Annotated in this window: 51 protein-coding genes (1 of these 51 running past the window's edge); 12 read left to right on the top strand and 39 right to left on the bottom strand. The window is 48.9% G+C overall.

Going from position 1 to position 57,671, the window contains the following annotated elements; all coding sequences use genetic code 11:
- Window positions 1-282 precede the first annotated feature (282 nt).
- From F566_RS0127390 to F566_RS0127415, 6 genes are all read right to left on the bottom strand, one after another.
- Window positions 283-927 carry a protein-methionine-sulfoxide reductase heme-binding subunit MsrQ gene (locus tag F566_RS0127390; RefSeq protein WP_020410242.1) on the bottom strand — a complete coding sequence of 215 codons (645 nt, stop codon included), beginning with the start codon at window positions 925-927 and terminating at the stop codon, window positions 283-285.
- A complete protein-coding gene (gene msrP, locus F566_RS0127395) occupies window positions 927-1,928 on the bottom strand; it encodes a protein-methionine-sulfoxide reductase catalytic subunit MsrP (protein ID WP_020410243.1) in 1,002 nt (333 codons plus the stop codon). Before msrP ends, F566_RS0127390 begins: the two co-directional genes overlap by 1 nt.
- Before the next feature lie 195 nt (window positions 1,929-2,123).
- On the bottom strand, window positions 2,124-2,993 hold the full coding sequence (gene pssA / locus F566_RS0127400) for a CDP-diacylglycerol--serine O-phosphatidyltransferase (RefSeq protein ID WP_020410244.1): 870 nt from the start codon (window positions 2,991-2,993) through the stop codon (window positions 2,124-2,126).
- A gap of 118 nt (window positions 2,994-3,111) precedes the next feature.
- The gene (gene ilvC, locus F566_RS0127405; protein WP_020410245.1) at window positions 3,112-4,128 is read right to left on the bottom strand and encodes a ketol-acid reductoisomerase; all 1,017 of its coding nucleotides are present in this window, start codon (window positions 4,126-4,128) and stop codon (window positions 3,112-3,114) included.
- A gap of 99 nt (window positions 4,129-4,227) precedes the next feature.
- Window positions 4,228-4,719 carry an acetolactate synthase small subunit gene (gene ilvN, locus F566_RS0127410; protein ID WP_020410246.1) on the bottom strand — a complete coding sequence of 164 codons (492 nt, stop codon included), beginning with the start codon at window positions 4,717-4,719 and terminating at the stop codon, window positions 4,228-4,230.
- Between the two features lie 5 nt (window positions 4,720-4,724).
- A complete protein-coding gene (locus tag F566_RS0127415) occupies window positions 4,725-6,440 on the bottom strand; it encodes an acetolactate synthase 3 large subunit (RefSeq protein WP_020410247.1) in 1,716 nt (571 codons plus the stop codon).
- A gap of 547 nt (window positions 6,441-6,987) precedes the next feature.
- Here F566_RS0127415 and F566_RS0127420 point away from each other — a divergent pair.
- A complete protein-coding gene (locus tag F566_RS0127420; protein ID WP_020410248.1) occupies window positions 6,988-7,425 on the top strand; it encodes a DUF4124 domain-containing protein in 438 nt (145 codons plus the stop codon).
- 58 nt (window positions 7,426-7,483) lie between these two features.
- Here the strand turns inward: F566_RS0127420 and clpB are convergent, their stop codons facing one another.
- The 3 genes from clpB to rluD all read right to left on the bottom strand — a co-directional run bounded on the left by clpB (window position 7,484) and on the right by rluD (window position 11,966).
- Window positions 7,484-10,060, bottom strand: coding sequence for an ATP-dependent chaperone ClpB (clpB, locus tag F566_RS0127425; RefSeq protein WP_020410249.1), 2,577 nt, complete (start codon window positions 10,058-10,060; stop codon window positions 7,484-7,486).
- Window positions 10,061-10,254: 194 nt separating this feature from the next.
- Window positions 10,255-11,010, bottom strand: a complete 756-nt coding sequence (pgeF, locus tag F566_RS0127430) for a peptidoglycan editing factor PgeF (protein WP_020410250.1) — start codon at window positions 11,008-11,010, stop codon at window positions 10,255-10,257.
- Entirely contained in the window at window positions 11,007-11,966 is a 960-nt protein-coding gene (gene rluD / locus F566_RS0127435; protein WP_020410251.1) for a 23S rRNA pseudouridine(1911/1915/1917) synthase RluD, read from the bottom strand. Before rluD ends, pgeF begins: the two co-directional genes overlap by 4 nt.
- 140 nt (window positions 11,967-12,106) lie before the next feature.
- On the opposite strand from rluD, the gene F566_RS34330 reads away from it, so the two are divergent.
- Window positions 12,107-13,138 (top strand): outer membrane protein assembly factor BamD, encoded by a 1,032-nt coding sequence (locus tag F566_RS34330; RefSeq protein ID WP_020410252.1) that lies wholly within the window; start codon window positions 12,107-12,109, stop codon window positions 13,136-13,138.
- A gap of 97 nt (window positions 13,139-13,235) precedes the next feature.
- On the opposite strand, the gene F566_RS0127445 is transcribed toward F566_RS34330, so the two are convergent.
- A complete protein-coding gene (locus tag F566_RS0127445; protein ID WP_020410253.1) occupies window positions 13,236-14,879 on the bottom strand; it encodes an NAD+ synthase in 1,644 nt (547 codons plus the stop codon).
- Between the two features lie 92 nt (window positions 14,880-14,971).
- Between F566_RS0127445 and F566_RS0127450 the strand changes: the two genes are divergently transcribed.
- Together F566_RS0127450 and F566_RS0127455 are read left to right on the top strand one after the other, a co-directional pair.
- Window positions 14,972-16,552 carry a sensor histidine kinase gene (locus F566_RS0127450; protein ID WP_020410254.1) on the top strand — a complete coding sequence of 527 codons (1,581 nt, stop codon included), beginning with the start codon at window positions 14,972-14,974 and terminating at the stop codon, window positions 16,550-16,552.
- Between the two features lie 70 nt (window positions 16,553-16,622).
- Window positions 16,623-17,978 (top strand): sigma-54-dependent transcriptional regulator, encoded by a 1,356-nt coding sequence (locus F566_RS0127455; RefSeq protein ID WP_020410255.1) that lies wholly within the window; start codon window positions 16,623-16,625, stop codon window positions 17,976-17,978.
- 27 nt (window positions 17,979-18,005) lie between these two features.
- On the opposite strand, the gene thiO is transcribed toward F566_RS0127455, so the two are convergent.
- Window positions 18,006-19,136, bottom strand: a complete 1,131-nt coding sequence (gene thiO, locus F566_RS0127460) for a glycine oxidase ThiO (RefSeq protein ID WP_020410256.1) — start codon at window positions 19,134-19,136, stop codon at window positions 18,006-18,008.
- 116 nt (window positions 19,137-19,252) lie between these two features.
- Here thiO and F566_RS35870 point away from each other — a divergent pair, with 116 nt between their 5' ends.
- Entirely contained in the window at window positions 19,253-19,810 is a 558-nt protein-coding gene (locus F566_RS35870) for a GspH/FimT family pseudopilin (RefSeq protein WP_169334464.1), read from the top strand.
- A 22-nt stretch (window positions 19,811-19,832) separates the two neighbouring features.
- Here the strand turns inward: F566_RS35870 and F566_RS35875 are convergent, their stop codons facing one another.
- The 12 genes from F566_RS35875 to murJ all read right to left on the bottom strand — a co-directional run bounded on the left by F566_RS35875 (window position 19,833) and on the right by murJ (window position 35,633).
- A complete protein-coding gene (locus F566_RS35875) occupies window positions 19,833-20,282 on the bottom strand; it encodes a type IV pilin protein (RefSeq protein WP_020410258.1) in 450 nt (149 codons plus the stop codon).
- Window positions 20,283-20,304: 22 nt separating this feature from the next.
- Window positions 20,305-25,218, bottom strand: coding sequence for a pilus assembly protein (locus tag F566_RS35880; protein WP_020410259.1), 4,914 nt, complete (start codon window positions 25,216-25,218; stop codon window positions 20,305-20,307).
- A gap of 28 nt (window positions 25,219-25,246) precedes the next feature.
- Window positions 25,247-25,891, bottom strand: coding sequence for a pilus assembly PilX family protein (locus F566_RS35885; RefSeq protein WP_020410260.1), 645 nt, complete (start codon window positions 25,889-25,891; stop codon window positions 25,247-25,249).
- A gap of 5 nt (window positions 25,892-25,896) precedes the next feature.
- Entirely contained in the window at window positions 25,897-26,925 is a 1,029-nt protein-coding gene (locus tag F566_RS0127485; RefSeq protein ID WP_020410261.1) for a PilW family protein, read from the bottom strand.
- On the bottom strand, window positions 26,922-27,434 hold the full coding sequence (gene pilV, locus F566_RS34355; RefSeq protein ID WP_020410262.1) for a type IV pilus modification protein PilV: 513 nt from the start codon (window positions 27,432-27,434) through the stop codon (window positions 26,922-26,924). Before pilV ends, F566_RS0127485 begins: the two co-directional genes overlap by 4 nt.
- A 4-nt stretch (window positions 27,435-27,438) precedes the next feature.
- A complete protein-coding gene (locus F566_RS34360) occupies window positions 27,439-27,939 on the bottom strand; it encodes a GspH/FimT family pseudopilin (protein WP_020410263.1) in 501 nt (166 codons plus the stop codon).
- A 176-nt stretch (window positions 27,940-28,115) separates the two neighbouring features.
- On the bottom strand, window positions 28,116-29,069 hold the full coding sequence (gene ispH, locus F566_RS0127500) for a 4-hydroxy-3-methylbut-2-enyl diphosphate reductase (protein ID WP_020410264.1): 954 nt from the start codon (window positions 29,067-29,069) through the stop codon (window positions 28,116-28,118).
- The gene (locus F566_RS0127505) at window positions 29,059-29,523 is read right to left on the bottom strand and encodes an FKBP-type peptidyl-prolyl cis-trans isomerase (protein WP_020410265.1); all 465 of its coding nucleotides are present in this window, start codon (window positions 29,521-29,523) and stop codon (window positions 29,059-29,061) included. Before F566_RS0127505 ends, ispH begins: the two co-directional genes overlap by 11 nt.
- Window positions 29,524-29,535: 12 nt before the next feature.
- On the bottom strand, window positions 29,536-30,054 hold the full coding sequence (gene lspA, locus F566_RS0127510; protein WP_020410266.1) for a signal peptidase II: 519 nt from the start codon (window positions 30,052-30,054) through the stop codon (window positions 29,536-29,538).
- A 20-nt stretch (window positions 30,055-30,074) separates the two neighbouring features.
- Entirely contained in the window at window positions 30,075-32,900 is a 2,826-nt protein-coding gene (ileS, locus tag F566_RS0127515; protein ID WP_020410267.1) for an isoleucine--tRNA ligase, read from the bottom strand.
- Window positions 32,901-32,988: 88 nt separating this feature from the next.
- Window positions 32,989-33,945: a bifunctional riboflavin kinase/FAD synthetase gene (gene ribF, locus F566_RS0127520; protein ID WP_026180364.1), complete on the bottom strand. Its 957-nt coding sequence runs from the start codon at window positions 33,943-33,945 to the stop codon at window positions 32,989-32,991.
- 107 nt (window positions 33,946-34,052) lie between these two features.
- The gene (gene murJ / locus F566_RS0127525) at window positions 34,053-35,633 is read right to left on the bottom strand and encodes a murein biosynthesis integral membrane protein MurJ (protein WP_020410269.1); all 1,581 of its coding nucleotides are present in this window, start codon (window positions 35,631-35,633) and stop codon (window positions 34,053-34,055) included.
- A 336-nt stretch (window positions 35,634-35,969) separates the two neighbouring features.
- Here murJ and rpsT point away from each other — a divergent pair, with 336 nt between their 5' ends.
- Window positions 35,970-36,236 (top strand): 30S ribosomal protein S20, encoded by a 267-nt coding sequence (gene rpsT / locus F566_RS0127530; protein ID WP_020410270.1) that lies wholly within the window; start codon window positions 35,970-35,972, stop codon window positions 36,234-36,236.
- 81 nt (window positions 36,237-36,317) lie between these two features.
- Here the strand turns inward: rpsT and proB are convergent, their stop codons facing one another.
- From proB to rplU, 4 genes are all read right to left on the bottom strand, one after another.
- The gene (proB, locus tag F566_RS0127535) at window positions 36,318-37,478 is read right to left on the bottom strand and encodes a glutamate 5-kinase (protein ID WP_020410271.1); all 1,161 of its coding nucleotides are present in this window, start codon (window positions 37,476-37,478) and stop codon (window positions 36,318-36,320) included.
- A gap of 66 nt (window positions 37,479-37,544) precedes the next feature.
- Window positions 37,545-38,744, bottom strand: a complete 1,200-nt coding sequence (gene cgtA / locus F566_RS0127540) for an Obg family GTPase CgtA (RefSeq protein ID WP_020410272.1) — start codon at window positions 38,742-38,744, stop codon at window positions 37,545-37,547.
- Between the two features lie 125 nt (window positions 38,745-38,869).
- Window positions 38,870-39,130, bottom strand: a complete 261-nt coding sequence (rpmA, locus tag F566_RS0127545) for a 50S ribosomal protein L27 (protein WP_020410273.1) — start codon at window positions 39,128-39,130, stop codon at window positions 38,870-38,872.
- Window positions 39,131-39,195: 65 nt separating this feature from the next.
- Window positions 39,196-39,507 (bottom strand): 50S ribosomal protein L21, encoded by a 312-nt coding sequence (rplU, locus tag F566_RS0127550; RefSeq protein WP_020410274.1) that lies wholly within the window; start codon window positions 39,505-39,507, stop codon window positions 39,196-39,198.
- A 361-nt stretch (window positions 39,508-39,868) separates the two neighbouring features.
- On the opposite strand from rplU, the gene F566_RS0127555 reads away from it, so the two are divergent.
- The gene (locus tag F566_RS0127555; protein ID WP_020410275.1) at window positions 39,869-40,837 is read left to right on the top strand and encodes a polyprenyl synthetase family protein; all 969 of its coding nucleotides are present in this window, start codon (window positions 39,869-39,871) and stop codon (window positions 40,835-40,837) included.
- Window positions 40,838-40,934: 97 nt separating this feature from the next.
- The gene (locus F566_RS34365; RefSeq protein WP_020410276.1) at window positions 40,935-42,491 is read left to right on the top strand and encodes a WS/DGAT/MGAT family O-acyltransferase; all 1,557 of its coding nucleotides are present in this window, start codon (window positions 40,935-40,937) and stop codon (window positions 42,489-42,491) included.
- Between the two features lie 44 nt (window positions 42,492-42,535).
- Here the strand turns inward: F566_RS34365 and amrA are convergent, their stop codons facing one another.
- From amrA to F566_RS0127575, 3 genes are all read right to left on the bottom strand, one after another.
- The gene (amrA, locus tag F566_RS0127565) at window positions 42,536-43,108 is read right to left on the bottom strand and encodes an AmmeMemoRadiSam system protein A (protein WP_211210718.1); all 573 of its coding nucleotides are present in this window, start codon (window positions 43,106-43,108) and stop codon (window positions 42,536-42,538) included.
- Window positions 43,086-43,868, bottom strand: a complete 783-nt coding sequence (gene amrB / locus F566_RS0127570; protein WP_020410278.1) for an AmmeMemoRadiSam system protein B — start codon at window positions 43,866-43,868, stop codon at window positions 43,086-43,088. Before amrB ends, amrA begins: the two co-directional genes overlap by 23 nt.
- A 181-nt stretch (window positions 43,869-44,049) precedes the next feature.
- On the bottom strand, window positions 44,050-44,751 hold the full coding sequence (locus F566_RS0127575; protein WP_020410279.1) for a DUF2057 family protein: 702 nt from the start codon (window positions 44,749-44,751) through the stop codon (window positions 44,050-44,052).
- A gap of 294 nt (window positions 44,752-45,045) precedes the next feature.
- On the opposite strand from F566_RS0127575, the gene F566_RS0127580 reads away from it, so the two are divergent.
- Window positions 45,046-45,273: a DUF6316 family protein gene (locus F566_RS0127580; RefSeq protein ID WP_020410280.1), complete on the top strand. Its 228-nt coding sequence runs from the start codon at window positions 45,046-45,048 to the stop codon at window positions 45,271-45,273.
- On the opposite strand, the gene F566_RS0127585 is transcribed toward F566_RS0127580, so the two are convergent.
- The 9 genes from F566_RS0127585 to glyA all read right to left on the bottom strand — a co-directional run bounded on the left by F566_RS0127585 (window position 45,270) and on the right by glyA (window position 52,687).
- Entirely contained in the window at window positions 45,270-45,794 is a 525-nt protein-coding gene (locus F566_RS0127585) for a phosphatidylglycerophosphatase A family protein (protein WP_020410281.1), read from the bottom strand. The genes F566_RS0127580 and F566_RS0127585 overlap by 4 nt on opposite strands.
- A 24-nt stretch (window positions 45,795-45,818) precedes the next feature.
- The gene (gene thiL / locus F566_RS0127590) at window positions 45,819-46,787 is read right to left on the bottom strand and encodes a thiamine-phosphate kinase (RefSeq protein ID WP_020410282.1); all 969 of its coding nucleotides are present in this window, start codon (window positions 46,785-46,787) and stop codon (window positions 45,819-45,821) included.
- An 81-nt stretch (window positions 46,788-46,868) separates the two neighbouring features.
- On the bottom strand, window positions 46,869-47,306 hold the full coding sequence (gene nusB, locus F566_RS0127595; RefSeq protein ID WP_051085446.1) for a transcription antitermination factor NusB: 438 nt from the start codon (window positions 47,304-47,306) through the stop codon (window positions 46,869-46,871).
- Between the two features lie 65 nt (window positions 47,307-47,371).
- Entirely contained in the window at window positions 47,372-47,851 is a 480-nt protein-coding gene (gene ribH, locus F566_RS0127600; RefSeq protein WP_020410284.1) for a 6,7-dimethyl-8-ribityllumazine synthase, read from the bottom strand.
- Window positions 47,852-47,897: 46 nt separating this feature from the next.
- Window positions 47,898-49,043 carry a bifunctional 3,4-dihydroxy-2-butanone-4-phosphate synthase/GTP cyclohydrolase II gene (ribBA, locus tag F566_RS0127605; RefSeq protein ID WP_020410285.1) on the bottom strand — a complete coding sequence of 382 codons (1,146 nt, stop codon included), beginning with the start codon at window positions 49,041-49,043 and terminating at the stop codon, window positions 47,898-47,900.
- 14 nt (window positions 49,044-49,057) lie between these two features.
- Window positions 49,058-49,726 carry a riboflavin synthase gene (locus F566_RS0127610; RefSeq protein ID WP_020410286.1) on the bottom strand — a complete coding sequence of 223 codons (669 nt, stop codon included), beginning with the start codon at window positions 49,724-49,726 and terminating at the stop codon, window positions 49,058-49,060.
- A 7-nt stretch (window positions 49,727-49,733) separates the two neighbouring features.
- Complete coding sequence (ribD, locus tag F566_RS0127615; RefSeq protein ID WP_020410287.1) at window positions 49,734-50,855, bottom strand: bifunctional diaminohydroxyphosphoribosylaminopyrimidine deaminase/5-amino-6-(5-phosphoribosylamino)uracil reductase RibD; 1,122 nt, start codon at window positions 50,853-50,855, stop codon at window positions 49,734-49,736.
- Window positions 50,856-50,861: 6 nt separating this feature from the next.
- Window positions 50,862-51,347, bottom strand: a complete 486-nt coding sequence (nrdR, locus tag F566_RS0127620) for a transcriptional regulator NrdR (protein WP_020410288.1) — start codon at window positions 51,345-51,347, stop codon at window positions 50,862-50,864.
- Between the two features lie 86 nt (window positions 51,348-51,433).
- Window positions 51,434-52,687, bottom strand: a complete 1,254-nt coding sequence (glyA, locus tag F566_RS0127625) for a serine hydroxymethyltransferase (RefSeq protein WP_026180368.1) — start codon at window positions 52,685-52,687, stop codon at window positions 51,434-51,436.
- 969 nt (window positions 52,688-53,656) lie between these two features.
- On the opposite strand from glyA, the gene F566_RS0127630 reads away from it, so the two are divergent.
- The 3 genes from F566_RS0127630 to F566_RS0127650 form a co-directional block, all read left to right on the top strand.
- Window positions 53,657-54,181, top strand: coding sequence for a hypothetical protein (locus F566_RS0127630; RefSeq protein WP_020410290.1), 525 nt, complete (start codon window positions 53,657-53,659; stop codon window positions 54,179-54,181).
- Window positions 54,182-55,007: 826 nt separating this feature from the next.
- Complete coding sequence (locus F566_RS0127645) at window positions 55,008-57,095, top strand: tellurite resistance TerB family protein (protein ID WP_169334465.1); 2,088 nt, start codon at window positions 55,008-55,010, stop codon at window positions 57,093-57,095.
- A gap of 22 nt (window positions 57,096-57,117) precedes the next feature.
- Window positions 57,118-57,671 carry the 5' end (the start) of an ATP-binding protein gene (locus F566_RS0127650; RefSeq protein WP_020410294.1) on the top strand. Its footprint extends 766 nt past the window's final position, so only the first 554 of its 1,320 coding nucleotides appear in the window; its start codon is at window positions 57,118-57,120; its stop codon lies off the right edge, out of view.

A 57,671-nucleotide genomic window follows, 5' to 3' on the forward strand; every position in this document is an offset into this window, starting at 1 on the left:
TCTCGCCCGGGCATTCATCCCGATGAGGCGCGCCATTTTACAGTGTTGATCGTTGTTGTCAAACTGTTTTTTAACTTCCTGTTTGGCGCTGACATTTTGAACTGAATCTCTCATTTTCAAACTGTCGCCTCATCCTTGAGCTCTGCGTCGCTGAGCCTTGTTTCTCACCCCTTCCGGGTGGGCTCCGCTGCAGAAGAGGTGCGCATTATACGTCGCTTGCTCGACGTTGCAACCCCTTTCTTCAGAAAAATCCAAAATAATATATTTTGGTCAAAAAGCGCTCTAATAAAGGCGATAGGCACCTTCACTGCCAAGCCTCTTTTTATAGTATCTCCAGTAAAGGCGAATTCCGAGTAGGACCAGCAAAATTGAAGCATAGAAAACCGGCTGCGTGTAATCGGCCCTTGTCAGCCAGAAATAGTGAACGACAGCCAATACACCTATTACGTATATGCTTTTATGTAACAGTTTCCATTTCTTGCCAAGCCTTCTGACCATTGCCTTAGGGGATGTTACGGCCAACAATGTCATCAAGATAAACGCCATCATTCCTACCGCGATATAAGGCCTCTTGACTACCTCCTCCAGAAAAATGGAAACATCAAGTACCAATAGGAAACCGCTCAACACATGCAGCACCGCATAAAACCAGGCATACAGCCCAATCATCCGTCTGTGTTGGACTAGCCACCGCCACTTTAATAATCTGTTCAGTGGGGTTACTGCAAGACACACCAAAAGAGTAATCAATGACCACAGGCCATTAAACCGAGTAATGGCCTCTCCAGGATCTGGTCCGAGGCCACGAGTCAAAATCTGAAACAACAGAAAGCAAAATGGCAGCAAACCTGCCAGAAAGAACCCCCACCAACGGATCAGCTTCACAGTATCGCCATTTCCGGCCATCAGATTACCTTTATACAACATTAATAGTTAGCCTGTAGATCCATTCCTGAGTAAAGGCTTGCAACTTGTTCAGCATAGCCATTAAACATCTGTGTCTCGATGCGTTTTGGCCCGAATAAACCACCAGGCAAACGCCGCTCACTCTTCTGGCTCCATCGAGGATGATCGACCTTAGGATTAACATTGGCGTAAAAGCCATATTCATTAGGCGCGATATTATTCCAGGTGGTGTAAGGCTCCTCTTCTACAAATCTGATAGCGACTATCGACTTGATACTTTTAAACCCATACTTCCAGGGCACAACCAAACGTATAGGCGCTCCATTCTGGTTAGGAAGAATCTTTCCATAAAGCCCCACAGCCGCCAGAGTTAACGGGTGCATAGCCTCATCGATTCGCAATCCTTCTCGATACGGCCAGTCGATGCTCGAGAATAGAGATTTCTGGCCTGGCATCTGCTCTGGCCTGACAACAGTTTCAAAGGCAACATATTTGGCGTTCATCGTAGGCTCAAACCTCTTGAGCAGAGATGCCAGTGGAATGCCAACCCAGGGAATTACCATCGACCAAGCCTCTACACATCTCAATCGATAGATACGCTCTTCTAGTTGAGACTCTTTCACTAGGTCTTCTAAATGATAAGTTCCTGGCTTATGACAGGCTCCTTCGACTTTGATAGCCCATGGCTGAATTTCAAACTGCTCGGAGTTTTCGTATGGATCGGATTTACTGGTACCGAACTCATAGAAATTGTTGTATTCGAGAACATCGTCAAACGGTGTTTTCTCTTCGGAAGTTGAGAAAGGGCTTTTTCTTGCGGCAGCAATCTGAGCTTCAATCTTACGAACCCATACTTGGCGCGAAGCATTTTCTCGTGCAAGCACACCTTGAGAAAGAAGTGCAGGCGCTGCACCGGCCGCCACTACGGCCGCAGTAGACCGCATAAACTGTCGTCGGGACAGGTACACTTTTTCGTCGGTAATGTCAGAAGGGCGTATATCCAGGGGTTGTTTTATCAGCATCTTGTGGGCCTTTATTCGTACTCTCTAAAAGACGTATACGAGAATTGGACAGCAAGACGTGCAAATAATTCAATGAAGAGCCAATTATCAGCCCCATACCATTTGGCCGATGGAAAGAAACCAAACTTGAAAGTTAAAAATGACCGGCAGTCGATACCGGTCATTTTTCAATCTGATGACCTTTAGTCACCAAACCTAGTGATTTGCAGTTGGCGGTTCCTGAGGAGGGGCTGTCTGGTTTTTCCTTTTCTTATTCCACCTCTGAACCGAGAGAAATGGTCCGGACAATGTGTAGATCAGGAACCCGGCCAACAAAACCTGCGCAGGGGCAGTAGCAATCACAGCATATATCAGTACAACAATCAGAATCGCAACGAAAGGAACCCGTCCTTTTAGATCCAACTCTTTAAAACTGTGGAAAAGAATATTACTAACCATGAGTACACCAGCTCCAGCCACTACAATAACCGCACCATAGGCGAGCAACAGATTCACTTCGAACTCATGAAAACTCCAAACCGTCCCAGCAACCACAGCGGCGGCGGAAGGACTCGGCAATCCAACAAAGAAACGCTTGTCTACTGATCCTATCTGAGTATTAAAACGAGCCAAACGCAGAGCCGCACCGGCCACATAAATAAAAGCCGCTACCCATCCCAGCTTACCCAAATCGGACAGTGCCCAGGTAAAAGCAACCAAAGCAGGCGCAACCCCAAAAGACACCATGTCTGCCAGGGAGTCATATTCAGCCCCAAAGGCACTTTGGGTATTGGTCATACGGGCAACGCGACCATCGAGACCATCGAGAATCATTGACACAAATATGGCGATGGAAGCATTCTCAAAATGCCCGTTCATTGCAGCCACAATAGCGTAAAAGCCTGAGAACAGAGCTCCAGTCGTAAAAAGGTTCGGCAGCAGATACACCCCCCTCCGGCGAACTTTTGCGCCCTCCACCACTTCTTCCTCTACCACTTCAGCCCCCATAAAACCTTCATCCTGACTACTTTCGCAGGAAGTCTGGGGCTTGTTTGCCGGTGTAAGCTTGTGATCCTTATCAGTCATGCAAATCTCTTATCAGCTATAAAAGTGTTTTAGAGCCCTAATATACAAAACACAGGACAGGTTCGCACACATAAAAAAACGCGGCCTATGCCGCGTTTTTTTAAACTACAATGAACTCTTAGTTCTTGGATTTGTCAACAATCTTGTTTGATGCAATCCAAGGCATCATGCTGCGAAGCTTCTCACCAACGGTTTCGATTGGGTGAGCAGCATTCAGGCGACGGTATGCTGTCATGGAAGGATAGTTTGATGCTCCCTCCTGCACAAACATCTTAGCGTATTCGCCAGTCTGAATTCGCTTGAGAGCATTGCGCATCGCTTCGCGAGACTCGTCATTAATCACTTCAGGACCAGTAACATACTCTCCATATTCTGCATTGTTAGAAATGGAGTAGTTCATGTTGGCGATGCCGCCTTCGTACATCAGGTCAACGATCAACTTGAGCTCATGCAAACACTCAAAGTAAGCCATTTCTGGCGCGTATCCTGCCTCTACGAGTGTTTCAAAGCCTGCTTTAACAAGCTCTACAGCGCCGCCGCACAGTACTGCCTGCTCACCAAAAAGGTCAGTTTCTGTCTCATCCTTGAATGTGGTTTCGATAATGCCGGTACGACCACCACCCACACCGCATGCGTAGGAAAGCGCTACATCTTTCGCCATGCCGGAAGCATCCTGGAAAATCGCGATCAGATCAGGAATCCCACCGCCTTTAACGAACTCGGAACGTACTGTGTGACCTGGCGCCTTAGGTGCAACCATGATGACATCCAGATCTGCACGAGGAACAACCTGGTTGTAGTGAATACTGAAACCGTGAGCGAATGCCAAGGTTGCGCCCTGCTTGATGTTTGGCTCAATTTCAGACTTGTACAATTGCGCCTGGAACTCATCAGGTGTCAGGATCATGACAACATCAGACTCAGCAACAGCATCCTTTACTTCTTTAACTGCAAGGCCAGCACCTTCTGCTTTGGCCCATGAAGCCGATCCCTGACGCAGGCCTACACGTACGTCTACGCCGCTATCTTTTAAGTTGTTGGCATGAGCATGCCCTTGCGAACCATAACCGATGATCGCAACTTTCTTGCCCTGGATGATGGACAGATCACAGTCTTTATCGTAATAAACTTGCATTTCGTTCACCTATATCAATTGCGCTCTGCGCTCTTTTAACTCATTAATCTGATTCAGATCGTTCTATATTCTTAACGGTATTTCGGCGGCAACCTGTCCCTATAGCGACAAAGTCTTTTCACCACGAGCAATTCCGGACACACCACTACGTACCACTTCCAGCACACCGCTACGCCCGACAGCCTGGATAAACGCATCCAGTTTATCGCTTTCACCGGTTAGCTGGACGGTATATACCGAACTGGTTACGTCCACTATCTGCCCCCTGAAGATATCCACTGTACGCTTGATTTCAGCGCGTTGAGCTCCCGTTGCCTTCAGCTTGATCAACATGAGCTCCCGCTCGACATGGGCCCCTTCCGTCAGATCCACAACCTTGACAACCTCTACCAGCTTATTCAGCTGCTTGGTAATCTGCTCGATCACACGGTCAGAACCTATGGTTGTAACCGTCAATCTGGATAGAGTGTTGTCTTCGGTGGCCGCTACAGTCAGTGTTTCAATGTTGTAGTTACGCTGGGAAAACAGACCGACAACGCGAGACAGTGCACCGGGCTCGTTCTCAAGTAACATGGAGATAATACGACGCATGATACTTACACCCTCTCCGTCTTGCTGAGCCACATATCTTTCATTGCACCTCTTGCTACCTGCATGGGGTACACATGCTCATGCGGATCCACATAAATATCGATAAACACCAGCTTGTCCTTCATCGCGAATGCCTTTTTAAGGCCTTCTTCAAGCTCCTCTGGCTTACGGATAGTGATTCCCTCATGCCCATAAGCCCGGGCCAGCGCCATAAAGTCAGGCAGCGACTGCATATAGGATTGCGAGTGACGAGCCTCGTAGTTCATGTCCTGCCACTGTCGCACCATTCCCAAAGACTGGTTATTCAGATTGACAATTTTCAACGGCAGATCGTATTGCTTACAGGTTGAAAGCTCTTGGATATTCATTTGAATACTGCCCTCACCTGTGACACACACCACTTCCTCTTCAGGAAAGTTCAGCTTGATCCCCATCGCAGCTGGCAGCCCGAATCCCATGGTTCCAAGTCCACCAGAATTGATCCAATGATTGGGCTTCTCAAATTTATAGTATTGAGCAGTGAACATCTGGTGCTGACCCACATCTGATGTGACATAGGCATTACCTTTGGTGACCTTACACAGCATCTCAATAGCCTGTTGCGGCTTAATCAATTCACTGTCGTCAGTGCGATAGCGGCCACCATGATAGGCACGCCACTCATCAATCTGCTTCCACCAGGCTTTCAGGGCACCTGCGTCTGATTTCTCTTCGCTCTCCTTGGCGATCCCAATCATATCTTTCAAAACAGATGCGGCCGGACCCACGATAGGAACGTCGGCCTGTATCGTCTTGGAAATGGAGGCAGGATCTATATCGATGTGGACAATCCTTGCCCCCGGACAAAACTTGTCAGTGGCGTTGGTCACACGATCATCGAATCGAGCGCCAACAGCCAGAATCAAGTCACTATGATGCATTGCCATATTAGATTCATAGCTACCATGCATTCCCAGCCAGCCAAGGCTCTGACGATCACTGGCCGGATAACACCCGATCCCCATCAAAGTTGTCGTCACAGGAAAGTTTAGGTGGTGCGCCAGATCAATCAGTTCCCTGGACGCATCTCCCATTACCACACCACCTCCGGCGTAGATAATCGGGCGCTTGGCGGCCATCATCATGTCCACTGCTTTCTTGATTTGTCCAGCATGGCCACGGGAAGGAGGCGTGTATGAGCGCATCTTCACTTTCTTAGGGAAGACGTATTCGTATCGCTCATTGGGAGTCGTCATGTCTTTAGGAATGTCCACCACGACTGGACCTGGTCGCCCCGTTTGGGCCAAATAGAAGGCTTTCTTCAGAATTTCAGGTATTTCACGTGGATGACGAACACTCAGGTTGTGTTTCACCACAGGACGGGAGACCCCCATCATGTCAGTTTCCTGAAACGCATCTTCCCCTATAAGCGTTGAGGCAACCTGACCACAGAGCACAACCATCGGGATGGAGTCCATGTAGGCTGTAGCGATACCTGTGATGGTGTTGGTCGCGCCAGGTCCGGATGTTACGAGAACCACCCCGGGCTTGCCGGTGGCACGTGCATAACCGTCAGCCATGTGAGTGGCTGCTTGTTCATGACGAACCAGGATGTGTTTTACTTTGTTTTGACGGAATAATGCATCATATATGTGCAGGGCCGCTCCGCCGGGGTATCCGTAGATATTTTCAATCCCCTCGTCTTGCAGAAAGCGCACGATCATATCGGCGCCAGATAGCATTTCTGCGCTCACAATTTCCTCTCTTTATACGTACCTGTACGCACGCATTTAACGGCTGGTTGCTGATCTGTTTGCAACAACCCAGTCGCTGTAAAATGTCATACAGCTCATATGGTTACTGCGGATACTGCCACACTAGCTAGTCATCTTGAGAGGTTATCTCTAGATTTGCTCACACGCGTCTGTTTGACACGACTACTTTGACGATTACGCCCGGGTATTGGTAATCAGAAACTTTGATTTTTTCGTGTGGTCCGAGCGGAAACTGGCATTTCCGGTGTCGCCTCTCAGGCCCCTCCGCTCAAGCAATCGCCAATTCTGACATCCCAGCCAGAACTGTCAATAGTTAAAGCACTTTAATGCCTTTACCGAAGAGCCACTTTCTACTATCTTTGGTTTAAACAACCGGCGCCGGAAACCATATACAAACAACCTGTCACCTCTATCGTCATTTCCACGGTAGCGGCCGTTGACATATGGACCGCGCCCGCCTCTCGTCAAAAAGGATGATGCAGGCTATTTCAGCAGTTTGGAGAACTTTATACCTATGCGCACCACGATTTCAGCTCTTGTGCTCTTGGGCATGTGCTTACCCGCCTACTCTGCCGGCGTTTACAAGTGGACAGATGAAAATGGCGTGATTCACTATTCCGACCAGAAGCCCGGTGACAAGAGCACCACACAATTGAATGTCCAGACGGGCAAGTCTTCAGGTACTCGCCAAAGCGTTGAGCAGCAGGCCCAACAGCTCAACGAGCAACAGGAGCTTGATCGAATCAAGCAGCAACAGGCAGAGGAACAAGCTGCTGCCGACAAAATCCAAGAGGAAAGATGCCACGCCGCCAAAACGAATATGGAAACACTGACCAAGAGAGCACGCATCCGAATTAAAGAAGAGGGTGGCGAAGAGAGGTACCTCACACCAGAGGAAATATTGGAAAGAAGAAAGAAAAACCAGTCCATACTGGATGAAGAATGCCAGTAGGCAAAAACAGCAAATAAAAAGGGGCTAATAGCCCCTTTTTATTACTCGCAAACAGTATTTAGATACTAAACGCCAGTTGACCGTTTACTATCTCTCCTTTAATTCGATCACCTCTTTGGAACTTACCATTCAATATGGCCTGAGCCAGAGGATTTTCCACTTTTTGCTGAATTGCTCTCTTCAATGGACGAGCTCCATAGATCGGATCGAATCCGGCTTCTGCAAGCGTAGCCATAGCCTCTTCACTGATCTCAACCTCTAGCTCCTGTTCAGCCAGACGCTTGTTGAGAATATCCAACTGGAACTGCGCAATTCCCTTGATCTGCTCAGCCGACAACGGATGGAATACCACCACCTCATCAATCCTGTTTACAAACTCCGGACGGAAATGCCGTGCCACGACTTCCAACACAGCATCCTTGATTTCCCCATAGTTCTCATCTGTTCCACCAAGAGTTTGAATCAAGTCTGATCCCAGGTTTGATGTCATGACAATCACGGTATTACGGAAATCGACAGTCCGCCCCTGGCCATCAGTCAGCCTTCCATCCTCCAGCACCTGAAGCAGAATATTAAATACATCGGGGTGCGCCTTCTCCACTTCGTCCAGCAATAGAACAGAATAGGGCTTACGACGCACTGCTTCTGTCAGATAACCACCCTCTTCGTATCCTACATACCCTGGAGGTGCTCCAATTAAACGGGCGACAGAATGCTTCTCCATAAATTCCGACATATCAATGCGGACCATTGCTTCTTCGGTATCAAACAGAAAGGAGGCCAGAGATTTACACAACTCTGTTTTCCCAACCCCTGTTGGTCCCAGAAACATAAATGATCCGTTCGGTCTGTTTGGATCACTCAGCCCAGCCCTGGAGCGTCGTACAGCGTTGGACACCGCCGTTACAGCCTCATCCTGGCCAATTACACGCTGATGCAACGCTTCTTCCATACGCAACAGCTTCTCACGCTCACCCTCCAACATTTTGGAGACAGGAATCCCAGTCCATTTGGAAACAATTTCTGCGATTTCCTCTTCAGAAACCCGATTACGTAGCAACTTCATTTCAAGCATCTCAGCCTGACTGGCCATATCCAGCTGCTTCTCCAGCTCCGGAATACGTCCATACTGCAATTCCGACATACGAGTCAGATCTCCCTGCCGACGGGCATTTTCAAGATCTACTCGTGCCTGCTTCAGCTGACTCTTGATTTGCTGGGTCCCCTGCAATGCAGCTTTCTCTGAATTCCATACCTCATCAAGGTCGGCAAACTCCTTCTCCAGTTCTGCGATCTGGCTATTCAATTCATCCAGACTTTTTTTGGAGGCGGCATCTTTCTCTTTCTTCAGCGCCTCTCTCTGCATTTTCAGCTGAATCAATCGTCTTTCCAATCGATCCAATGGTTCAGGCTTGGAATCGATTTCCATACGAATCTGACTGGCAGCTTCATCCACCAGATCTATCGCCTTATCGGGTAATTGTCGATCAGTGATGTAACGGTGAGACAATTTAGCCGCCGCGATAATTGCGCTATCGGTAATTTCTACCCCATGATGAACTTCATAGCGTTCTTTCAAACCACGTAGAATGGCAATGGTGTCCTCAACATTGGGTTCATCCACCAGCACTTTCTGGAACCGACGCTCAAGAGCCGCATCTTTTTCTATAAACTCTCGATACTCATCCAGTGTGGTTGCCCCGACACAATGCAGCTCACCTCGCGCCAGAGCAGGCTTAAGCATATTGCCCGCATCCATGGCACCGTCTGCCTTACCGGCACCCACCATCGTGTGTAGCTCATCTATAAACAGAATGACCTGTCCTTCCTGCTTCGCCAGTTCATTCAGCACACCTTTCAGGCGTTCCTCAAACTCACCACGGAATTTAGCGCCGGCTATCAAAGCCCCCATATCCAGAGAAAGCACCCGTTTGTCTTTCAAACCTTCAGGAACTTCCCCATCCACGATACGCTGAGCCAACCCCTCCACAATTGCAGTTTTACCCACTCCAGGCTCGCCGATCAAAACCGGGTTATTCTTGCGACGGCGTTGCAAAACCTGAATAGTGCGACGAATTTCATCATCACGCCCAATCACTGGATCCAACTTGCCTTCCTGAGCTCTCGCAGTCAGGTCGATAGTAAATCGTTCCAGAGCCTGCCGATTCTCTTCGGCAGACGGATCAGAGACTTTTTCGCCACCGCGCATGGCTTCAATCGCTTGCTCCAAGGCTTGTTTGTTACCGCCGCATTCCTTCAATATCTGGCCCAGGACGCCACGATCATCCATGGCGGCCAGCAAAACCAGTTCACTCGTGATGTACTGGTCCTTTCTTTTCTGGGCCAGTTTGTCGGCCATATTCAGCAGCCGCCCCAATTCATTGGAGAGATGCACGTCAGCATCAGAACCCTGAACCTGAGGCAATTTGTCTATCTCTTCTGCCAGACGTGCGCGGAACTCTCCTACATTAACTTTCGCCTGTTGCAGCAATGGAGAAAGAGAACTTCCCGGCTGGTCCAGCATTGCCTGAATAAGATGAACCGGCTCAATAAAATTATGGTCGCGCCCCAGCGCCATAGACTGGGCTTCGGATATTGCCGTCTGTAAACGGCTGGTGAATTTGTCGAATCGCATAAACCGTCCCTCAAACTGTTCTGTCTCCCCTCAGGCGATGCAGAGGGTGTATTTTTGAATTAACCTAGATGTGGGGCCGGACAGACAAAGCTTCAAGTTTTATATGAGTATAGATGGGAGGGGTTAGACTATTTATTGATCTGTCTCAAGTAATTTTCCGACTTCCCTGGTGACACCCTAGTCTATTGAATCTGCTAGTTTTTCCATATAAGCGTCGCCATTCTTCCAGTAACGCCGTCTCGGCGGTAAGAAAAAAAGCGGTCAGCATCAGAGAATGTACAGCACTGCCCTCCATAGACATTGGAAATACCGGCAGAATTCAAGGTCAGTCGAGCAAGAAGATAAATATCAGCAAACCATTTTCCTTTTTGGTGGGCTGAAGCAGTAAAAGCGTCTGCCATCTTAGCGTTTTTCTCTGCAAACACCTCCATGACCTCATCTCCCACTTCAAAAGCGTCTGGACCAATGGCCGGCCCCAACCAGACCACAACGCGATTCGGATCAGTAAAACATGACAAGGTATTTTCCAGCACTCCACCGGCTAATCCCCGCCACCCGGCATGAGCAACAGCCACCTCACTACCATCTATTGAAGCGAACAGAACCGGGAGGCAATCTGCCGTCATAATGCAACAGGCAACACCTGATCTCGTGGTATAGGCCGCATCAGCCTCTATCTCATCAACGACCACCTGGTCCACATCAATCACCCGTGTACCATGTACCTGCTTTAGCCATTGAACAGAACCCGGGCTAAGCCCCACCTCACTGGCAAGCCTCTCCCGATTGAACTTCACAGCTTCAGAGTGATCTCCTACGTGACTTCCCAGATTGAAGCTCTGGTAGGGCGGTAAACTAATTCCGCCCTGACGCAGGGTCGATATAGCTTTTACCCCAGGAGGCTCCGGCCAGTCTGGTGTGATAAACAGCGGAAATTCGGTGGTTGTCATAGCCCTTCCTGTTGAGCCGCTTTTAAGCATTCGACCAATTCAAGCATATCTTCCGGCAAAGGCACTTCCCATGACATCTTCTCACCGGTTTCCGGATGCATCAGCGCCAGAGCTTTGGCATGCAGCGCCTGCCGGGGGAAGCTCTGAACCTTATGAATGGCTTCTTCAGACATCCCTTTGGGTAGTCGAGGTCGCCCCCCGTAGGAGGGATCACCAACAATGCCATGATTAATATGCGCCAAATGAACCCTTATCTGATGTGTACGACCCGTTTCCAGTTTTAATCTCAGATGAGTAAAACCTATAAATCTGTGCAGGACACGATAGTGAGTAATCGCTTTTTTCCCATTGGACACCACTGCCATTTTCTGCCGGTTTTGCGGATTACGCGCAATAGGTTCATTCACCATACCTCCGCCGGTCAGCTCACCTTTGACAACGGCTTCATACTCACGCCCCATACTTCTGGTTTGCAGCTGATCAACCAGGGACTGGTGCGCAAGAAGTGATTTCGCAATCACCATCAATCCCGAAGTGTCTTTATCCAATCTGTGAACCACACCGGCTCTAGGTATGCTCTCAAGTTCAGGACAATGATGAAGCACCGCATTTACAACAGTTCCACCACGATGGCCTGGAGCAGGATGCACAACGAGATCCGCCGGTTTATTGATAACCAGCAGATGTTTGTCCTCATAGACAATATCCAGTGCAATATCCTCTGCAACCCAATCACCTTCGGGTTCCAGCTCCACATCAAGAGTAATCTCATCCCTGGCCATCACCTTATCCTTGGGTTTTACTGCCAAACCATTGACTTTGAGGTCTCCAGACTTTATCCAGCTCTGAAGTCTGGATCGGGAGTAGTCGGGTAAAAGCTCAACTGCCACGATATCAATACGCTGCAAAGCCAGATGATCTGGGACGATAAAGGTTTCCTGAATTTGACGACTCATGGATTAAATTCTGTTCAGTTTGCTGGAATTCTGTCTGTTAAGGTTGTGACAGGGGTGTTTCAACCCATCAGGTTGTGGAATAATGGCCCGCCAGATGATGGCGCTGCTTACCTGCGAGGTCAATGGCCAGGACAGTTTAAGTGCCTGGACGCAAACTTGCTAATACTTCCAGCCTGTCATCGGTCTGTCGCGGAGGTTCCCAAAAGGAAACTGCTGGGCAGTTTAGCTATATTCAATCACAAGAATATTCAGTCACCAGAATGATGTTGCTTCCATACATGCGTAGTACTTTTGGCTTTTTACATTCGATCAAGCAACCACGGTTTAAATTCCCGTCAGGCAATCTAACTCAATCCGTTCGCCATGCCATCAGCATAGTGCTTATTGCAGGTTTAGCCGCATGCGCATCAGAACCACCAGAAATCCTGAATGAAAAGGAATACTACGACAAAGCCAAAACGGCCCTGGATAATCGTAACTTTCTGGAAGCCTCCCGCCATCTGGAAGATCTGGAAACTTATCACCCTTTCGGGCGTTATGCTGAGCAGGCGCAGCTGGATCTGATTTATGCACGTTACAGTGCTCTGGATCCTGAAGGGGCCGCTGCTGCTGCCGAACGTTTTATCCGACTGCACCCCGAAAGCCCTCATGTAGATTACGCTTTTTATATTAAAGGGCTTGCTTCATATTATGCCGATGTGAGTCTGAGCGGACGTTACTTCCCATTGAATATGGACTCAAGAGATCCCGGCAGAGCGAAAGAAGCATTTCAAGACTTCTCGACACTGGTGACACAGTTCCCAGATAGCCCGTACGCAGCAGATGCTGAAAAGAGAATGGTCGCGCTGAAAAACCGATTGGCCGAGTACGAGCTGGTTGTCGCAAAATACTATATCCGCCGCCAGGCCTATGTGGCAGCTGCTACGCGAGTTCAATATATTATTGAAAACTACCCGGAAACCACCGCGCTGCCAGATGCCCTGGCTTACTCCGTTGAACTGTATCGCATTCTGGGCATGAAAGAGCATGCAAATGATGCCTTGGTGGTACTGGCAACCAGCTACCCTGATCATACGAGCTTCGATGCGGACCTGAGATTCCGTGGTGGAATGATTCAGGAAGAGAGTCGCGACATATCGAGCGTTCTAGACATCGACAATATTATCGAATAATTGCAATCAACCATGGCGGAAACTGTCCGCCATGGCTCCCCTTTCTTACTATTGCTAATCAATCAACAAGTATTCTTCTGATCAATCTACTTTGGATTTACTCTCCCAGTTTCCATCCTGAAGTGATCGGATAACGCCTGTCACGCCCAAACCCTCTGGCAGTGATTCTCGGTCCAACCGGTGCCTGACGACGTTTATACTCGTTCACATCCACCAAACGTGTGACCCGGTATGTTGCCTCCCGGTCAAATCCCTGCGCGACAATACCTTCGGCACTAACGTCTTGCTCAACATACATCGACAGCATTTGATCAAGAATATCGTATGGTGGCAGACTGTCCTCATCCACCTGATCAGGAGCCAGTTCTGCAGAGGGCGGGCGTACAATGACCCTTTCCGGAATCACATAAGATAGCGAATTACGGTATCTGGCCAACCTGAACACCATTGTTTTGAAGACATCCTTAAGTACGTCATATCCTCCCGCCATATCACCATATAAGGTGGCATAGCCGACAGCCATCTCGCTTTTATTTCCAGTTGTCAGAACCAGGGCGCCGGTTTTATTCGATATGCTCATCAGAATCACCCCACGTATCCGGGCCTGGATATTTTCTTCTGTAGTATCTCTGGAATATCCCTCAAACAGAGGATTCAGAGCCGACATATAGGCTTCATACATAGGTTCGATGGAAAGGACATCATATTGAATACCAAGCCTTGACGCTTCTTCTTCTGCATCCTCCAGACTGGCCTGTGAGGTGTACCGAAAGGGCATCATTACGGCTCGCACACGATCAGCACCCAAGGCGTCTACCGCCACAGCCAGGGAAACCGCTGAGTCGATTCCGCCAGACAGCCCCAACACCACCGATTTGAATCCATTCTTATTGACATAGTCTCTGACAGCCAGCACCAAGGCTTTATAAATACTCTCTTCAATAGGCAGGTCGATACAATGAGAATCAATCTCTCTGCCTGACAATATCTGGCTCAAACACACCGAATAGAGACCTACTTCATATTGAGGTACGCAAAATGTCGTCGCTCCCTTAGCGTTAACTGCAAACGAACCGCCATCAAAGATCAGCTCATCCTGCCCACCAATCAGGTTCACATATAAAATAGGAAGCCGGTTATCCCTTGCACGCGATTGCACCAGAGTTTTTCTCTGCCGCTGTTTTTCAACATGAAACGGAGAAGCATTGATGTTTATCAGAAAGTCGGCTCCAAGCTTGGCCGTATCTGAAGCGGGGGCCTCTTCCCAGATATCCTCACAAATCGTCACCCCTACCTTGAATCCTCTCCAGTCAACAACACAGGCTTTGTTGCCAGGTTCAAAATAACGTTTTTCATCGAAAACCTGATAGTTGGGCAGGCAGCGCTTGAAATACCAACTCACGACCTTTCCATTGTCGACAAATACCGCAGCATTTCTTAATTTACCGTCTTTTTTCCAAGGCAACCCAAATACCATAGCCACATCGGAAATCTCTGACACAATGTGTTCCAAAGCTCTTTCAACCCGCGTTTGCAGGCTTGGCCTTAAGAGTAGATCCTCTGGAGGATAGCCACTTAGTGTTAACTCGGGAAAGATAACCAGATCGGCCTGATGCCTTTCTTTCGCCTCTCTTGTTGCAGCAATTAGTTTTTCAGCATTCCCGGGAATATCGCCAACCAGACAGTCAATTTGAGCGAAAACGACTGTCGGATCATAAGTATCAGTTACAGGTTTGGACATTCTTGCTCCAGATAGTTAAGGTCGTTCTGGTTAAAGCTTGCATTATACTGTTTTGATTAAAGTTCTGGGTCATTCTAGGAAAAAAGTTCTGTATGGCAACTATCCCTGCATTTACCACATCCAAGCTGTTCAGGGTCTATAATCACTACCGGGTGACGGTGGGTATTATTCTTCTGGCTTCCCTCTATTTACAATCAGACGCCAGCATCTCGCAGACTTTCGCACCTTACTATTTCAAAATTGCTGCTTTCAGCTACGCTGCGGTTCATGTTTTTACCGCCTTTCTATTGCTTGCAGGCATCCAGCCCGCTGTCCGTCACATCGTATTTTCCATTTTCCTCGAAGTTGGGCTGGTAACAGCCATGATGTTGTTCGGCACCGGCATTTCCGGAGGGCTCGGAAATATGCTGGTCATTTCCGTCGCTGCCAGCAATATTATGCTTCGGAGCCAATTGGGGCTGCTGATCGCCGCGATAGCCAGTCTCTTCGTTATGGGACAGGAAATCTACCTGTTGCTTAATGCCAGCAGCAACATTGATTCTGTATTCCGGGCCGGAGTTCTGGGTGTTGTCTATTTTGCGACGGCTCTGCTGGTTCGCAACCTGTCTCATCGCATATCCGCCAGCGAAGATCTGGCCAGACGACGAGCTCAGAATATCGAAGAACTTGAACGCCTTAATCATCAAATTATACAGCGTATGCTGACTGGTATTATCGTGACCAATGAATTCGGCCAGGTAAGAATGGCCAACCAGGCAGCCATGAGCCTCTTGGGACTTGAAGCTTCAGAAGATATCGACCTACTTCCTGAAGACCTGATGGAAAGACTTCGAGACTGGCAATTGGATCCAGGACGAAAGTCCCCCCCATTCCGAGGCTCATCTAATCGAGCCCCTATTCAGGCCAATTTTGCCATGCTGCAGAAAGAAGAAGGCCAGGATATTCTTATTTTTCTGGAAGACACCGGAAAAATTGCACAACAGGCACAGCAACTGAAACTGGCATCATTAGGCCGACTGACCGCAGGTATCGCACATGAAATCCGCAATCCTTTAGGTGCGGCAAGTCATGCAGCGCAATTATTGCTGGAGTCCGAAGACCTGAATCAGCCTGATCGACAGATGACAGAAATCATACTTCGCCATGCCAAGCGCATGAACGGCATTATTGAAAATGTCCTTGAACTCTCCAGAGGAAAGTCCAGCACACCGGAGATGATAGATCTCAACGAGTGGCTGAAAAGTTATATTAATGATTATACTGCCGGTGGAGCAATTTCCGCAGACATTGAAATAAGACTCGAAAAACAGGGTGTTCATGGTAGATTTGACGCCAGCCATTTACACCAGATCCTGAATAATCTGATAGCCAACGGTTTAAGGTACAGTTCGGCTCAAACAGGGTATCCTTGGGTTGGTATTGTCGTCGGTGAAATAGACGACTCTCATCAGGCATTCCTTGATATTCTGGATAATGGCCCGGGCATAGACAACGATCAGATGCCTCATCTGTTCGAGCCATTTTATACAACCGATAAAAAAGGTACCGGACTCGGCCTATACTTATCGAAAGAGCTTTGTGAGGCTAATCAGGCCCAACTTGATTGTTTTAAACGGGATGAAGGGGGAAGCCGCTTCAGAATCACCTTTCCCCACCCGAAACGGACCACATAAGTATTATCGTGGGCATGCACATTTAGTCAGCTGACAAAGCTAATCATTTCAAGACGAAGTAATATACTCCATGACCAAAAAAGTACTCATCGTTGATGACGAGCCCGATATCAGGGCGTTGATTGAAATCACACTCAACCGTATGCAGCTCAAGACGGTTGCAGCCGAGAATGTTACACAGGCATTAGAGAAGCTTGCCGGCGAAAAATTTGACTTGGTTTTGACGGACATGAACATGCCGGATGGCAACGGTATTGATCTTGTGGCCCATATACAAAAAAACCACCCAGCCACGCCAGTTGCGGTTATTACCGCCTATGGCAGCATAGACACTGCCATTTCGGCGCTAAAGGCCGGGGCTTTTGACTTTGTTTCCAAACCTGTCGACCTGGCTAGATTGAGAGAGTTGGTTAACAGTGCAATAAAATTGCAGCCTGAAACAGCTCCCCCTCCCCCTGTACCTTCCAAGTTACTGGGTAACTCCAAGCCAATGGAAAGACTAAGGGGACAGATTCGTAAACTCGCTCGCAGTCAGGCTCCCATATACATTAGCGGGGAGTCAGGCAGTGGTAAGGAAATGGTGGCACGCTCCATCCATGAACAAGGACCCAGAAGCTCAGGACCTTTCGTTCCAGTAAACTGTGGGGCGATCCCAAGTGAACTGATGGAGAGCGAATTCTTTGGTCATAAAAAAGGGGCTTTTACCGGCGCAGTAGAAAATAAAGAGGGACTGTTTAAAGCCGCTGACGGAGGCACGCTGTTCCTTGACGAAGTGGCAGACCTCCCTTTAACGATGCAGGTAAAACTGCTTCGAGCCATTCAGGAGAAAGCTGTCCGTCCAGTTGGCGAACAGAAGGAAGTACAAGTCGACGTTCGCATTCTGAGTGCCACTCACAAAGATCTCCACCAACTGGTAGAAGATGGCCTGTTCAGGCAGGACCTGTTTTATCGAATCAATGTTATCGAATTAAAAGTCCCCAGTTTAAGAGAACGAACTGAAGACATCGAGCTGCTTTCAGACCACATACTGAACCAATTGGCAGACGAGTGTGAGCTTCCTGGCGTTTCACTTAGCAAAGAAGCCATTAATGTACTTAAAAGCTACCACTTCCCCGGCAATGTCAGAGAGCTGGAGAATATATTGGAAAGGGCGTTCACCCTGAGTGAAGAGGATGAAATCCAAGCAGAAGACATCCATCTCCCCATAACAGATACAGGAAACAAAGCTGGCATAAGTTCAGACCTCGACGTGCCGAACTTTGATGACGAAGGTAATAATCTGGAGCATTTCCTCGAAAATATTGAGAAACAGGCTATTGAGAAAGCGCTTGAGGAGACTCGCTGGAATAAAACAGCTGCCGCCAAAAAACTTGGCATTAGTTTCCGCGCACTTCGCTATCGGCTAAAAAAGCTGGGGATGGATTAATCCTCCCCAGGCTATGGCTTCCTCAGCTCAAATAGAGACCGGATCTTCAGCCGGAGAACCAACATCGCTCCCAACACGACCGGCCAAGGCGAATGGCGATCGATCAATACTATGTTCCTGCCCCATGACAATGGCAGACATCAGATTGACCGAGGCTGGAGCCAGCACCAGACCATTACGAAACTGGCCGGCATTAACAAAAAGCCCCTCGACTTCCGGCACCTCGCCTATATAGGGAATTCCATTGGGAGAGCCTGGCCGCAACCCCGCCCAATGCTCCACAACTGGAGCTTTGGCAAGCGCAGGAATCAGGCTTCGGGCGATCTCTACAAGCTCATCCTTGGCTTCATCTGTCCGACCTTTATCAAATCCAACATACTCCAGCGTGCTTCCAGCCAATACCAAACCATCCCTTCTTGGAATTACATATTTTCCGTGATCCAGCACGATACGACTGAGCTCGCCTGGATTCGCCTGAAAAGCAACCATCTGCCCTCTGACAGGCTCGACCGGCAGTGTTACCTGAAGCGACTCCAACAGGCCGCCAGACCAAGCTCCGGAAGTAATAATACAGACGTCTCCAAAATAATTTCCCGACTCTGTACGGACATATTCGAACCTGCCACTCTGCTGGTGAATTTCCAGCACTTCTGTATTTTCCTTCACTTCTACATTGGACAGCCCTAGCAAAATTCTTCGTAAAGCCTGACATAACCGAGGATTACGAATACTGCCTACCTGAGGCATATACATGCCTTTTTCGAATCCAAGGCGCAGAGAGGGTTCAAGTTGATATATCTGCTCCTGAGTCATTTCTTCCAGCCACAATTGATGGTCCCGGGACCAAGCCAGCGCCCTTTCCCAATCATCAATAGACAGGACCAATAGCCCTGTCCGGGTTAGCTGGGGATCAATACCGCTCTCAGCCTCCAGGGTTTGGACAAGGTTAGGATAGAACTCCTGAGACCAAGTCGATAAAGCCGTAATTGGCGGGGAGTAACGCCATGGATATAGAGGAGATATGATGCCACCACCGGCCCAGCTCGCTTCCCGACCACACATATGGCGCTCCAGAAGCACCACATCACAGCCGGCCAACCCCAGTTCCCGCGCCTGCATCATTCCGATGGCACCACCACCTACAATGACAACTTTCATTACATTCTCTTTTCTTTTTGCTTCAATAACGGACTTTGCTGATGACCATAGCGGTTTATCTGGGCATAATAAAGCACCCAAATGGATTTTGGATCAAAGTCAAAAGGATATTGAGTATGAAAAGTAATGGATTTACGTTAGTCGAACTATTAGCTGTAATGGCAATCTTTGGAATAGTCGTTGGCTGGGGCGCTCCTCAATTGTTTTCATTGATTGAGAAATATCGCGCCGACACGACCATTCGTTCTCTGCACCAATTTATCTACGCCGCCCGCCTACAGGCAATTAACTCTGGCACTTTAACCTATATCTGCCCTACTGAAGATCTCGAAAACTGCAATTCTGACTGGTCGAATCCCCTCATGGTTTTTTCCGATTTCAATCACAACAGGAAAGTAGATACCAATCAAAGCGAAAAAGTCAGCAGAATTCTTAATCCGTTAAAGGATGGTGAGACTCTCACTATCCGGGCATCCGCCAACAAGAAATATCTGGTTTTCAATTCCAGAGGCTATACTAATGGGGTGTTTGGGAACATCACATATTGCAGGGACAATGACCTCCATTCAGCAAGGAGGATCACTATCAGATTGGGAGGCAGGCTCAGAATTAACCGAGACGACGACCAGGATGGAATCGTCGACTCGGGTTCATCAATGCCGGTAGAGTGCTAGCCCCTTAGACCGCAGTTAACGGCTACCAGCATTCAGAGTTGGAACCATCACCTTTAATGGCAGCCGTTTTTGCGCCGGTCTGATCAATGCTCATGGTCCAGCAGTCTTCATCATCCTGCTGTCCGCCATTCGCTTTGACCGTGGCTGTCAACGTATAACAAGAGTAAATGGTAACAGTCGCTGAACCCACTGTTTTATTGGTACTACAGCTGGCGTTTGCGAGGGAAATAGTATAGAGGCCCTCGTCCGAATCTGTGGTCGTCGTCAGATCTCCTAGGGTATTCTCATAAGATCCTTCCAGGGTGTAGTGCTTCTCCTGAAGCCCGGCCAGCCTCATTAGTGTGGTCTGAGCGTCCTTGCGGTTTGTTTTATTCACTGATTCGCGGTAGCTGGGATAAGCCACCGCCGCAATAATGCCAATAATGGCAAGAACGATCAGTAATTCAATGAGTGAAAATCCTTTGGATTTCATTTATTTCAGCCCTCATTCCTACTTAAAAATTCGAGGTATCAATCTGCCGCCAGGACTGACGCCCTATCGTGTTTTCACCTGTATTAACATCGTAATCACCATGAGCAGCTGTTGAAGTACTATACAAAGCTTTCAATCCGTCTTCCCCCTGGTGGAAAGAAGGCCCGAAGGCTAATCCATCTGCCACTAAGGCGTTCGTATTGTGATAATTGTCAGTGCCAACTGTTGTTTTAGAATCCAGTGCATTTGCAGGAGTTGCAGTTCCTGTTTCTATTCCAACGATCCACAGATAGCTTTCACCGTTGACCTCACATTGCTCCGAAGCCGGGAGGTATTCGATATAGGCCACCTCGGCCTTATTGGCTGGGTTTTGAACCGCGCTAAATATCGCACGGCCCGACGGATCGGCGCCCGTGTCCTTCAACTCCACTTTCCAACCGGATTCTGAACCTAAAGCCGTCACCAAACCAGGATAAGTTTCAACAGTATTCCCACTAATAGTCACTGTTCCACCATTGGTCGTTAGCACCTGCTTGGACGAACCATCATCGTATACAGCAATATCCGACATATCCAATAGACCACTCAATGAATAACTCGAAACGCTTGCATGATCAGGATATGAATAATCATTACTTGAGTTAATAGGCTCTCTTACACCAAGGAGGTAATTCTGATCGGAGGTATCATTATCATCCGTAGCCCACAGTCGACCAGTACCAACAGTTACCCAGCGGTTTCCTGACTCACCCTTGGCCGCCAATGGAGGCGCCGAGATTGCCAAGCCAACATTCTGCAGCAATGTATTAACCGTCCAACTGCTAGTCGAACTATTCAGTTTGACTCGCATCAGTCGTCCACCCGGAGAAGCAACAGTCCCCTCTACAGTTCCAAAGTAAACGATGTCGTCATTCAGGTCAGAATCCCAGTCAGCGACATCAAAGCCGCCCACAAATGCAGAACTGATCGATGTATCATAAGGAGCAAAACCACTGACGAAGTGATCCGTGCCGCTAGGAGTTGCTGAATCAGAATTTGTGACCAACTGACTTAAGTCCACTGCAAAAATCTTGGCGGTCTGGGTACTTGTGACACTTGAAGGATAGCTAGCGCCATCATATGGTCCGGACCCAAACACCAGGTACCACTTATTGACAGTGGGGTTGGAAAAATCACCTGTTGAGTCAGGCGACCTAAATTTCACCACCTCTGGAACAGATGTTGTCTGACCCAAATTCGGGTGCGTCAGTTCACCCAATAAAACAGGCGCTTGTTCCGGGTTGGTAACATCAAACACCAAGTATGCGGAGCGGAAGGTTTTATCCGTTTCGGGTGTCCCGTCATTATCTGCATCAATAACGGTCGCATCAATCGGACCACCTCCCATACGCATACCAACAACCAACACTGTACCCCACCCGTGCGGGTGATCCGCGTCAGTTGGAAATATGTTGGCATCGAAAACTATAGGCGCACCATCAACATAATACACATGCGGATAATTAGTCTCGCCCAGCCATTGCAAGTGAGGTAAGAGATTCCCCGGCACATACGCCCACAGCTCCTGACCAAGATTATAACTTGTGGCACTGCTGGAACTGTTAGTCAAATTAAAGGCATTCGCGGCAGCATCCCAGAATCCCGCATTGAAGGCATGGAGCATCCCGTCGTTAGCGCCAGCGTATATCATGTTCCGCCTATTGGCGTATTGGGCTCTAAACGCGCTATAGGTGGAGTCGGAGTCAGTGAAGTCATAGCCGTCTTGAGGCGCTCCAACCACTGCTGGTGCTGAATGTATTATGTCACCGAGCCTGAAGGTCTCACCATTGATAGTCCGGTTACGATAGCTCGAATCTTCCTTACCGCGAATATAGTCAATCAACGCATCGGCTTGAGAAGACGAAACACCAAGATAGTGATACAAACTAGTGGATGAACCAAGATTGGTTGTAGTGAATGCCAGAACATCATTCTGGTCCAGTTCACTATCAGTATTTTTATCTACGGCAGTGAAAATGTAACGCTTTTGACCAGAATCTGCACTGGTATAAGTTCTTTGGGTGGCAGGATCCGTTACCTTATTCAGCTCATCCGAAGCGCTCCAAATAGCCTTCATATCTATGAGATCATCTGTACCAACGAGGTCGCTTACCAAGTCATATGTGCCATCCGTTGACTGGTAGCGTTTTACTTTGGTCTCATCGGAGGCAGAGTCGTAATCAAGTCTGATAATTAAATCTGTCGAATAATCATCAAGAACTCCATCTGCATCTGTGTCTTCCCTGAGATTACCTTTGCTATCAATAAACAGTGCCCGCAGATCACCAATCCAGGTCACCTCTTCGGCACCATCTATCATACTGGGCTGGTAGTATGCCTGATAAATCGCCCCCACACCGGTACTGCTGTTGGCAACCACAGCTGCGTTAGAACCTGCTGAAGCGCGGCTAATCAGCGTATTGAAAATAACCCCCAATTGCTGTTCCAGAAGTGCAGGGTTGGCCATCAAATAGTAATTATCAGGAATTCCATCAGCAGGATGTTGACCGGTACGGTTATCAATACTGTCCCACTCTGAGGTACTGGTACCAGAGTCAGGAGTTGGATCTCCGTTCTTGGAACCACTGTCAATAAATCCACCGTATTTTGCTGCCATCCACAATGGCTTCTCCAGAGCAACAGCAGAAGAGGTTCCTGAACTATATGTGGAGGAAACCGGTGGATAGCTGGATTTACTCTGACTTGGTGGTGTACCGCTACCATCCCAGAAGGTCGTCTGGTTCACATTACCAGTCCGGGTTAACCAGCTACTTTGAATACCATCTGATGATGAACCTGACACGGAATAACTAAAGCGTAACTGATTTCCAGCGTTAGCATAGGCCACCCCAGTAGTAATTCTTACTTCTTCACCAGAGCCCAGAGCATCATCCCAATTAGCCCAGCTGGCATTATCAGCGTTATCACAAGCTGATCCTGTGCAATACCAGATAATTTGTGCACCATCTTCGTCGTAATCATTCCCCCAGGGAGAGTCTTCCCAGTGAATAATAAAACGACCTTTTACGTTTCCGTTACCGTCGTCAGTCTCTGTAAACGTTTCAACATCGATCAAGCTACAAGTCAGCTCAGGGTTACTTCCAGCTTTGGCCAAACAGGCAGGAGAAAATGAAATCGTTTTATCGACCCCTCCTGCTTTGTAATTAATATTAAATGTTGGCAGAGACTCCGCCAGCTCAACAGCATAAGTCGTGATGGTCTTGTCAATGTTCCCGTCAGTGGTCGAGATCGTCCTAACACCATCGGTATTCGCATGATACGCTAATCCGGCAATATGGTAGGTTCCTTCAAGCAACGGAACTTCAGGACATATGCCTAACGCTTCTGCGAGATTTCCGAGTGTCTTCGAAGAACACAGACCATCTTCAGTACTGGATGACGTAGAATTCTCACCAATGATGTAATCTCCGGAGAAAGAGCCACCATATTCCAGATCCCCTACATCATTAGTCAGTGTTGTCAGTGAGGTAAGACCAGAGATATCAGTAGAAGACGATAATTCATCTCCATCAAATGAACTGGCGCCAGATGAGAACATGATAATCGAACAGTCAGCGCAAGCATTGGTAGAGCTCAAAGGATCAGACCAAGATGATTCAATCGTCCCCAGACTGTCAGAGGTAAGTGAGTATGCCGAGCTAGCTGAGCCAGCCCCAGCAAAATAACGAAGTGCTTCCAGGTATATTTCTGAGACCGGATTACCCCAGCTTTTACACTGGCGATTAGAAGCTGCACTGGTCTTGAACGTATTTACATCAATTGAGTGAGTACTACAGTCAGAGTACTTGCTTCCATCCCAGTTCAATATTCGGAAAGAATTGATATTGCTGATGATACCGTTAACAGAAGAGTTGAAAGTTCCATCTGCCAGATTGATTTCATCATCCGAAGCACTGGTGTTCCCTGCAATTTGGGAAATGTTACGACGTAACACACCGCCGGAAATTTTCTTATCGTAGCTTCCAGAAATCAGACCAAAACGAAGAGCACCTTCTTCCCCGTAATTCTGTAGTACACCAACAGGTTTTGATGACGAACCGTAGGTTTTACAGTTAGTCGTCGCATCATCTGCGTCCTTACCGGACACACAGGCTTCAACCTTGACTGTTAAACCATCTGCCAACTTGTCAGTTGTCGCACTGGGTGCATTGGTATTTCCATTCCACTGACACTGAATGTTCTCATCAGCCGACCAGCGTCTGAAAGAGCCACGGGCCACTCGAGCCAAAGGTGCATTGGAGGGACTTGTAGCAGAACTCGCGGACACGTTACAGATCGTGATTGATGTCAACGTATTTGCATAAGGCGTATAGGAGTTGATCTCCGATGACTCGAACACCTTCGCAAATGCATGGTTATCTCGTGGGATATACGCCCGCTCCAATACCGTCAGCGAGGAAGTATCGGTGCTACGTTTACCACCGAACAATATCCTGCGTACCACATCCATCCGGGTCATGGTTGCCCAGTTTAAAAAGTTACCACTCCAATAGGTATTGCTCGTATGAGATGCGTTCGTGACGGTTGAGTCACATTTATGATCTGAGGAAGAGGTAATTTCCTCTTCTGGAGAGTATCTGTTGTTGGTAGTGTCATAGCTATAACACCAGTTGGAATGAAAATACCCATAATATTCAATTGAGTCGTCATATCCTGAATCGACAACGCCATCTCCATCAATATCTGAATAATCTGGATAAGCTTTATAAAACAACTGATGGTCTACAGACATACCTAGCATCACCAACGGAGTTTCGCTCGCGGAAGTGGCTGGCGGTGTCAATGCGTAATCACTAGATGCCGCAAAAATATTGGATGAGGCCAGCATTGCAAGGCTGCCCACAACTCCCAACAGGGCACGATCAAAAAGTTTCATATTAAGTACTCCTCGCATAAGCTAAACGCTAAAGCTGATCCCTTTTATAAATGGACTGTAGCATTATCTTCGAATCTGCAGTGCTTCCTGATGCCAGAACCGTAATCCTGAATCCGGGCGCCCACTCGTTGTAGTTGTTAGGGTCAGGCTCAGCATTGGAGGGATCAAGTGGAAAGAAACACCTGAACTCCACAATGTACTTGGCTTGAATAAATGCCGTATCTATATCCGTACCAACAGTTTTCACCTTGTTGGCATCATCCCACAGCGCCCAGTCTTCCCATGGATTATCACTTCCTACAGTACAGTCAGATATCGGGGTACCGGAGGCCGGGAAAGTTCCAGTAAAACATAAGCCACCATCGCAATTCTGCGTAAAGCAGTTAGCGGAAGTCGTTGTAGAACAGGTGCTGGTCGAATTGCTGGCGGAGGTCGTGTACATATCCGTCAGAGCAAAACTGGTCCCATTCGAACCAACCCACTTTTCGGCCTCCACTAAAGCTGCTTCAGCGGCCTGGAATGCCAGTTCATGGTCTCGGAAGTTAGCCGTCATCCGCTCTTCCATATTTGACATATTGGAAGCACTCAATCCCACTATGGTTAACAGCACCAGGAAAATCAGGCTGATGATCAAGGCACTGCCACGCTCTTTACTGGTTTGATTGAATAGCATGGCCTTTATCCTCTATTTCTCAGATCTACCGTTTGAGTAAAAGTGCGCGTCACAGGATTATTATCCACAGTGGTCAGGCTCTGAGACTCTAAAACCAATCGGACAACGACCACAGACTCCCACTCAGTTGAGGCCACACTACCGGCTTTTTTGTATGTAATATTGTCAGAGGAATCTTTTACACCGTAGGTAATCGTCAAATCTGAAATCCCTTCGACAATTTCCTCTTCAGTATTTGTCGTCGTGTTATTTAGCAATCCTCCAAACGATAAACGGTAGAGAGAAGGAACACCGTCACTGTTTTCCTTAATGTAATAGGCCTTTGACGAGAGCGAGTAAAGAGAGGACCCTGGAGAATATTTGCCCTGCACAGCATTGGCGGGATTAGAGCAGTCGAAACTCCCTTTGAGTTTCATAGTGCAGTTCTTAATCCCGTTCACAGTAAGCCCTTTATTGTGAACCCCTTTTTGAGAGTTACCACCAACATTGGCTTCCGTGGTCATAAAGATCCCCATGTTGGAACAGTTCGCGTCTACAATGACCAGAACGGTACCTTCAACGTATGAATGCGTATCATCAACATGAATCGTGGCAGAAGCAGGAACATGACTGGTGACATTCAATGCTCCATCTGTATTCATGGAGTGAATGACGATTGCATCAGTACCCGATACCACAGTTCCAAATTCCGTAGGAAAGGTACTGACCCCGCCTTCAAACCCTTCTACACCGTTTTCAATCTGCGAAAATGTGCCTGTAGCAGGATCGAGCGTGTTCGCCACGGACATATCATTTGAACACCCCCCAAAACCTGCCATTCTTACATCCCGGGATATGAATTCCAGTGCAAAGCGGGCATTTTCCTGCACCTGGGAATTGGCCTCCTGAACACCATATGACGTCTTACTTGATAAGAAGACGTTAATAACGCCTGTCAGCAACAATAGCCCCAGGACCAAAGCAATCAATAGCTCAACGAGAGACAACCCTCTCTGAGCTACGAAACCTGATGATAGTTTGGGTATCTGTTTCATAGTATTTTGGTCATGTATTCAAAGTTAGGTTTGTTCGAAGAGGTCGACTGTCCGAAGTCCAGGTCATATTGAATCTCAATCTTGACCAGAAAGGAGCCATCAGTTTGCTCATCTGTGGTAACTTGAGCTTCGCCACCGGGCAAATTGTCAATTACGAGTCCAACCCAATTTACTTTGTCATACTCAGCAAGATCCGACTCAGAGCAAGCTGCAGTTTCACAGTTTTTGGTGGTTGTAATGGTCTTACTGGTTGCGAAAGTCATATCATAGGCATTTTCAAATGTGTCGAGAATTGCCCGATTCGAACGCACTCGATCAGCCAGGTCAGTAGCCAGAACAGTAGCCTGAGTCCTGTAATAAGATTCAGCATTGTTTTTCAGGCTTTTCGCCTGCAAGGCAGCTATGCCAAGAAGCCCGACAGCCAGGATCAAAACTGTCACTAAAACTTCGATTAATCCAAGTCCCTTCTGGGCTTTTAAGATTTGCATATTGTGTTGGCTGATACTCATCGCATTATCCTCTACTGGCCCGCCCGGTCGATGAAACCCCAACAGACTTGTCATAGGACGTCCCAGAGCTGTGAGAAAATGTAAACGTTGTCGCCGTCGACGATCCGGATAGCTGCCCTCTACTGGTAAAGGTCACTCGATCAACACTTGGGCTGGTTGAAGCGGAAACAGAGGCATCTAAAGCCTCCCCTACACGCAAAATTGTTTCTCCGGTATCAACTGAACCGTCATCATCTTCATCAATGAAGACAATCCAACCATTCCCCCAACTCGTAGTGGTACTACAATCAGCCAGATCAGACGATTTACAGACAGTCACCATCTCCCCTCTGTTTACCGCCTCGCCACGAGCATAAATCAAAGCATTAAATAAAATATCACGATCAGCCGTGACACTGTTTGAAACGATCATTGATTGAAATGAAGGCACACCAACTGTCAGCACTAGTGCAAGAACCACAATCGTGACCATCAATTCAACCAGCGTAAAACCTTTTTGCTTCATACTCACCTAACCCTTTTGCTGCACTGTAAACATAGTCTAGATGGCTTGGGAGATCACGCCTACCTCGACGGGCGGGAGATTACATGGACAAGCGGTAAGGTTAAGCTAAAAAGTGAGAAACAGTGCACAATCGTTCAGATTGTGCACTGTAGAAGGAATAGATTCGAAAGAGTCTATCAGGAAAGGTTTTTAGCGGGGATTCGAAGCTCCTTGGGCATGGAGAAGACAATATTTTCCTCCACACCAGAGATCTCCAGAGGCTCGCCTCCCCCCAACTCCCGAAGTCTTTGAATGACTTGACGAACAAGAACTTCGGGAGCGGATGCCCCGGCAGTCACCCCAACCTTTTTGGCAGAAGTGACCCATTCCGGTTTGATTTCATGCGCTCCATCAATGAGATAGGCCTGCGCATTCATTCTTTCTGCCAGCTCCCTCAATCGATTTGAATTGGAGCTGTTCACAGACCCTACCACCATCACCACATCGCAGTCCGCCGCCAGATCTTTGACTGCATCCTGACGATTCTGGGTCGCGTAGCAAATATCATCCTTACGAGGACCTTTTATTTCAGGAAACTTCGCACGAAGTGCATCGATGACCTTTGCTGTATCATCCATCGATAGAGTGGTCTGTGTAACATAGGCAAGATTTGATGCGTCATTCACCGTCAGACTGGCCACATCTGCCTGATCTTCAACCAGATAGATAGCGCCGCCATTGGAGGCATCATATTGCCCCATGGTGCCTTCAACTTCAGGATGGCCTTCATGACCAATCAGTATACATTCCCAACCATCGCGAGAATATTTCATCACTTCCATATGGACTTTTGTCACCAGGGGACAGGTCGCGTCAAATACTTTCAGTCCCCGGTTATCAGCCTCTTTACGCACGGCCTGTGATACGCCGTGAGCACTGAATATAACCAATGAATCGTCCGGTACCTCGTGCAGCTCGTCAACGAACACAGCCCCTCTCTGACGAAGATTCTCCACCACGAAGCGATTATGAACCACCTCATGGCGCACATAGATTGGAGCCCCGAACACATCCAATGCTCGATTGACAATTTCTATGGCCCGATCAACCCCCGCACAGAACCCACGAGGATTTGCAAGCTTAATGTCCATGGGACTCCTCAGCGCCAACTTCAGAAAGTGCAATAATTTCCACTTCAAATGCCAATTGATGACCTGCCAAAGGGTGGTTAAAGTCCACGACCACTTCGTCTTCAGAGACTTTTGCTATCACGCCCGGTAACTCTGCCTTGGCTGCATCTGCAAATGACATCACCATCCCCGGCTCCAGAGAATCAAGATGGGCAAAGTCATCCCGCCGGAAAGTCTGAACATTTTGCGGATTCACCATACCGAATCCATGCTCTGGCTTAACTTCGAAGACTTTACGCTCTCCCACGCCCATTCCCCGCATAAGCTCTTCAAAACCAGCTGGCAACGTTCCGTCACCAAACTCAAAGCTACCCGGCGCCTTGTTAAATGTGGAATCAACCACTTCACCGGACTCCAGTCTCAGTTCGAAATTCAGTGTTATCTTAACACCATGCCCTACATACAACTCTGTCATGAATATATCCAGTTAAGACGTTTTCTCTTGTTCCTGACTTGAATCATCATGCTTATGCTGCCTGAAGATATCAATGGCGATCATGATGGCACCCACGGTGATCGCCGAATCTGCTAAGTTAAAAGCCGGAAAGTGGTAGTTCTCATAGAAAAAGTGCAGAAAATCCACCACATAACCAAGAACAATCCGGTCATAGAGGTTACCTAACGCCCCTCCCAAAACCAAACTTAGAGCACAAGCTATCCACTTCTCGTCTGACCTCAGTCGAACCAGCCACAAAACCAGCATGGCGCTCACTATTACAGCCAGCAATACAAAGAACCAACGTTGCCACCCAGAAGCATCCGCCAGGAAACTGAACGCCGCCCCGGTATTGTGTAGCAAAGTGAAATTGAAATACGGTAATACCGGCACCGATACGGCGTAATCAAGGTTAGTTGAGGCCATATGCTTGGAGAACAAATCCACCCCAACCACCAGGGCACTTAACCACAACCAATGTAGCATCTTGAGGTTATTAACAGCACTCATAAAACTTTCCGCTCTTCTGCTTATGCAAAAGAGCGAGGCTCCCCCTCACCATCCACATTGACAATACAGCGACCACACAGATCGATGTACTTTTCATGATTTCCCACATCCGGCATGTGATGCCAACACCGCTCACACTTCGCATGCGATGACGGAGATACTGTGACTTTAAGCCCGGATAAATCAGTTGTCGCAGCCGAATCAGCCCCCGACTCAGACATGGAGTGAAGAGTCGCGCGTGAAGTAATCAGTACGAACCTGAGTTCATCTCCGATCTTCTCAAGTACCGCTTTCAAATCATCACTGCAATACAAATCGAGCTCAGTAGACAGTGACGCCTTAATCTTTCCTTCATTGCGGGCTTCTTCAAGCGCCTTGTTGACAACGGATTTCACTTCTAGAACATGATTCCAGTAATCACGCCCCAACTCCACAGACTCTTCCAATGGCTCCAGACCTTCATAATAGGTTTCAAGAAATATCGATTCGGACCTTTCACCTGGCAAACAACGCCAGATTTCTTCAGCAGTAAAACTCAGAATCGGAGCGATCCAGCGAACCAAAGCTTCTGCAATATGATGCAAAGCCGTCTGAGCAGAGCGTCGAGCGACACTGTCACTTTGGGTTGTGTACTGCCGGTCTTTGATCACATCCAGGTAGAACCCACCTAATTCAAGTACGCAGAAGTTATGAACCTTCTGGTATACCTGCACAAAGTTGTACTGCTCATAGGCTTTCTTGATCTCTTCCTGAATCAGCCATGCCTTATCGACGATCCAGCGATCCAATGCCAGCAGCTCGTTCAAAGGCAACGCGTGCTGACCAGGCTCGAAACCGTTCAGGTTTGCCAGCAGGAACCGAGAAGTATTACGAATACGACGATAACTGTCCGCAGTACGTTTCAGGATTTCCCGGGACAGAGCCATTTCCGCGCTGTAGTCGGTCGAAGCCACCCAGAGCCTCAGAATATCTGCACCCAGCTCATTCATGATTTCCTGAGGCTCAATTCCGTTCCCCAGTGATTTGGACATCTTGTGCCCTTTTTCGTCAACGGTGAAGCCATGGGTCAGCACCTGCCGATAGGGAGCACTGCCATTAATCGCTACCGCCGTCTTCAGGGAGGATTGAAACCACCCACGATGCTGATCGGACCCTTCCAGATAAAGATCGGCCGGATATTGGCCAAGCTCTTCTCTCGACTGCAATACAGCACTGTGTGTAACGCCCGAGTCGAACCAGACATCAAGCGTATCGGTTACTTTCTTATACTGATCGGCCTCGTCGCCGAGCAATTCAGTCGGGTCAAGATCCCACCAGGCATCCATCCCTTCTTTTTCCACACGCTGCGCGACCTGCTCAATAAGTTCAGCCGTATTTGGATGCAGTTCTTCAGAATCCTTGGTGACAAAAAAAGCAATCGGCACTCCCCATGTGCGCTGACGCGAAATACACCAGTCAGGACTTTGCTCAACCATCGCCTCAATGCGATTTTGCCCCCATGCAGGAACCCAACGCACCTTTTTGATTTCCTCAAGAGCCTTCTGTTTAAGACCAGCTTTCTCCATGCTGATAAACCATTGCGGTGTTGCACGGTATATCAAAGGCGTTTTGGTTCGCCAGCAATGAGCATAGCTGTGAGTCAACTTGCCATGACTAAGCAAGTGACCCTGTTCTTTCAGCACTTCGATGACATGATCATCAACTTTATAAACATGCTCGCCGGCAAAAAGCTCTACTGTCTCCCGATAGATCCCTTTATCATCCAGCGGGTTAATGGTTTCAATGCCATACTTTTTACAGACAGCAAAATCCTCCAGACCGTGGTCAGGAGCCGTATGGACCAACCCGGTACCAGCATCAAGCGTAACGTGATCACCTAAAAGGACAGGTACTTCCCGATCATAAAAGGGGTGCTTGAAGCGCAGATTTTCGAGCTTGGCACCTTTTGCATGCCCAACAATGGAGAACTCTTCGACATTGGCACGCCCCATCACGGACTCAACCAGCGTCTCCGCCATCAACAGACGCTCAGGCCCCTGCCCCCGGCTAATTTGAACCAGAACATAATCAAGATCAGCACCAGCGGAAATGGCAAGAGAGGCCGGCAAGGTCCACGGCGTAGTTGTCCAGATAACCGCGGAAACCATACCTTCACCACTTGCATCGGAAAAGGCTTCAGTGACTGCTTGCTGATCAACGCCTGGGTAGGTCACATCAATAGAATTAGACGTCTTATCATGATATTCCACTTCCGCTTCAGCCAAAGCAGATCCACCAACCACACTCCAGTAAACCGGTTTGTAGCCTTTTTGCAGGTGGCCGCTCACAGCGATTTTACCCAGCGCCCGGATAATATCCGCCTCAGTCTGAAAATTCATGGTCAGGTATGGCTTATCCCAGGTACCAAACACGCCCAACCGGATAAAGTCTTCTCGCTGCCCTTCTACCTGCTTCATCGCATACTCACGACACTTCTGGCGGAACTCCTTGTATCCAACCTTTTCGCCAGCCTTACCGATCATTGTTTCGACCTTGTGCTCAATCGGCAAGCCGTGACAGTCCCATCCAGGTACATAAGGGGCGTCATACCCGGCAACAGAACGGGATTTCACGATGACATCTTTCAGAATTTTATTAACCGCATGCCCCAGGTGAATATTTCCATTGGCATATGGAGGACCATCATGAAGAATAAACTTATCGCGACCTTTAAATTTTGCTCTAATTTTGTCGTAGAGCCCCATCTCCTGCCATTGCTCAAGCATGGCCGGCTCGCGCCGGGGAAGGTTCCCTCTCATAGGGAAATCGGTCTCTGGTAGGTTCAGGGTATGTTTATAGTCGCTCATAATTTACCTAACATGCTCTCGCAGCAGCCACATTAATGGTGCTGATCTACTATCCGAGTTTAATTTTACGGCTTACCGCGTTTAACTTTTATTGCTCAGCAACCTTTTTCGAGCGTCCGAGAAAGAATTGTCTGGCTTGATCGATATCCTGGTGAATTCTGGTTTTCAGTTCATTTAAATCAGCAAACCGTTGCTCATCCCTCAATTTTTCCAGAAACTCTACCTTCAGCCTCTGCCCATAGAGATCCTGATCAAAATCCAGTAAATGCACTTCAAGATTAGGCTTGGGATCTCCTCCGTCCACTGTTGGACGATAACCAACATTGGCGACTCCTGGCCACACCTCGCCTGAGGCCATCCTCACGTCCACAACGTAAACGCCCTTTAACGCAGATCGTCTACGCCCCAGGTTCACGTTGGCAGTCGGCACATTCAGTTGTCTTCCAAGCTTGCGTCCATGGAGCACGCGCCCACTGATCGAATAGCGGTACCCCAGCAATTCCTCTGCCTTGTCAAAACGTCCATCTGCCAACAACTTTCTTATGCGAGTGCTACTGACTCTGGCTCCGCCCACCTCAACCGTCGCAGTATGGTCTACAGAAAACCCATTCTTCCTTCCTGATGCCTGGAGTAACTCAAAATCCCCCGCACGGTCACAACCAAAGCGGAAATCGTCACCGACCACCAGATGTCGAACGTGTAATCCATCAACCAACACTTGATCTACAAACTGCTGAGCTGCCAGATGCCTCAACCGACGGTTAAACTGCAGACACAGCAAAACTTCTACATCAAGAGCTGCGATCGCCTCCAGCTTCTCTCTGAAACGCATCAGACGGGCCGGAGCTTTATCTTCATCGAAAAACTCCCGGGGCTGAGGCTCGAACACCATGACGACGGCCGGTAGTTTCAGAGCCTTAGCTTTCGCCTGCAACTGACGAATAATGACCTGATGCCCATAGTGAACACCATCAAAGTTCCCAATAGTTGCCACGCAACCATCGGTAAACGAATGTAGATTATGGATTCCCCTGATCAGTTTCATTAAACGCTAAAGCCAAACAAAACGGCGATTATAAAGCAACTGGCCTAATCAGCCCAACCGATTGACAATAATTAACCCAACTTGTGCACCAGTACCTGCTCATCAACTTAATCCCGCATTCTGAACTGGCGAATTCTGACACCGGAAGCAAATAGCGAAACAAAGTAAACCGCTCCTCCCCCAAAACATAGCAAGGCCATCCAGAAGATCTTCTTCCACACATCAGCACTTAACCAATATTCGTCAGCCGGATTCAACCAGAGCAATAGCGCTACCATCATCACAGAAGCACCAACCAATTGACCGGCAAACCGCCACCATCCCGGCTGAGCGGAGTAAATTCCCTGACGACGCAACCCATTCCAGAGCAGCCCGGCATTCAAGGCTGCCGACAAACTGGTTGCCAGAGCCAATCCCGCATGCGCAAGCGGCACAACGAGCATCAGGTTAAGCACCATATTCGCTACCATGGCCACCACCCCAACCTTTACCGGGGTTTTGGTGTCTTGCCGGGAAAAGTACCCAGTGGCCAACACTTTGATCAGCATAAAAAATAGCAGACCGACCGCATATGCCCGCAGACTCTGCGCAGACATCAACACATCTTCGTCTGCCAATGCACCGTGCTGAAACAGGGTTGAAATAAGTGGCACCGCCAACACCATTAATGCCAGGGCCGCCGGAATGCCAATAAGTAATACAGCGCGAACAGCCCAGTCGAGCGTCGCCGAGAATTCCCCAGTATTTGCCGAGGCATGCTTTCTGGACAAACTTGGCAGTATGACCGTCGCAATAGCAATTCCGAAAACCCCAAGTGGTAATTCGGAAAGCCGATCAGAATAGTAAAGCCAGGATACACTCCCGGTTACCAGGAACGACGCCAGAATAGTATCCAACAGAAGGTTTACCTGGCTGACAGAGACGCCAAAAAGCGCAGGCGTCATCAATTTCAGAATCCTACGTACCCCCTCGTGCTGCCTGTTCACTTTGGGCTTAGGAAGAAGGCCAAGCTTTGCCAGAAAGGGTAACTGAAAGAACAATTGTGCGAATCCGGCAATCATCACTCCCCAGGCCAGAGCCATCACGGGAAGGTCCAGGTAAGGCGTCAGAAAATAAACCGAACCAATGAGGCTTAGATTCAGCAAGACAGGCGTAAAAGCCGGAACAGCAAAGTTGCCATAACTATTCAGTATGGCGCCCGCAAATGCTGTCATGGAAATTAAAAACAAATAGGGGAATGTAATGCGCAGCATATCTGCTGTCAGCCCGAACTTGATATCATCATCAAGAAACCCTGGAGCAAATACCGCGGTTAACAAAGGAGCTGCGGCAACAGCAACCACCGTAATCAAAACAAGCACCAACCCCAAGGTTCCCGCAACACTGTTAATCAACACGCGGGTTTCAGCAGGAGTCACCGTCGTCCGATACTCAGACAATACCGGCACAAACGCTTGCGAAAAGGCTCCCTCGGCAAACAAACGGCGCATGAAATTGGGAATTTTGAATGCGACAAAAAAAGCATCAGCCCCAGCCCCCGCACCAAAGAAGTTCGCTATCACAATATCCCTGGCCAGGCCTAACACACGGGAAAGCATGGTCATAACACCAACCAAGCCGCTTGATCTCAATAGCGACCCTTGTTTTGGCCCTACTGGCTGTTCAGAATCTGGCTTTTCAGCGCTCAATCTATGAGTCCCTGGACATACATTCAGACATTCGCCGACTTGATACCACCAGAATGGTCAATCCGGCCAGCAATTTAAGGTGGCACATGCTAACATGACGGTTAGAAAGGGAGAACAGCTTTCACCGAACACTCTCTACTGCCACGGCCACCCCAAAAATATTGGGAATTTTTTAACCTAACCATTGACAAATCGGGCCGAAAGCGGCATCCTTCCGCGTCATTTATTTCGGCGGTCCTTTATTTTTGGTACTCCTGAGAAGGCAGGCACAAGTAGTCAAATACTACTAACTGACACTCAGGGTATCGATAGCATCGAATTTTGAGGAGTTTACAGGTGGCGAATACCCCATCATCCAAGAAGCGCGCAAGACAACAAGTTCAGCGCCGTGCTCACAACATGAGCCTGCGTTCCATGGTTCGTACTTACATCAAGAAAGTTAGCGCACAAGTCGAAGCCGGCAACTATGACGACGCAACCAAAGCGTTTCAGGCAGCGACTCCGATTATCGACTCTATGGTCAACAAAGGCATCTTCAGCAAAAACAAAGCTGCCCGCACCAAGAGCCGCCTGAACGCCAAGATCAAGGCTCTTAAAGCCTAATCCTGCTTCAGAAATAAAAAAACCGGCTATATGCCGGTTTTTTTATTTCTGAATTTCAACCAACTCTCTTGCCGAACACCACTATAACAACACCATATTATCACGGTGAATCAGCTCAGGCTCATTCACATACCCTAAAATTGACTCAACTGCACTTGATGGCTGACCGATAATTTTCGACACCTCTTCAGCATCGTAATTAACCAGCCCACGAGCAACCTCTTTACCCTGCTCATCTACACAGCTCACCATCTCGCCACGCTGAAACCGACCATTGGCCGCCTTCACACCCACCGGCAACAGACTCCGCCCCTGCCTGGTAAGTACACGAACCGCCCCATCATCCAGCGTCAGCTGCCCCTTGGTCTTCAAGTGCCCGGCCAGCCACTGCTTACGAGCATCAAGGCGCTCCTGATCAGACAACAACAACGTTCCAAGCTCCTCACCCTCACGCAGACGTGTCAGAACTTTTTCCTGCCTACCACCTACGATCACTGTCGCCGCCCCTGAACGGGACGCCAGTCTTGCTGCGCGCAACTTGGTATACATCCCACCACGCCCAAGCACTCCAGACGCCCCGGATGCCATCGCATCCAAAGCAGGGTTACTTGCTCTGGCCTGTGACACCAACTGAGCCTCCGGATCTTTTCTTGGGTCCGCGTTATATAGCCCCGACTGATCGGTCAGAATCACCAATGTGTCCGCCTCAATCAGGTTCGCCACCAGAGCCGCCAGCGTATCATTATCACCAAACCGGATCTCATCAGTTACTACAGTATCATTCTCATTGATAATTGGAATAACACCTAGATCCACCAGAGCCCTGACGGCACTGCGCGCATTCAGATACCTGCGACGATCCGACAAATCATCATGAGTCAACAATATCTGCGCAGTATGTCGACCATGTTGCTTGAACTGCGCCTCCCAGGCCTGCACCAACCCCATTTGCCCAACAGCCGCCGCAGCCTGCAGCTCATGCAAATGATGAGGACGCGCATCCCAACCGAGACGACTCATCCCTTCTGCAACAGAACCGGAGGAAACGATGACGATATCCACCCCGGATTCAGCCAATGCCACCATTTGCTCAACCCAAGGAGCCATCGCATCTAACGCCAACCCTCTACCATCATTGGTCAACAGGGCGCTTCCAATCTTGACCACCCAGCGACGCCCGGTTTTCAGACGATTCCGCGCAACCTCAGAAGCCATATCATCAAGTAGCATCGACTCAGACATTCAAATCCAACCATTTAACAAAACTCAGACTTCAGAGCACCACACCTCCACCTGAAGTCAATACTCTCAGTATGGAGCGAACACAACCTCTATATCACCATCATCGTCGTCATCATCACGACCTTCTTCTTTCGCTTTTTTCCGGGCCTGACGACGCTGCTCCTGCAGAAACTGAATCCTCTCCCTGGCCTCTTCATCCATTTTGTCTCTGATCTGCTTTTCAGCTTCAGCCAAATCCGGATCTTCTCGCTCCATCTCAGCTCGCTCATCCATCCAGCGCATAATATCCTGACAAAGCCGGTCAGTTCCCTCACCCGCCAATGCAGAAATACTGTATACCGGACCATCCCAATCAAGAGAAGACAGAATATGACTGCGAACCTCCTCCTGCTCATCCTCCAGCAGCATATCCATTTTATTCAATACCAGCCAGCGCTCGCGATCAGCTAGAGTCGGACTGAATTTTTCCAGCTCTGCCGCAATCTTTTTAACCGATTCAGCAGGATCCACCTCATCGGGCGGCACCACATCCACAATATGCAGCAATAGACGAGTACGGACCAAATGCTTCAAAAAGCGAATCCCAAGACCCGCCCCCTCTGCAGCCCCCTCAATTAATCCAGGAATATCAGCAACTACAAAGCTTCTGTGTTGCTGTACACGAACAACCCCCAGATTAGGCACCAAGGTCGTAAAAGGATAATCAGCCACTTTTGGCTTGGCTGAGGAGATACTTCTGATCAGCGTTGACTTACCAGCATTAGGCAACCCCAAAAGACCAACATCCGCCAGGACCTTCAACTCGAGACGCAGATTACGTGACTCTCCAGGCTGTCCAGGCTTGGTTTGACGCGGCGCCTGATTCACACTCGACTTATAACGAGTATTCCCCAGACCATGAAAGCCGCCCTGAGCCACTTTCAAAACCTGCCCAACCTCAGTTAAGTCGCCGACAACTTCATTTAAATCTGTATCCACCACCGTGGTACCAACCGGGACCTTCAGATAAATATCATCGCCGCCAGCCCCTGTGCAGTTACCGCCACGCCCCGGCTGCCCATTACCCGCTTTGTATTTGCGAGTATAACGATAGTCCACCAGCGTATTCACACCTTCATCAGCTTGCAAAAACACCGAACCGCCATCGCCGCCATCACCGCCGTCCGGACCACCTTTGGGAATATATTTCTCGCGACGAAAACTCAGGCAGCCATCCCCACCTTTGCCAGCCTCAACATAAATGGTGGCCTCATCAACGAATCTCATAATATCTCTCCCGGTGACCCCTCAGGCCGTCCGTATCAACTAATAACAATTAATGCCGCCACACAAAGCCAGCACAAATAAAAAAGCTCCGCAAGTGCGGAGCTTTTCTTATTCTGGGCCGTATTTTATTCCGCAGCTTCAATACTTATCGTACGACGCTTTGCCGGTCCACCAACAGAAAACTTAACATATCCATCTTTCTTGGCAAACAAAGTGTGGTCACGACCACAACCTACGTTCTCACCAGGATGAAACTCGGTACCGCGCTGACGAACCAAAATGTTGCCAGCCTTAACCATTTGACCACCAAAGCGCTTGACGCCAAGGCGTTTCGATTCTGAATCGCGACCGTTACGGCTACTACCCGCCGCCTTCTTATGAGCCATTGTATGTCTCCTTTAACCTAATGAATGCCTGCTTCGTACATCATTCAGATGATGCAAGAAGGCGATTAGCCAGAAATGCCAGTGATTTTAACTTCAGTGTACCACTGACGATGTCCCTGACGCTTCATGTGGTGCTTACGGCGACGGAACTTGATAATGTTCACTTTTTTGTGGCGGCCATGAGCAATGATCTCAGCAGAAACCTTGGCACCCTCAACAACTGGCGCGCCAACCTTCACATCATCACCATCAGCAACCAGCAACACTTTATCGAACTCAACGGTAGCACCGGTTTCCTGTTCGATTTTTTCCAGTTTAATACGCTCGCCTTCGCGAACACGGTGTTGCTTACCACCACTAACAATTACTGCGTACATGCGTGCAAATCTCCAACATGTCTTTCTACAGCCTCACCTGGCCCGACCGGAGTCGAGTTTGCGCCAGCTTCAGCATTCATTCCACTTCTTGAACTTGGCCGCACCTGTTTCAACGGGAGTCTCTTGACACCCTTTCGACAGGGAATGGATTTCAGCGGGCGCGAGATTATACAACCGTGCCGATCAATTAGCAAACAATCATTGGAATCACCCCAATCCAGTCATTCCAATCCTGATGCACAGAGCTTTCTCGTCCTTATAACTTGACAGCCTGAGTACAGGCCTCATAGCATTGCCATCCCAATAGGCATCAACCAGAACGCTTCCTCAGGAATCGTTCCACCCGGATTTCATCACGACAATGCAGGCAGAACTCATATACAACACCGTGAGCGACGACTTCGCGGCGGTGGACGAGCTAATCACGACCCAGCTTTTTTCTCGGGTACCGTTGGTTGAACACATAGGACAATACATTATCGAGTCCGGGGGTAAACGATTACGCCCACTTCTGGTCTTACTGGTCAGCAACGCCATTAACAACAAAGATCCCGGTTACCGAAAGCTTGCCGCCATTATAGAGTTCCTGCACACAGCCACTCTGCTTCACGATGATGTTGTAGACACCTCTTCTCTTCGTCGTGGACGCGACACCGCCAATGCAAAATGGGGCAATGCCCCCAGCGTTCTGGTCGGTGACTTCCTATACTCCCGAGCCTTCCAAATGATGGTCGAGCTCAACAACATGGAAGTGATGCAGATTCTATCCGATGCGACCAATGTCATTGCCGAAGGCGAAGTCCTGCAGCTGACCAACTGCAAGAACCCTGACATCACCCACGCTCAGTATATGGACGTCATAACAGCCAAAACAGCGAAACTGTTTGAAGCCGCTTCTCACGCTGCAGCCACCTTAGCAGGGAGTGCCTCCAATCAGCGGGAAGCTGCACAGATTTACGGGCTGGAACTGGGAATCGCCTTTCAGCTCATCGACGATGTTTTAGACTACACCGGCAATGCTGCTGATATGGGCAAAAATGTAGGCGACGACCTCGCAGAAGGCAAGCCCACACTCCCCCTGCTATACGCCCAGGAGCACACCTCCGAGCCAGACCGTCAATTAATCAGAAAAGCCATTCGCGAAGGTGGACTGGACAATCTGGAAAGCATTCTTAAAGCCGTGCGCGAATCCGGCGCCCTGGAATTCACCCTGGAGAAAGCCCGCCGGCACGCTGCCAATGCCATTGCACAACTGGAACTCCTGCCTGCCGGACAACACCGTGACGCAATGCAACAACTTGCACAGTTTGCAGTAAATCGCAACAAATAGCGGCAGTAACCGACAAAATATCGACTGGAGTTATGGTTCTACCGTTTCGGGCAATAGCCTGTTAAAGTAAGTCAGAATCCAGCCAGTAGATGTGAATATGCAGCAATTATCAGAATTGGATACTTCCTTCCTGTACCTGGAGAGCGAATCCTCTCCGATGCATATAGGGGGAATCTACGTTCTGAATTGCCAGGATCGGGGACAACCCCTTACTTACGACGACCTGTATAATCACATTGAATCTCGTCTGCCAGCATCCAGGCGCTTTCGCCAGCGATTGGTGGAGGTGCCACTAAAGCTTGATCATCCGTACTGGGTTGACGATCCTGACTTCTCTTTATCTCATCACCTTGACCAAGTCACTTTGGACAAGGGAAAAAACCAATCTTCCAAACTATTTGAACTGGCAGCGTCCATTATCTCCACCCCTTTGGACCGCGAACGCCCCCTATGGCACATCACACTAATAGAAGGCCTGGAAGACTCGAAGGAATTTCCCGGAGCTTGCTGTGCCTTGGTTGTCAAAATCCATCATTCCGCTGTAGACGGCGTTACCGGAGAAGAGCTAGTCGGCACCCTGCTTGATTTCACCGCAGATGGTGAGCGTAAGTTTCAACCGGTGGACTGGGATCCACAGCCTTTACCATCAAAAGCCCGCCTGATCAGCAATGCCTATGGCAGCGCGCTGAACACTCCGTTTCGACTGGCCAATCTGGCCAAAGACGCGGCCGCCTCAGCCTTCTATACACTTCTGGTACAGCGCCTGCGTAAGCTGGCACTCCCACCTTCACTATTCAGTGCGCCCTACACTGAAATAAACCAGCCGATTGACAGCAGTCGAAGCGTCGCGTTTTTCGAATGCAGCCTCAATCAATTGAAGCAGATAAAAAAGTCGCATTCGGACCTAACTCTGAACGACGTCGTCGTCACCCTATGCTCTGAGGTACTTTCCAACTACCTGTCGGAGGTTTGCCTAGCCTTGCCGGACACCCCCTTAATCGCCATGCAGCCGATATCAGTGCGTTCCAAGCACATAGACAGCCCAACCGGCAGTCAACTGTCAGCTTTACTGATATCCCTTGCGACAGATGAACCCAATCTCGCCATTCGCATGCAACGCATTCATGAAAACGCGAGTGCCTCACATGTATACAGCCAGGCCATTTCAGCTACTCGCTTAACTCAATTGGTACCATCAGCAATGCTTGGCTTATCAGCGCGCATCTACACCGAGTTTCAACTGGCTCAGAAACACAAACCTCTCTTCAATGTTCCGATCACCAACATTCCCGGCCCTCAGTATCCTCTTTATTTCAATGGCGCCAGGGTGGACTATCAGTTGGGCACAGCACCACTATTTGATGGGTTGGGGCTCGTTTTTGTTATCTCCAGCTATGCAGGCAAGGTGACCTTTACACTGACAGCCTGCCCTGGCGTGGTACCAGATCTGCAACCACTCATAAACCATTTTCCAAAGGCAATAGAAAAACTGAAGCTGGATGTGGCAAACACCTCACAGGCCACCCTTGAAGCAGTCAAAGATAACCCGGACGAGCAAACCGTATTTAGCGGACTGGTTGGAGATATCGTTTCATTGTTCAGTAACCTGTTTACGGGCAACGGCAAAACAGAAGCTCCTGAAGAGACCAAGTAGAATACAGTGCTGCCGAGAGCAAGAAATAACGGACCAAAATTCTTTTAAAACTTGATAGCCGAATAAATCTCAATTTTGATATCCGCTCCCCAGTATTCCCTGGGCAAACCAGCCTTTCTTTTCAACTCCCCAATAAACTGATAGGGATCCGGAAGCATTTCCCAGACTGACGGCAAATAAGTCGCCCGGCGTGACCCGCATTTCAAGATAACCCCATGCTTTCCTGGAACTAAATGTTCAACAAGATCTTCTTCTGATGACACAGGCAAATCCACTGCTGGCGTCAAGACGGAGATTTCAATCTCACATCTATCCCACTCAGATTTACTTAAGGAACTGAACCTTGGGTCGCGAAATGCTGCTGCGAAAGCATTCTCAGCAACATCTTCAGCCAGAGGCCTTACAGCCTCCAAAGAACCAATACAGCCACGCAGACTCCCGTCTTGCAGCAATGTTACGAAGCACGCCCCCGGAGCCAACAGCACTTCAGACAGTTCTGCAGGATCTGGCCTGAGAGGCTTACCGTTCTCCAACGCATATTCTATTGATGCTCTCGCAATCTGACGGAGAGCTTGCTGATCTTCTACAGACAACTCAGTGGAGGGCATAGGCTCCATAACCCACAACCCGAAACTTATCGCCGGCAGTATCACCCGAGTTGGCAACACGCAACTGCTCAACGCTAATATCCTTCCCAATTGCGACCTTCAACAACCCATTAAGTACCCGGCAGCCGCAGGCCTCATCACCGTGCAGTGTATATTCGCGATTTAGTATACGCATTGATGTCTGCCCATCTTTACGGCAAGCGCTTTCATAATCCAGGTAATGGCTCAGATCAGAACTGGCGACGACCAGCGTTTCACTCCCTCCCCAGACACTCTCCAATACTTCTGCAACGTCCGTAGCAGTCGCATCCCCCACCACTATAGGCAATAGGCTAAAGCTCGGGAGGCATGATTGAAGAAAGGGTAACTGCACCTCCAGACTGTGCTCCTGAGCATGAGGAGCCTCATGCTCAATGACCTGAGGCAGCTTCAGCACCTTCTGTTTTAGTTCTTGATCAACAGCAATTTCCCCCAAAGGGGTAGCAAACTCTGTTGATTCAGACACCGCCAGTCCATCAAATGCGACCCTATGACTGGGACCCAATAAAATAACCCGGCGAATATGTGAGGCATATGGTGCAAGCTGGGCGTAGGCTGCTGCTGCAATCGGACCTGAATACACCAGCCCTGCATGAGGAACAATAATGGCTTTGGGAGGGATCTCACCGGCTACCCGATATTCAGACAGGAATCCGGAGATCATTCGTTTGAGCTGGTCTTTATTAGCCGGATAAAACAGGCCCTCTACCGCGGGTTGGCGAATAGACATCCCGACACCTCCTGCGCTCAGACAATGATACGTTGATATTTCACAAGTTTAGCAGATCCTGAAAAGTCCGCAGAACCTGATAGACAAGCAAAGAAAAAGCGCATTTGGCTTGGGCCAAATGCGCTTCCAGATTGCCTCAGAGAGAATATTCACCCTCTCCTGCGAACTGTGGTCTAACGTGTTACTGAAAAGCCCAACGCAAAAATTCTTTCTTCTCTTCTGCAGACGCTTTGCCCCACAATACCTTAAGGGCATCCAACCTGGACAGCCCTGCATCCAGAGGCGCGGAAGGAGCCACTGACGCGGCTTGCACTGCAGGAGCCGAAGTGCCAGTAGCCGTCTGTACCGAAGGCGCTACAGGGAATGCAGTTACCGCTGGAGCTTGCGCGGCTGCAGGCTTCGACGCCACTACCGCTGGCTTCACGTACTTACTGTCTTTTGCGACACTTCTACCATCATTATTGACGATAACAGCCTGAAATGTTTTGGCAAACACCTCAGCAGCAGCTTTGTTCTCAGGGCGCTTGAAATTAAAGGTATAGGTCTGGCCCGCAGAAGCGCTGAATCTGGCCTGACGCAAGTCAGACTGCACCAACTCCGCCCGGGGAGCATCAGCATCATCGGACTCACGAACTTTCGAAAACAGCCCGTTGTACTTGAATACCACGACATGCTCACCAGGGAGAAGATCATAGGTCAGAGACATACTTTCAAGCAGATACTCTTTTTGTTTTACACCGTCGATTTCGACAATATCAACATCCTCCGGTGTAACCAGCTTGGCAACCTGGCTTTTATCCAGCGTGTCACCTTCATAGGTCTTAACGACCCTAGATGATGCAGTACAGGCTGAAAGCACAACCGCCATCATTAACAAACTCATCCAACAGAGACTTCTCCGAAGCAAACTCATAACTTCCTCATACTCAGTATTATCGGGGGGGATGGAATCAGGGCAAACAGGAATCAGAAGCCCCACTTACCGATGATTGAAAACGCGACTCATTTTGATATGGCAGCGCCCATGATGCAAGCCGCAGTCACAAAACACTCCGCGCCCCCAGTTATAACGCAGACAGCCAAACTTTATTGCGTAATTTATTGATCTGTGCCATGGTTATTTCGTATACAACAATAATTAACAGCCTAGCCCAAACAACAAGACGGAGAGCACGTCATGGACACTTTGAATCGCACAGGTGAAAATGGAGCAACACCTTTCCGCACAGATCGCTTCTTTTCAGTAAGCGATAAATGGTATTTCTCAACTCGAGAAGGGTTTGACAGTGGTCCATATGCCAATAAATCAAGAGCTGAGGAAGGATTGAAACGCTTCCTCAAAGTTGCTCAAATTGTTCCTCATGATGAGCAACATCGAATAACGAGAGCCCACCGGATCTATTAAGACAGGACTGTTAATAACTGGCTCCAGGCGTACATGCTTGCGTGCATGGCCGCCCACGCCATGACGCCAGCCAGAATATCATCCAGCATGATCCCTCTGCCACCATGAATGTGTCGATCACACCAACTGACAGGCCACGGCTTCCAGATATCAAACAGCCTGAAATACACAAAACCAGCGATCAACCACGGACTGTTCCATGGCAAAGCGATGACCGTCAACCATTGAGCAACCCACTCATCCCAAACAATCGCACCATGATCATGCGTATTCCAGTCTCTGGCAGTCTGGCCACATAAGTAGATCCCCAACAACGCAGCCACAACAATGATCAATAACTGCACCGTCCAATCCAGGTGCGCCAGGAAAGCCATATAAACAATAATAGCGGCCAAAGAGCCGACTGTTCCCGGCGCTTTTGGACTCAATCCCGAGCCCAGTCCGGTTGCCAATAAATGCACTGGATTGCACAAAGTTTTCCGAATCTCGGGCCTGAAATTATTTTCCTCTGATAACGACATAGCACTCAGGTCCCTGTATATTTTTTACTCAAAGTGATTAAAACCGGTGTGTATGTGACTGCACTTGTTCCCCTCACCATTAATCATCAAGAGCCCACCATCTTTCAACACCTGACCGATACGGGTCAGGTGACAATGATCAGAGGAAAGATTGGAAATCTGATTACGACAATCCGGCGCAGCAGTAAAGCACAATTCATAGTCATCGCCACCACTAAGCGCATACTCCTTAGCTTTCTGCTTGCCAACAGCCGCAATCAGCTCCTCACGAACAGGCACCAGATCTTCCTGAATTTCTGCCCCGACGGAGGATGCACGAGCAATGTGCAGCCAATCTGACAGTAACCCATCAGAAATATCAATCGCCGAAGTGGCAACCCCGGCCAGCTGCTGTCCAAGCTCAATGCGAGGCTCTGGGTTCTCGTAGCGTAAAAGCAGTAATTGCTGCGACGCACTCAGATTTTCCGGCCTGCTCATCGCAACCTCAAGCCCTCCGGCCGCATCACCTAACCAGCCACTCACCCAGATGTCATCTCCCGCCTTGGCACCAGACCTCATGATGGCCTGACCCGGAGCTACAACTCCCATAACAGTGATAGAAACGCTAAGTGGACCGCGAACCGTATCTCCTCCAATCAGCGGAATTTCCCATTGCACAGCTTTCTCATGAAGGCAATCAGCAAAATTTTCGCACCATTCCAAATCAACTTGGGGCAGACACAAAGACAGGGTAAAACCCAGTGGTGAAGCACCCATGGCTGCGAGATCACTAACAGCCGCGCCAAGAGCACGGGATGCGACGACTCGGGGGCAACCCGATCCTGGAAAGTGGCGCCCCTCGACCATGGTATCTGTTGATACGACAACCTGCTGCCCTGTGACATTCAGCACCGCACAATCATCCCCAATCCCGGTTGCGATACCGGAAGAAATAGACTTCCAGGCATCCTCAGATCGGCGAAAGAAACGATTTATCAGGGCAAACTCATCCATTATCTATACGGATACTTAATCTCAGGCACTAGGTCATTACCATGCGATTATCCGACACCAGATAACGACACAACCACATAATTAGCGCTTGTCGCGAGAAGCGTTAATTTCGACTTGACGAAACTTGGGAGCCAGTTTGTCCAACACACTGTTAACAAACTTATGACCATCAGTTCCGCCAAACTTTTTGGTCAACTCAACAGCTTCGTTAATCGCCACCCTGTAGGGCACATCAATACGATTCTTAAGTTCGTATGCCCCCATACGAATGACGGACAACTCAATCGGGTCCAGATCTTCGACCTTCCGGTCAAGGCAAGGCGCAAGCACCTCATCCAGCGCTTTCACTTCAGAGATTATTCCCCGAAGAAGTGCGCTGAAGAATTCTCTATCGACCTTTTCCATATCATTATCAATGATAAATTCAGCCTCAACCTGAGAAGCGGAAGAACTGGCCATCTGCCATTGATAAAGGGCCTGTAGAACCAGGCGTCGTGCCCGACGCCGCTTGTCTGCCATACTCGGGCCTGACCGTCTGGGGGAATCCTTGCGGCTCTGATCCTGACCGTTATTTTGGTTTTCGCTCACTTAGGGCCCACCTGTTGGATAACTCCAACCATTTCAAGGGCAGACAGTGCAGCTTCGGCGCCTTTATTGCCGGCTTTAGTGCCGGAGCGCTCAATTGCCTGCTCAATACTGTCTACAGTCAATACACCAAATGCTACAGGAATCCCAGTCTGCAGAGCTACCTGTCCAAGCCCTTTGGCACATTCACCGGCCACATATTCAAAATGCGGTGTACCGCCACGAATGACCGCGCCAAGCGCGATAATAGCATCAGGCTTCTGTTTGTCAGCCACCTGCTTCACCATCACAGGCATTTCATAAGCTCCAGGAACACGATAAACGGTGATCTGGCTCTCTTTTACGCCATGACGTTTCAAAGCGTCTATTGCACCTTCCAGTAAACTCTCAACGACAAAACTGTTAAAGCGCCCGACAACGATAGCGTATTCAGCACCAGCTCCCTGTAAAAAGTCGCCTTCCACCACTTTTACTGACATTAGATTCTCCAGTTAATTAACTTTTCAAAAACAATACTGCGGATAATCACTCTTCATGAGTGACAGTGACCGGATCACCGTTAAACGGTAAATACTCCACGACTTCCAAATCAAATCCAGACAGCGCACTGAAGCGCATCGGCGCGTTTAAGACGCGCATCTTACCCACTCCGAGGTCACGCAGGATCTGTGACCCCGTACCTATTGTCTGATATCCGGTAGATCCCGGGTTTTCCCCCAGAGGCTTACGGCGCCGGGGATTAAAAAAGTCCTGTACTTTCTGGCTGATGTCGTCTTCCCCGGCCTCGCTGTCGAGCAAGATAACCACCCCTTCACCGGCATCTGCCACATAGGCAAGCGCCTTACCAATCGGCCAGCTTTCAGAATCCTCCCTGACTGCTCCCAGCAAATCCCGTAACACATTGGCAAAATGCACCCTGACCAGGGTTGGCTTGTCTGGTGAGGGATTGCCCATCACCATCGCCAGATGAATGCTGTCCTGAATCGTATCCCTGAATGTGATCAGATTGAACACGCCGTATTCAGTAGGCAGCTCGTGTTCGTCGATTCTTTCAATAGTTTGCTCAGTTACTGCCCGGTAATGGATCAGATCAGCGATGGTACCGATTTTGAGATCATGCTCTTCCGCAAACTTCTCAAGTTCAGGCCTGCGGGCCATCGTGCCATCTTCGTTCATAATCTCCACAATAACAGCCGCCGACTCAAAACCGGCCAGTCGGGCAAGATCGCACCCGGCTTCCGTGTGCCCGGCCCGGCTTAGCACCCCCCCCGGTTTGGCCATCAACGGAAATATATGCCCAGGCATGGCAATATCTTCAGGTCTCGTATGGCGTCCCACAGCCACTCGTACCGTGTGAGCCCGGTCTGCAGCGGAAATACCGGTAGTCACACCTTCAGCGGCTTCAATAGAGACAGTGAAATTGGTTCCATATTGAGCCTGATTGGCATTCACCATTAAGGGAAGCTGTAGGTATTCGCAACGCTCCTTGCTCATAGGCAGGCAGATTAAGCCTCGGGCATGCTTAGCCATGAAGTTGATATCTTCCGGGCGCACCATTTCGGCGGCCATGATCAGATCACCTTCGTTCTCGCGGTCTTCATCGTCCATCAGAATCACCATACGGCCCTGACGGATATCTGCGATAATTTCCTCGATCGTATCCAGCTTCATTGTTTGTCTCTACCTCAGGGTTTATAAAACCCGTGATGTGCCAAAAATTGTTTATTGAGTTTAGACTCTCGCCCGGCAGATTCCGAATCAGCCGGAGCCCTCATTAACTGCTCCATATACCGGGCCAGGATATCCACTTCCAGATGCACTTTATCGCCAGCCTTCAATTGAACTAGCGTCGTTTCCTGCGACGTGTGAGGAACAATATTCAAATCAAACTCACAGCCACGTAGATCATTCACTGTCAGGCTTACGCCATTCACCGTAACGGAGCCCTTGGCAGCCAGGTATTTTTCCAGATGCGGCGGGGCCTTAACTGCAAGGCGAATGGAGCGACCATCCGGCTTTCGGGCAACCACTTCTCCGACAGCATCTACATGTCCTGTCACGATATGCCCGCCAAGACGGCTACTTAATTTCAACGCCTTTTCCAGATTTACCTGAATTCCCTTGCCCCAATCTTTGATGCAAGTGTGGTGAACCGTTTCCAGGGACACATCCGCAGCAAACCAGTCCTCGCCATAAGACGTCACTGTCAGACAAACACCGTTAACAGCAATACTGTCCCCAAGTGCCACATCAGACATGAAAGATGAGGCGCAACCGACACGGAGACAAATATCCCCTCCTTTGGCAGTGCGGGACAGCACTCTTCCAATTGTTTCAATCAATCCTGTAAACATGGGTCCATCACTCACCAGTTGGCTGATATATCAGCCTTACGTCATCACCTACCACCCGACAGTCCACCAACTTCAATTGCTGTAACTGGCCCATATTCTCAAAACCACCAAATTCAAAAGCTGATCGGGCATCACTCCCCATCAGCTTGCCAGCCTGATAGACCCACAACTCGTTAACAAGTTCGGCAGAGATAAAAGCACCGGCCAACTGAGGTCCGGCTTCCACCAAAACTTCGTTACAGCCTGCCTGTGCCAGTGATTGAAGCACCCGCCGGAGTTGCTCAACTTCAGTATCTGCATCGAATCCGATGATTGAGACATGATCAGAAAAGGCTTTTTGTCGCAGAGTCGACTCACCAGACACCGAGGTATACAACACGACATTTCCAGGAACCGAAACTATTCGCAAGCCCGGTTCCATCCTCCCCTTCCTGTCGAGAACGACTCTCAAAGGCTGGCGCAGCTCCCCAGAACTCGCTCTTTTGACAGCCTCACTTCGGACATTCAGCGAAGGATCATCAGCCAGTACAGTACCTGTCCCGGTAATGATCGCCGAGCTCATGGCACGCAGCTTTTGAACATCTTCGCGTGCTTCCGGCCCTGTTATCCACTGACTTTCGCCATTGGCCAAAGCAGTCCGGCCATCCAGACTCATCGCCATTTTGAGGCGCACCAGCGGCATTCCAGTCTTCATCCGCCTGAAAAATCCTGCATTCAACGCTTCTGCCTGAACGGCCATTAGACCGGAGGCCGTTTCAATACCCGCATCGGCTATCCTGGCCAGCCCGGAGCCCGCAACTTGCGGGTTAGGATCCTTAACCGCAGCAACCACCCTATGCACGCCTGCTCTGATAAGCGCATCCGCACAGGGGGGAGTTCTGCCTTGATGACTACAGGGCTCTAAGGTGACATAGCAATCAGCACCCATGGCATCTGCACCAGCTGCCTTCAAAGCATTAACCTCAGCATGACCCTCACCAGCCCTCTGATGATAGCCTGTCGCAATGACCTTACCTTCCTTTACCAAGACACATCCCACACGAGGATTCGGGTCAGTGGTGTACAGCCCTTTCGCTGCTTCACGCAACGCAAGCGCCATCATCTCATGATCGAAAGTGGTAAAGGGCATGAAAAACTAGTCTTCCTGAGTTGTGTCCAATGGCTGAACAGCGTCACGGGAGAGCTTGTCGATCTCAGCACGGAACTCATTAAGGTCTTGGAAGGAGCGGTAAACCGAGGCGAAACGGACATAAGCAACCTGATCGAGTTCTTTCAATTCGGTCATGACTTCTTCACCAACAATCCTGGAATCCATTTCCCGCTCGCCGGTTGCCCTCATCCGAAACTTAATCCGATCCAGAGCAGCTTCGATCTGCTCCACGCTTACCGGTCGTTTTTCTAGAGCTTTCGTCAGTCCTGTACGCAGTTTGCCTTCGTCAAAAGGTTCCCTGGTACCATCCTGCTTCACAATGCGAGGCATGACGAGCTCTGCTGTCTCATAGGTGGTAAATCTTTCCGAACAGGAAACACATTCCCGGCGACGGCGCACCTGACTACCGTCCGCAACCAGACGGGAATCGATTACTTTGGTATCCGCAGCACTACAAAACGGGCAATGCATAATTCACTCCTTTAGCCCGGAAAGGACAGTTGATAAAAAAACAGACGGCGGGCGTCTTCATGACACCCGCCATATACTCAAAGTTCTCAGGCGTATACAGGAAACTTTTTGCAAAGTTCCTGTACCTGTTGTTTCACTCTCTGGATGGTCTCTTCGTTGGAGATATCATCCAAAATATCGCAGATCCAATCTGTCAGCAGTTTTGCTTCCGCCTCCCCCATACCCCTGGTCGTCATTGCCGGTGTGCCGATACGCAGACCACTGGTCACAAACGGAGAACGAGGATCATTTGGAACCGCGTTCTTGTTCACCGTAATATTCGCACGCCCGAGCGCAGCATCAGCGTCCTTTCCGGTGATATCATTTTTAATCAGATCTAACAGAAACAGGTGATCATCCGTTCCGCCAGACACAATGTCATAGCCACGCGCAATAAATGTATTCGCCATTGTTTGAGCATTAGTTACTACCTGCTTTTGGTAGTTTTTGAACTCATCGCCCATGGCTTCTTTGAAACACACCGCTTTCGCCGCAATAATGTGCATCAACGGACCACCCTGGCTTTCAGGAAAAACGGCGAAATTGAGTTTCTTTTCCAACTCTTCGTTGGCTTTGGCCAGAATCAGTCCGCCACGGGGCCCACGCAGGGTTTTGTGCGTCGTGGTTGTTGTAACATCGGCAATCTGCACAGGACTGGGATAAACGCCTGCAGCCACAAGCCCGGCAATATGAGCCATATCGACAAACAGATAAGCGCCCACCTCATCAGCGATATCGCGGAACTTCTGCCAGTCGATGACACGGGAATAAGCAGAGAAGCCTGCAACAATCATACGAGGCTTGTGTTCACGCGCCAATTGGGCAACTTCTTCGTAGTCGATTTCACCGGTTTCAGGATTCAGTCCATATTGAACCGCTTTGTAAATCCGACCAGAGAAGCTTACAGAAGCACCGTGTGTCAAATGACCACCATGCGCCAGACTCATTCCCAGAATAGTGTCACCAGGCTTGCACAGGGCCATATAAACTGCAGCATTAGCCTGCGAACCTGAGTGAGGCTGAACATTGGCGAAATCAGCACCGAACAGCTCCTTGGCGCGATCAATCGCCAGCTGTTCTACAATGTCCACATACTCACAGCCACCGTAGTAACGCTTATCAGGATAGCCTTCAGCATACTTATTGGTCAGACCGGAGCCCTGAGCCTGCATCACCCGCGGACTGGTATAGTTCTCAGACGCGATCAGTTCGATATGCTCTTCCTGTCTGTGCTCTTCTTTTTCCATCACAGACCACAGTTCCGGATCAAAGCTTGCAATTGACATGTCACGGGTAAACATCAGGTTGCCTCTACTTGTAAAAGATGATGACCAAGGAAGGACGCCGCGGCGGATAAAGGCCGGAACAGCTTCCCCCAGCTGAAAGAAAGGGCGCCATTTTAATAGATTCTGCAAATTCCTTCACCTTATTTCGAGACACCCAACCATCTCCTGTAATAACCTCGTCACGACCAAGATGAATTTGCGCAAACCCCTTATTTCCGTTAACTTTACCCCCCAATCAGCGGCACCCTGCGGATGCCAGTCCAGACATCGTCTTCTTATTATAGAAGCCTTACAATTAAGGCTGCTCCGAGTTTTATTAACGCAGTACGAATTTATAAAGGTTTAGTCCTATATGGCTCAGTATTCCCATCAATCCTATTTATTTTTCGTTAGGTTTCGCTAGATGTATGGGTAAAAGCCAGTAAATTCAAACCTTCCAGAAACCCCCACCACTTCATAAAACCCTTCAGTTTTGCACACTAAATAAACATTTAGTTAACTTATGCCATTTTTGGCCAAATTCAGACTTCAAAACTTAACTTAGATGCCTGAATTCACAATCGCTCCTGCCCGCTTTCATCGGCAACTTCGTGCCCAAATTAAATAACTTTATCCGTGGGCTATGCCCACTTTAAGTGATTCTATCCAGATTCAACAAAAAACCGGAAATCGCTTTCTTCTTTCGCTTTTCTTATCAGATTCTCAGCAGTTTACCTTGATGGACTCATCAAGCAGAAACGTTCTGCTTTTGAACAGTCTCCAAATTCCACCAACCGGAATTTCGATCTGTACAGTGTTTATGGTTGCAGCAGGTTTAGCCCATGTAAATTAGGATAAAAGCAACCTCTCGGTTGATTGCGTACAACAATGTGAATGTACGCTTTCCGAGGTGCATAGATGATCAATAGCAAGCCCCTCCTTGCTTGAAGTTGATCATTTTTTGAAATAGTCTTCGATTGATCCCAGCCAAGTTCCGAGAAGGGTATGCAGACCGAAGTATCAACAGCTCAGCTTATTGAAAGACTTGAAGAAATTACCAAGGATGATCAGATCATGGCATTATCCCGGCAACTTCAGGTTTTGCAGAAGAAGCTGGAAAAAGTACATCGAGAATCTGAAAACAAAGACAAAGAACTTACCAAAGCCAAGAAAAACCTCGCTCAGCAACGAGAAAGTAACAAAAATATTCAGAAGTCTCTGAATCAGAAACTGCAGGCACAAACGACTACCCGGAAGGCGCTTGAAGAAACTCAGAAGAGAGTGGAGCGACTTGAAACAGCGTTGGAAGCGATTGCCAATGTTGATGGAACGGAAAAGGAAGTTGCCCAATGGAACGACCTGGAATGGGGAATATTTCGAACCGCCAAAGACAATAGTTATCGAATTACAAACCTTCAGCATGACTATAGCTTTCGCATAACGATCAGTGACGGGCAGCCCCTATTGCCAGACATCACTTCCCCTCCGAAACATGTTGTACTCAAGGCTTTAGAGTTAGCCTATAAATAACCTATCCCTCTGACACATTGCGCCCTATTTAGAAGTGTTCAAACTAACGGACTACAGCCGTCTGGTGTCCAACGTTATCGCCAGGGTAATAGCGTTTTGCATGTTGCTTCGCTAAACAAGGGTTGTTACAGTCTCTAACCGTTCATGAGAGTAATTCTCTTTTATGGGTGCTGTGGCAGGTATACCTGAAACTAGTGCCGGCCAGCAGCCTTGGTGAGCCAACATCAAGGTTGCTGCGATTCTCCCCCCCCTAGGCGATGCAAACAGCCAAGTCCATGCAATATCCCGATACATTCTTCTAGCCGCATCGATGGTCGTCGATGAATGCTGCTTATTAAGAATGTCCAAAAAGCAGCCAATTTCACTGAAAAAGTTGGTCTTAAAGCCAGTCTCAATTTTCCTCCTGAAATAATTAGCTAAAATCATATTGTTCACCAACATTTTTGATGGGGTGAGTCTGAGTAGCCATAGAAGGAATAAGCAATTGATGCGAGTTATCTCGCAAAATGATGGGGCTTAGGGATTCGACGTATCAATCAGATTCGAACAACCCTGAGGCACTTCACTTCATTGCCATTAATGGCTGGCCGAAGTATAGGAAACGTCAGATTAAAGAAAGTGAAGGGACGAATTGGGAATGAAGTCGTTATTAAAGAAAATGTGGTATGCATTGCTTACCACTCTAGGGGGGCTGTTTACAGTAGGACTTCTGGGCAGCCAAGGGTATCCCGGGGTTGGAATCATAGTACTGTTCATAGGGCTTCCTATTGCCTTATATCTAATTTTCCGCTCACGAAAACCGCCCAGCGCAAAGATAGAAGAGCCTGTGATCAGCACAACAATTGAAGTCAGGTCGTCGTTTGAGAAGCCAAGATCCAGAACCGTAAATGTTGGTTCAGCATCGTATTCCATTCCCAAGCAGACAAAGCAAAAGTTCAGATTCCTTGGTAAGGGAGAAAGCGTCAGCGTCCACGGCTATGAGTTAGGCGGTCTGATCTATCTCGGTAACACTTCAGACCAAACGTTCGATGAAGAACCGGCGGTTATCAACCCCAAACTCCCCGTGAAAAAAGTGAATCTGGCTGATCCTCTAGATTATTGGCCGAATTATTCGCGAATCAACGCCGCCCAGCGTAATCGGTACCTAACGTGGCTAAGTGAAGGAAGGGGGGATACAGATGAGTTAGGGTACGTTTTTTTGTACTTTTATGGCTTCGAGCGCTACGTGCTACGCGACGCATGCCAGGATTCAGATGAACAGAGGGATCAAAACCTTTCTGACATTGTTGGTGAACTACTACGCCTTCGTAAGTTGTTCGCACACAACCGTAGCTTCGAAAGCTATACCACTCAACTGTTGGATGTTATCTACGTTGTATACTGGCCTAACCGCTTAGGTGAACGAAAGTCCTCATTCCCCAGTAACAAATCGATTGCTGCCCAGTATGCGATAGCGCAAGTGGCCAATACCACTCCGGATACTCCATTGGATTTTGACTGGGCTTTACATTGGATATTGGGCTTTGGCCCGGTCAGCAGAACCAAGACCATCCGTGAGCAGTACCCGGTGCTCCGTTCGTTATTTAAAGCAGTATATGAAACTGCAACTAAAGGCGGATTGAAGGTACCTTCGTGCAAAACCAAACTCCAATTGTGGGTAAATACTGCATCACGGGGATTGGGTGACGTGTCTCAGTTGCAAGTGCCAGATAATTGGTGCGACCCCACTGGTTTAAAGCGGCCCATATCTCAGCTCATAGCAGTCCATGAAGAGGTAATGCCTGCACTCCGAACGTTGGCCAAATCGGTTGCGAAGAAAGATATTGCCGGCATCCTTGCGGCGTGGCCCTCAGGAGTGCCCACTGATTCAGTACCTAAGCTGCACCAAGTTATCCAGCGGGTGAAAGTGTTTATTGAAAAGCACCGATCACCGGATGTCGCTACACTTGGTAAGCTGATCGGTATACCCGTGGCAGAAAAGGTAAGTGCCGCCCAGATGAAACAAATGGCCACTGCATTAGAAACCTGTGGCTACGTATTGGTACCGGATCCACAAATTACCTCTTCAGCCATCAAAGCTGAGGACACCGTCCTTGTATATCGTGGGTCGCGACTAGATGAACTTTCACCAGAAGCCCAATGGGTTGCCCTCTCAGTACATATGGGCTGTATTCTTGCCATGGCAGATGGCAACATTCATCGTAACGAGAAAACTGCGCTGCAGCGCATAGTCAATGCGCATCCAAACTCCAGCGAACGAGAATACCTCGAAGCCTATCTTGACTGGCGGCTAGGACACCCACCAAGTACCGCCGGATTGAAGAAACAGATTGACGCCCTTACAGACTCTCAAAGAAATGAGATCGGTAAAACGCTGATCAGTGTGGCGATAGCTGACGGGGAGCTACCAAGTAGCGAAATCAAGCAACTTGAGAAACTCTACGGACGGCTAGGTCTTGATCCAGTTTTGGTCACCCAATACCTGCATACCTCAGTTGTCAGTCCCACACAAACATTAACACCAGATACCACAGATCAAGATCAGGGAAGTGAAATTCGCCTCGATGAGTCGGCACTTATAGCTCATGCGGAATCCACTAAAGAGGTCCAGGACGTCCTGCATCGCATTTTTCAGGATGAACCAGAGGTAGAGGAAGCTTTGGCTAACGTTAACTCGGCCAGTGATGTTTGGCATGAAGGCCGACTTGACCCGGCACATGAAGAACTAGCCTCATGGCTGTTGACAGGAGAGGAATGGAGCATGGACCAGATCACCTTAAAATGCCGTGAGCTTGACCTGCTGGCCCAGGGGGCATTGGAAGCGATTAATGATGCAGCCTTTGAAGCTCTGGGAGATAGCCTGCTTGAGCTGGGTGACCCGGTTGAAGTCTACCGCGACGTGATGCCGGCGTAAGTACAAAATTTTGGAGATAACAATGACAACGAAGAAAATACGCCCCCGTGTACGCGACGGCATATTACGCGCGCTCAGTGCGGGTGTTGTGCCAGTACAAGGACTACAATTTATTCAGGTTGGGCGTGCCCCCGAGATCAAGGCCATGATACGAAGCGTGGAAGCTGTGGCGGATGGCTCGTCGGTGTTCAAATTGATTGTTGGTGACTATGGCGCTGGGAAGACCTTTTTCCTGCATCTGGTGCGACAAGTAGCTTTTGAGCATAAGCTCGTGACCGTCCATGCAGACTTTTCTCCCGAACGCAGACTGGTAGCATCAGGGGGACAGGCGAGAAGTTTGTATTCAGAACTTATTTCGAATATGGCCACACGCAACCGTCCAGAGGGCAATGCCCTGTCAGGAATCATCGAAATGTTCGTGGCACAAGCCATCAAAGATGCAGAAGAAAAGGCTGTCTCAGCGGATCAAGTTATTGAAGAGCGCTTATCCTCGCTTCAGGACTTGGTGGCGGGCTGGGATTTCGCCCGGGTGGTCGCCAGTTTCTGCCGTGGCCATGAACAAGGTAATGAATCGTT

It is taken from the genome of Hahella ganghwensis DSM 17046 (genome assembly GCF_000376785.1).
GTDB lineage: Bacteria > Pseudomonadota > Gammaproteobacteria > Pseudomonadales > Oleiphilaceae > Hahella > Hahella ganghwensis.

Bases quoted from the DNA above. Each gene is read 5' to 3' on its own strand.
- F566_RS0127390 (WP_020410242.1), bottom strand. From the start codon at position 927: ATGTTGTATAAAGGTAATCTGATGGCCGGAAATGGCGATACTGTGAAG.
- msrP (WP_020410243.1), bottom strand. From the start codon at position 1,928: ATGCTGATAAAACAACCCCTGGATATACGCCCTTCTGACATTACCGAC.
- pssA (WP_020410244.1), bottom strand. From the start codon at position 2,993: ATGACTGATAAGGATCACAAGCTTACACCGGCAAACAAGCCCCAGACT.
- ilvC (WP_020410245.1), bottom strand. From the start codon at position 4,128: ATGCAAGTTTATTACGATAAAGACTGTGATCTGTCCATCATCCAGGGC.
- ilvN (WP_020410246.1), bottom strand. From the start codon at position 4,719: ATGCGTCGTATTATCTCCATGTTACTTGAGAACGAGCCCGGTGCACTG.
- F566_RS0127415 (WP_020410247.1), bottom strand. From the start codon at position 6,440: ATGCTATCTGGCGCCGATATGATCGTGCGCTTTCTGCAAGACGAGGGG.
- F566_RS0127420 (WP_020410248.1), top strand. From the start codon at position 6,988: ATGCGCACCACGATTTCAGCTCTTGTGCTCTTGGGCATGTGCTTACCC.
- clpB (WP_020410249.1), bottom strand. From the start codon at position 10,060: ATGCGATTCGACAAATTCACCAGCCGTTTACAGACGGCAATATCCGAA.
- pgeF (WP_020410250.1), bottom strand. From the start codon at position 11,010: ATGACAACCACCGAATTTCCGCTGTTTATCACACCAGACTGGCCGGAG.
- rluD (WP_020410251.1), bottom strand. From the start codon at position 11,966: ATGAGTCGTCAAATTCAGGAAACCTTTATCGTCCCAGATCATCTGGCT.
- F566_RS0127445 (WP_020410253.1), bottom strand. From the start codon at position 14,879: ATGTCCAAACCTGTAACTGATACTTATGATCCGACAGTCGTTTTCGCT.
- F566_RS0127450 (WP_020410254.1), top strand. From the start codon at position 14,972: ATGGCAACTATCCCTGCATTTACCACATCCAAGCTGTTCAGGGTCTAT.
- F566_RS0127455 (WP_020410255.1), top strand. From the start codon at position 16,623: ATGACCAAAAAAGTACTCATCGTTGATGACGAGCCCGATATCAGGGCG.
- thiO (WP_020410256.1), bottom strand. From the start codon at position 19,136: ATGAAAGTTGTCATTGTAGGTGGTGGTGCCATCGGAATGATGCAGGCG.
- F566_RS35870 (WP_169334464.1), top strand. From the start codon at position 19,253: ATGAAAAGTAATGGATTTACGTTAGTCGAACTATTAGCTGTAATGGCA.
- F566_RS35875 (WP_020410258.1), bottom strand. From the start codon at position 20,282: ATGAAATCCAAAGGATTTTCACTCATTGAATTACTGATCGTTCTTGCC.
- F566_RS35880 (WP_020410259.1), bottom strand. From the start codon at position 25,218: ATGAAACTTTTTGATCGTGCCCTGTTGGGAGTTGTGGGCAGCCTTGCA.
- F566_RS35885 (WP_020410260.1), bottom strand. From the start codon at position 25,891: ATGCTATTCAATCAAACCAGTAAAGAGCGTGGCAGTGCCTTGATCATC.
- F566_RS0127485 (WP_020410261.1), bottom strand. From the start codon at position 26,925: ATGAAACAGATACCCAAACTATCATCAGGTTTCGTAGCTCAGAGAGGG.
- pilV (WP_020410262.1), bottom strand. From the start codon at position 27,434: ATGAGTATCAGCCAACACAATATGCAAATCTTAAAAGCCCAGAAGGGA.
- F566_RS34360 (WP_020410263.1), bottom strand. From the start codon at position 27,939: ATGAAGCAAAAAGGTTTTACGCTGGTTGAATTGATGGTCACGATTGTG.
- ispH (WP_020410264.1), bottom strand. From the start codon at position 29,069: ATGGACATTAAGCTTGCAAATCCTCGTGGGTTCTGTGCGGGGGTTGAT.
- F566_RS0127505 (WP_020410265.1), bottom strand. From the start codon at position 29,523: ATGACAGAGTTGTATGTAGGGCATGGTGTTAAGATAACACTGAATTTC.
- lspA (WP_020410266.1), bottom strand. From the start codon at position 30,054: ATGAGTGCTGTTAATAACCTCAAGATGCTACATTGGTTGTGGTTAAGT.
- ileS (WP_020410267.1), bottom strand. From the start codon at position 32,900: ATGAGCGACTATAAACATACCCTGAACCTACCAGAGACCGATTTCCCT.
- ribF (WP_026180364.1), bottom strand. From the start codon at position 33,945: ATGAAACTGATCAGGGGAATCCATAATCTACATTCGTTTACCGATGGT.
- proB (WP_020410271.1), bottom strand. From the start codon at position 37,478: ATGTCTGAGTCGATGCTACTTGATGATATGGCTTCTGAGGTTGCGCGG.
- cgtA (WP_020410272.1), bottom strand. From the start codon at position 38,744: ATGAGATTCGTTGATGAGGCCACCATTTATGTTGAGGCTGGCAAAGGT.
- rpmA (WP_020410273.1), bottom strand. From the start codon at position 39,130: ATGGCTCATAAGAAGGCGGCGGGTAGTAGCCGTAACGGTCGCGATTCA.
- rplU (WP_020410274.1), bottom strand. From the start codon at position 39,507: ATGTACGCAGTAATTGTTAGTGGTGGTAAGCAACACCGTGTTCGCGAA.
- F566_RS0127555 (WP_020410275.1), top strand. From the start codon at position 39,869: ATGCAGGCAGAACTCATATACAACACCGTGAGCGACGACTTCGCGGCG.
- F566_RS34365 (WP_020410276.1), top strand. From the start codon at position 40,935: ATGCAGCAATTATCAGAATTGGATACTTCCTTCCTGTACCTGGAGAGC.
- amrA (WP_211210718.1), bottom strand. From the start codon at position 43,108: ATGGAGCCTATGCCCTCCACTGAGTTGTCTGTAGAAGATCAGCAAGCT.
- amrB (WP_020410278.1), bottom strand. From the start codon at position 43,868: ATGTCTATTCGCCAACCCGCGGTAGAGGGCCTGTTTTATCCGGCTAAT.
- F566_RS0127575 (WP_020410279.1), bottom strand. From the start codon at position 44,751: ATGAGTTTGTTAATGATGGCGGTTGTGCTTTCAGCCTGTACTGCATCA.
- F566_RS0127580 (WP_020410280.1), top strand. From the start codon at position 45,046: ATGGACACTTTGAATCGCACAGGTGAAAATGGAGCAACACCTTTCCGC.
- F566_RS0127585 (WP_020410281.1), bottom strand. From the start codon at position 45,794: ATGTCGTTATCAGAGGAAAATAATTTCAGGCCCGAGATTCGGAAAACT.
- thiL (WP_020410282.1), bottom strand. From the start codon at position 46,787: ATGGATGAGTTTGCCCTGATAAATCGTTTCTTTCGCCGATCTGAGGAT.
- nusB (WP_051085446.1), bottom strand. From the start codon at position 47,306: ATGGCAGACAAGCGGCGTCGGGCACGACGCCTGGTTCTACAGGCCCTT.
- ribH (WP_020410284.1), bottom strand. From the start codon at position 47,851: ATGTCAGTAAAAGTGGTGGAAGGCGACTTTTTACAGGGAGCTGGTGCT.
- ribBA (WP_020410285.1), bottom strand. From the start codon at position 49,043: ATGAAGCTGGATACGATCGAGGAAATTATCGCAGATATCCGTCAGGGC.
- F566_RS0127610 (WP_020410286.1), bottom strand. From the start codon at position 49,726: ATGTTTACAGGATTGATTGAAACAATTGGAAGAGTGCTGTCCCGCACT.
- ribD (WP_020410287.1), bottom strand. From the start codon at position 50,855: ATGCCCTTTACCACTTTCGATCATGAGATGATGGCGCTTGCGTTGCGT.
- nrdR (WP_020410288.1), bottom strand. From the start codon at position 51,347: ATGCATTGCCCGTTTTGTAGTGCTGCGGATACCAAAGTAATCGATTCC.
- glyA (WP_026180368.1), bottom strand. From the start codon at position 52,687: ATGTTTACCCGTGACATGTCAATTGCAAGCTTTGATCCGGAACTGTGG.
- F566_RS0127630 (WP_020410290.1), top strand. From the start codon at position 53,657: ATGCAGACCGAAGTATCAACAGCTCAGCTTATTGAAAGACTTGAAGAA.